This is a genomic window from Tateyamaria sp. ANG-S1 (assembly GCF_000814025.1).
Classification (GTDB): domain Bacteria; phylum Pseudomonadota; class Alphaproteobacteria; order Rhodobacterales; family Rhodobacteraceae; genus Tateyamaria.
Window position 1 is genome coordinate 620,078 of sequence record NZ_JWLL01000005.1, and the last position, 44,923, is coordinate 665,000.

43 protein-coding genes and 1 tRNA gene (1 of these 44 only partly in view) are annotated in these 44,923 nt (G+C 61.0%); 22 read left to right on the plus strand and 22 right to left on the minus strand.

Annotation, left to right across the window (positions count from 1 at the left end; translation table 11 throughout):
* The 5 genes from RA29_RS10360 to RA29_RS10380 form a co-directional block, all read right to left on the minus strand.
* Window positions 1–105, minus strand: the 5' portion of a protein-coding gene (locus tag RA29_RS10360) for a saccharopine dehydrogenase C-terminal domain-containing protein (RefSeq protein ID WP_039685510.1). Its footprint begins 1,029 nt before the window's first position; only the first 105 of its 1,134 coding nucleotides appear in the window; its start codon is at window positions 103–105; its stop codon lies off the left edge, out of view.
* A gap of 58 nt (window positions 106–163) precedes the next feature.
* Window positions 164–1,228, minus strand: coding sequence for a saccharopine dehydrogenase (locus RA29_RS10365; RefSeq protein WP_039685512.1), 1,065 nt, complete (start codon window positions 1,226–1,228; stop codon window positions 164–166).
* On the minus strand, window positions 1,225–1,836 hold the full coding sequence (locus RA29_RS10370) for a glutathione S-transferase family protein (protein WP_039685514.1): 612 nt from the start codon (window positions 1,834–1,836) through the stop codon (window positions 1,225–1,227). The genes RA29_RS10365 and RA29_RS10370 overlap by 4 nt, the downstream gene beginning before the upstream one ends.
* A 35-nt stretch (window positions 1,837–1,871) precedes the next feature.
* Window positions 1,872–2,525, minus strand: coding sequence for a histidine phosphatase family protein (locus tag RA29_RS10375; RefSeq protein ID WP_039685516.1), 654 nt, complete (start codon window positions 2,523–2,525; stop codon window positions 1,872–1,874).
* A gap of 101 nt (window positions 2,526–2,626) precedes the next feature.
* Window positions 2,627–3,670, minus strand: a complete 1,044-nt coding sequence (locus RA29_RS10380) for an AbrB family transcriptional regulator (RefSeq protein WP_052249584.1) — start codon at window positions 3,668–3,670, stop codon at window positions 2,627–2,629.
* 149 nt (window positions 3,671–3,819) lie between these two features.
* On the opposite strand from RA29_RS10380, the gene fdhF reads away from it, so the two are divergent.
* Both fdhF and RA29_RS10390 read left to right on the plus strand, forming a co-directional pair.
* On the plus strand, window positions 3,820–6,585 hold the full coding sequence (gene fdhF, locus RA29_RS10385) for a formate dehydrogenase subunit alpha (RefSeq protein ID WP_039685995.1): 2,766 nt from the start codon (window positions 3,820–3,822) through the stop codon (window positions 6,583–6,585).
* Window positions 6,586–6,687: 102 nt separating this feature from the next.
* Window positions 6,688–7,890, plus strand: coding sequence for a hydantoinase/carbamoylase family amidase (locus RA29_RS10390; RefSeq protein WP_039685518.1), 1,203 nt, complete (start codon window positions 6,688–6,690; stop codon window positions 7,888–7,890).
* Here RA29_RS10390 and RA29_RS10395 read toward each other — a convergent pair.
* From RA29_RS10395 to RA29_RS10405, 3 genes are read right to left on the minus strand one after another with little or no spacing between them, the layout of a single operon-like run.
* Window positions 7,875–8,093 (minus strand): WGR domain-containing protein, encoded by a 219-nt coding sequence (locus RA29_RS10395; RefSeq protein WP_039685520.1) that lies wholly within the window; start codon window positions 8,091–8,093, stop codon window positions 7,875–7,877. The two genes, RA29_RS10390 and RA29_RS10395, sit on opposite strands and share 16 nt — an antisense overlap.
* A gap of 27 nt (window positions 8,094–8,120) precedes the next feature.
* Window positions 8,121–8,822, minus strand: coding sequence for a response regulator transcription factor (locus tag RA29_RS10400; RefSeq protein ID WP_039685522.1), 702 nt, complete (start codon window positions 8,820–8,822; stop codon window positions 8,121–8,123).
* Window positions 8,819–10,711, minus strand: a complete 1,893-nt coding sequence (locus RA29_RS10405; protein WP_039685524.1) for a PAS-domain containing protein — start codon at window positions 10,709–10,711, stop codon at window positions 8,819–8,821. The genes RA29_RS10400 and RA29_RS10405 overlap by 4 nt, the downstream gene beginning before the upstream one ends.
* A 186-nt stretch (window positions 10,712–10,897) precedes the next feature.
* Between RA29_RS10405 and RA29_RS10410 the strand changes: the two genes are divergently transcribed.
* On the plus strand, window positions 10,898–12,868 hold the full coding sequence (locus RA29_RS10410; RefSeq protein ID WP_039685526.1) for an AMP-binding protein: 1,971 nt from the start codon (window positions 10,898–10,900) through the stop codon (window positions 12,866–12,868).
* A gap of 188 nt (window positions 12,869–13,056) precedes the next feature.
* On the opposite strand, the gene RA29_RS23210 is transcribed toward RA29_RS10410, so the two are convergent.
* Window positions 13,057–13,221: a hypothetical protein gene (locus RA29_RS23210; protein ID WP_193743511.1), complete on the minus strand. Its 165-nt coding sequence runs from the start codon at window positions 13,219–13,221 to the stop codon at window positions 13,057–13,059.
* 82 nt (window positions 13,222–13,303) lie between these two features.
* On the opposite strand from RA29_RS23210, the gene RA29_RS10420 reads away from it, so the two are divergent.
* From RA29_RS10420 to RA29_RS10430, 3 genes are read left to right on the plus strand one after another with little or no spacing between them, the layout of a single operon-like run.
* Window positions 13,304–14,122, plus strand: coding sequence for an ABC transporter ATP-binding protein (locus RA29_RS10420; protein ID WP_039685529.1), 819 nt, complete (start codon window positions 13,304–13,306; stop codon window positions 14,120–14,122).
* A complete protein-coding gene (locus tag RA29_RS10425) occupies window positions 14,115–14,663 on the plus strand; it encodes a hypothetical protein (RefSeq protein WP_039685531.1) in 549 nt (182 codons plus the stop codon). The genes RA29_RS10420 and RA29_RS10425 overlap by 8 nt, the downstream gene beginning before the upstream one ends.
* Window positions 14,664–14,666: 3 nt before the next feature.
* The gene (locus tag RA29_RS10430) at window positions 14,667–15,698 is read left to right on the plus strand and encodes a branched-chain amino acid ABC transporter permease (protein WP_039685533.1); all 1,032 of its coding nucleotides are present in this window, start codon (window positions 14,667–14,669) and stop codon (window positions 15,696–15,698) included.
* Window positions 15,699–15,758: 60 nt separating this feature from the next.
* On the opposite strand, the gene RA29_RS10435 is transcribed toward RA29_RS10430, so the two are convergent.
* Entirely contained in the window at window positions 15,759–16,088 is a 330-nt protein-coding gene (locus tag RA29_RS10435; RefSeq protein ID WP_039685535.1) for a hypothetical protein, read from the minus strand.
* Window positions 16,089–16,214: 126 nt separating this feature from the next.
* On the opposite strand from RA29_RS10435, the gene RA29_RS10440 reads away from it, so the two are divergent.
* The 9 genes from RA29_RS10440 to RA29_RS10480 all read left to right on the plus strand — a co-directional run bounded on the left by RA29_RS10440 (window position 16,215) and on the right by RA29_RS10480 (window position 24,450).
* Window positions 16,215–17,291, plus strand: coding sequence for a branched-chain amino acid ABC transporter permease (locus RA29_RS10440; protein WP_039685537.1), 1,077 nt, complete (start codon window positions 16,215–16,217; stop codon window positions 17,289–17,291).
* Window positions 17,292–17,383: 92 nt separating this feature from the next.
* Entirely contained in the window at window positions 17,384–18,658 is a 1,275-nt protein-coding gene (locus RA29_RS10445; protein WP_039685539.1) for an ABC transporter substrate-binding protein, read from the plus strand.
* Between the two features lie 72 nt (window positions 18,659–18,730).
* Window positions 18,731–19,555: an ABC transporter ATP-binding protein gene (locus RA29_RS10450; protein ID WP_039685541.1), complete on the plus strand. Its 825-nt coding sequence runs from the start codon at window positions 18,731–18,733 to the stop codon at window positions 19,553–19,555.
* A gap of 12 nt (window positions 19,556–19,567) precedes the next feature.
* Complete coding sequence (locus tag RA29_RS21880; RefSeq protein ID WP_052249586.1) at window positions 19,568–19,948, plus strand: cupin domain-containing protein; 381 nt, start codon at window positions 19,568–19,570, stop codon at window positions 19,946–19,948.
* 1 nt (window position 19,949) lies between these two features.
* Window positions 19,950–20,237, plus strand: a complete 288-nt coding sequence (locus tag RA29_RS10460; protein WP_039685543.1) for a hypothetical protein — start codon at window positions 19,950–19,952, stop codon at window positions 20,235–20,237.
* A 5-nt stretch (window positions 20,238–20,242) separates the two neighbouring features.
* Window positions 20,243–21,448, plus strand: a complete 1,206-nt coding sequence (locus RA29_RS10465) for an AMP-binding protein (RefSeq protein ID WP_039685998.1) — start codon at window positions 20,243–20,245, stop codon at window positions 21,446–21,448.
* 232 nt (window positions 21,449–21,680) lie between these two features.
* Complete coding sequence (locus RA29_RS10470; RefSeq protein WP_241462587.1) at window positions 21,681–23,285, plus strand: iron ABC transporter permease; 1,605 nt, start codon at window positions 21,681–21,683, stop codon at window positions 23,283–23,285.
* Between the two features lie 86 nt (window positions 23,286–23,371).
* Window positions 23,372–23,830, plus strand: coding sequence for a MarR family winged helix-turn-helix transcriptional regulator (locus tag RA29_RS10475; RefSeq protein WP_039685544.1), 459 nt, complete (start codon window positions 23,372–23,374; stop codon window positions 23,828–23,830).
* Window positions 23,827–24,450, plus strand: coding sequence for an isochorismatase family cysteine hydrolase (locus RA29_RS10480; protein ID WP_039685546.1), 624 nt, complete (start codon window positions 23,827–23,829; stop codon window positions 24,448–24,450). Before RA29_RS10475 ends, RA29_RS10480 begins: the two co-directional genes overlap by 4 nt.
* Window positions 24,451–24,460: 10 nt before the next feature.
* On the opposite strand, the gene RA29_RS10485 is transcribed toward RA29_RS10480, so the two are convergent.
* The 3 genes from RA29_RS10485 to RA29_RS10495 form a co-directional block, all read right to left on the minus strand.
* The gene (locus RA29_RS10485) at window positions 24,461–24,940 is read right to left on the minus strand and encodes a hypothetical protein (protein WP_039685548.1); all 480 of its coding nucleotides are present in this window, start codon (window positions 24,938–24,940) and stop codon (window positions 24,461–24,463) included.
* A gap of 220 nt (window positions 24,941–25,160) precedes the next feature.
* A complete protein-coding gene (gene yghU / locus RA29_RS10490; protein ID WP_039685550.1) occupies window positions 25,161–26,036 on the minus strand; it encodes a glutathione-dependent disulfide-bond oxidoreductase in 876 nt (291 codons plus the stop codon).
* A gap of 91 nt (window positions 26,037–26,127) precedes the next feature.
* Window positions 26,128–26,991, minus strand: a complete 864-nt coding sequence (locus tag RA29_RS10495) for a LysR family transcriptional regulator (RefSeq protein WP_039685552.1) — start codon at window positions 26,989–26,991, stop codon at window positions 26,128–26,130.
* Between the two features lie 96 nt (window positions 26,992–27,087).
* Between RA29_RS10495 and RA29_RS10500 the strand changes: the two genes are divergently transcribed.
* Window positions 27,088–28,146 carry a sodium-dependent bicarbonate transport family permease gene (locus tag RA29_RS10500; RefSeq protein ID WP_039685554.1) on the plus strand — a complete coding sequence of 353 codons (1,059 nt, stop codon included), beginning with the start codon at window positions 27,088–27,090 and terminating at the stop codon, window positions 28,144–28,146.
* Between the two features lie 684 nt (window positions 28,147–28,830).
* On the opposite strand, the gene ykgO is transcribed toward RA29_RS10500, so the two are convergent.
* Both ykgO and RA29_RS10510 read right to left on the minus strand, forming a co-directional pair.
* Window positions 28,831–28,956, minus strand: a complete 126-nt coding sequence (gene ykgO, locus RA29_RS10505) for a type B 50S ribosomal protein L36 (RefSeq protein ID WP_039685556.1) — start codon at window positions 28,954–28,956, stop codon at window positions 28,831–28,833.
* A 107-nt stretch (window positions 28,957–29,063) separates the two neighbouring features.
* Window positions 29,064–29,138 (minus strand) — tRNA-Val (locus tag RA29_RS10510).
* Window positions 29,139–29,287: 149 nt separating this feature from the next.
* Between RA29_RS10510 and RA29_RS10515 the strand changes: the two genes are divergently transcribed.
* On the plus strand, window positions 29,288–30,148 hold the full coding sequence (locus tag RA29_RS10515) for an N-formylglutamate amidohydrolase (protein ID WP_039685557.1): 861 nt from the start codon (window positions 29,288–29,290) through the stop codon (window positions 30,146–30,148).
* A 3-nt stretch (window positions 30,149–30,151) separates the two neighbouring features.
* Here the strand turns inward: RA29_RS10515 and RA29_RS10520 are convergent, their stop codons facing one another.
* On the minus strand, window positions 30,152–31,405 hold the full coding sequence (locus tag RA29_RS10520) for a DNA polymerase IV (protein ID WP_039685559.1): 1,254 nt from the start codon (window positions 31,403–31,405) through the stop codon (window positions 30,152–30,154).
* Window positions 31,406–31,459: 54 nt separating this feature from the next.
* Between RA29_RS10520 and RA29_RS10525 the strand changes: the two genes are divergently transcribed.
* A complete protein-coding gene (locus RA29_RS10525; protein ID WP_039686002.1) occupies window positions 31,460–31,885 on the plus strand; it encodes an NUDIX hydrolase in 426 nt (141 codons plus the stop codon).
* Window positions 31,886–32,112: 227 nt separating this feature from the next.
* Here the strand turns inward: RA29_RS10525 and pyrF are convergent, their stop codons facing one another.
* Both pyrF and RA29_RS21885 read right to left on the minus strand, forming a co-directional pair.
* On the minus strand, window positions 32,113–32,829 hold the full coding sequence (gene pyrF / locus RA29_RS10530; RefSeq protein ID WP_152612982.1) for an orotidine-5'-phosphate decarboxylase: 717 nt from the start codon (window positions 32,827–32,829) through the stop codon (window positions 32,113–32,115).
* 194 nt (window positions 32,830–33,023) lie between these two features.
* On the minus strand, window positions 33,024–33,335 hold the full coding sequence (locus tag RA29_RS21885; protein WP_152612983.1) for an orotidine 5-phosphate decarboxylase: 312 nt from the start codon (window positions 33,333–33,335) through the stop codon (window positions 33,024–33,026).
* Window positions 33,336–33,777: 442 nt separating this feature from the next.
* Here RA29_RS21885 and clpB point away from each other — a divergent pair, with 442 nt between their 5' ends.
* Window positions 33,778–36,393, plus strand: coding sequence for an ATP-dependent chaperone ClpB (gene clpB, locus RA29_RS10540; RefSeq protein ID WP_039685563.1), 2,616 nt, complete (start codon window positions 33,778–33,780; stop codon window positions 36,391–36,393).
* 324 nt (window positions 36,394–36,717) lie between these two features.
* On the opposite strand, the gene RA29_RS22845 is transcribed toward clpB, so the two are convergent.
* The 3 genes from RA29_RS22845 to RA29_RS10555 form a co-directional block, all read right to left on the minus strand.
* Window positions 36,718–38,385: a hypothetical protein gene (locus RA29_RS22845; protein ID WP_152612984.1), complete on the minus strand. Its 1,668-nt coding sequence runs from the start codon at window positions 38,383–38,385 to the stop codon at window positions 36,718–36,720.
* A gap of 571 nt (window positions 38,386–38,956) precedes the next feature.
* Entirely contained in the window at window positions 38,957–39,799 is an 843-nt protein-coding gene (locus RA29_RS21890) for a ParB/RepB/Spo0J family partition protein (RefSeq protein ID WP_052249589.1), read from the minus strand.
* 100 nt (window positions 39,800–39,899) lie between these two features.
* Window positions 39,900–40,388: a fasciclin domain-containing protein gene (locus RA29_RS10555; protein WP_039685567.1), complete on the minus strand. Its 489-nt coding sequence runs from the start codon at window positions 40,386–40,388 to the stop codon at window positions 39,900–39,902.
* 277 nt (window positions 40,389–40,665) lie between these two features.
* Here RA29_RS10555 and RA29_RS10560 point away from each other — a divergent pair, with 277 nt between their 5' ends.
* A complete protein-coding gene (locus RA29_RS10560; RefSeq protein ID WP_241462588.1) occupies window positions 40,666–42,129 on the plus strand; it encodes an FMN-binding glutamate synthase family protein in 1,464 nt (487 codons plus the stop codon).
* Window positions 42,130–42,201: 72 nt separating this feature from the next.
* Window positions 42,202–43,110 carry a protein-methionine-sulfoxide reductase catalytic subunit MsrP gene (gene msrP / locus RA29_RS10565; protein WP_039685580.1) on the plus strand — a complete coding sequence of 303 codons (909 nt, stop codon included), beginning with the start codon at window positions 42,202–42,204 and terminating at the stop codon, window positions 43,108–43,110.
* Here msrP and RA29_RS10570 read toward each other — a convergent pair.
* Entirely contained in the window at window positions 43,104–43,505 is a 402-nt protein-coding gene (locus tag RA29_RS10570) for a DUF2306 domain-containing protein (RefSeq protein ID WP_039685589.1), read from the minus strand. The genes msrP and RA29_RS10570 overlap by 7 nt on opposite strands.
* Before the next feature lie 29 nt (window positions 43,506–43,534).
* On the opposite strand from RA29_RS10570, the gene msrQ reads away from it, so the two are divergent.
* Complete coding sequence (msrQ, locus tag RA29_RS10575) at window positions 43,535–44,137, plus strand: protein-methionine-sulfoxide reductase heme-binding subunit MsrQ (protein WP_193743512.1); 603 nt, start codon at window positions 43,535–43,537, stop codon at window positions 44,135–44,137.
* Window positions 44,138–44,923: the final 786 nt, after the last annotated feature.

The following is a 44,923-nucleotide window of genomic DNA, read 5'->3' on the forward strand; positions in this document are numbered from 1 at the left end:
CTTGCTCACAGTGCGGTTCCAGACTGTGACCGGGTAGCCCAGTTCGATCAATCGTTTGAGCCCGGGGATGGCGGAGAGGCCGGTGCCGCACCAGTGGATTGTCATGGGGTGAGTCCTTTGTTGGGGGTTGGACTGGGGTTCCACCCCAGACCCCGTGGTATTTTCAGTCAGAAGAAACGGATTGTGTGGCTTGATCGAAGGTTGCCTTGGCCCGGCCCCAGACGTCTGTGGTGAGGTCGGTGAGGGTCAGGAGGCTGGGCAGGAGTTGATCGGCGTAGTCTTCGCTCGACTCCACCGGGAGCATGGAGGGGAGGTTGTCGATGGCGGTGACGTCAAGCGGTGGGCTGTCGTGCACCCGGAGGGCTGGGGCGTCCCATGTCGTGGTGCGGTCGTAGACTTTGATCGGGGAGAAGTCGCTGTCGGGGTCGCAGGCGATGTCGCCGATGACGGTCAGTTTGCGTGGCTTGTGGGGCGCGTCGGCAGGCACGAAGACCGGTGTGCCGGGGCGCGCCAGGATGCAGTTGAAAAAGAGGTCGTGCTGCGCGATTTCGGGGAAGGGGCCGCCGTGTTTGGTTTCTGCCATGTCCCATTTGGTCGTTGGGACGCCCATGACGGTGCAGAGGTCGGCCGCCCCCGTGCCGACGCGGCCCAATGCGCCGATGATGAGGGCCGTCGGGCGCTGGGTGCCTGTGGCGACGAGGTCGGATTGGAGTTCGGCCAGCAGGTGGTTGGAGCTGGGGTAGGCCTGGACCGGGCCTGCGATCTGGCCGCGTTGCTGGGCGATCCAGCATTTTAGGGCGACTGCCGCGCCTGCGTAGCCTGCCCAATAGCCGAAGGCTGCGACCCGTTTGCCCTGTTCGTCCACGAGGTATTCGAGGTCGTAGAGGGTGCCGCCACCTGCCTTGAACCGTTGCAGGAGGATTTGGCCCGCGGGCTGGCCCTTGTAGGCGTGGCCGAACATGATGTGTTTGTGGGGCAGCGGCGTGCCGTCTTCGGGCAGTTCCTTGAGGCCGAAGATGATGGCGTCATCTGGCGCGCTGGGCCATGTGTTTTCGGGGGCGATTGTGGCCCCTGCCTGCGCGTAGCGGTCGGTGGGGATGCAGCGGGTTTGGCTGTCTTCGACCGTGACCTTGATCCCGGCGGCGATGAGTTTGGCGGTGCCTTCGGGGGTGAGGCCGACGCGGTCTTCGTTGGTGCGTTGTTCGGCGCGGACCCAGAGATGTGTCATCCGAGCATTCCTTTGGCGCGGATGGTTTTGACGCTTGGTCTCGCTTCCATCGCGTCCATGAAGGTGCGGAGTTTGGGGAAGGGGGCGAGGTCGACACCGTCGCCCGGCAGCCATGTGCAGACCATGAAGAGGTAGGCGTCGGCCAGCGTGAACGTGTCACCGAGGATGTAGGGGCCGGTGAGGCAGTCTGCTTCGACGAATTGGGCCGAGGCGGTCATGGTTTCGGGGACCTTGGCTGTCATGTCCTGCCAGCTTGCTTCGTTGTCCGCCCAGCGGTGGCCGCGCATTTTGTGGGCGTGGTTCACGTGCATGGTGGAGGCGAGGTAGTACATGACGCTGCGCGCCTTGGCTGCTTCGATCGGGTCGGTGGGCATGAGGTTGGGGGCCAGCGACGAGATATAGTCGAGCAGCGCGCCGGTTTCGGTGAGGATCGTGCCGTTCACGTCGAGGGCGGGGACGCGGCCCTTGGGGTTTACCTTGGCGTAGTCGGGGGACTGCTGGTCGCCCGCGGCGAAGTGGAGTTGGTGGGTGTCGTAGTCCAGCCCTGCCTCTTCCAGTGCGATGGCGACGGCGATCGAGATGGTGCCGGTGGCGTAGTAGAGTTTCATCTTGGCCCTTTAGACATGGGTTTGCGCGTTCGACCTTATACATGCGTCTGCGCATGATGGCGGTCGGGGTGTTCGAGGTGGGGGACCGCGTTGAACATCACGGGCGACCATGTGCCGCCGATCGGGTGTAGGCGGTGCATAGAGGTGTTCATGATTGCGAGCGCGACGTTGGCCATGGCGCTGACTTCCAGGCCGAGATGGAGCCGCATGCTCATGGCGATGAGGCCGCCCGAGGTGACGACGAGGGCGGGGCCGTCGCCTTGGCCGATTTCCGTCAGGGCGTCCTTGATCCGTTTTTCGAAGTCGGAGAACCGTTCGGGCACGTTGTCGAGTTTGTCGTCCTGCCAATGGGCCAGCACTTTGGGGAAGTGGTGGACGAACTCCGAGGGGGCTGTTGGCACCGGGATGCCGTGTTCGGTTTCCAGCGCTTGCGCCATGGTGAAGTATTCAAGTTCGTTCAGGCGCGGGTCTTCGGTGGCCCTCATCCCCGTGTCCATGCCGCTCGCTGTTTCGCGGTGGCGGCGCAGGGTGCCGGTGTAGAGCCTTGTGTGGTGCTGGTGCGTGGACCGCATGTGGTCACCCAGCCATGCCGACTGCTGGTGGCCGAGGGCGGAGAGCTGGTCGTAGCTGGCTTCGTCCTTGGCATGGGTGTTGGCCTGGCCGTGACGGATAAGAGTGATGTGGGACATGGGTGCCTGTTGATTTGTTGTTCTTGTTCTAGGCTGGCGGTGTGCCTGTGGGAAGGGTGGGAGCCTCCGGCGGGAGTTTATTTTGCAAGATGAAGACTGGATCAGGTGCGTTGGAGGCGGCCGACGAAGGCCGGGAGGAGGATTGTGAGGAAGAGGAGGCGGGCGACGTGGGCCGCGGCGACGAAGCCGGGGTTTGCGCCGAGGACGACGCCCATGGCGATCATGGTCTCCAGGCCCCCTGGGGCGAATGCGATGAGGACGTGGGTGGGGTCGAAGCCGAGGGTGTAGGCCACCGGGAGTGCGGCGGCGAGCGCCATGAGGACGGTGAGCGTGGTGACGGTGAGCCCTGCGAGGAGCGATTGGGCGAGGGCGCGGCGGGTGATGCCGTTGAACCGTGCGCCGATGAGCGTGCCGACCGTCATCAGGCCTGCATAGCTGAGCCAGGGGTGCATGACGCCCGGTGTCACCTCGGTCGCGTGGCCGAGGGCGGAGGCGACCATGCCGCCGATCAGGAGCGGGGCGGGCAGGCCGATCTTGTCGAGTGCGTAGCCGAGGGCGAGGCCTGCGATGAGGAGAAGGCCGAGGTGGCTCCATGCCATGGGAGGCCCGGGGGGTAGCACCTGTCCGGTGAGTTCGAAGCCGAAGGCCAGGGCGATGGCCGGGACCGTGAGGGTGAGCGCGAGGAGCCGGACGGACTGGATGACGACGATGCGCGTGGTGTCGAGGTTGAGGCCGGTGGAGAGGCCCACCACGAAGCTGAGGTGACCCGGTGCGGCGGCGAGATAGGCGCTGCGTTTGTCGAGGCCGAAGCCGTGGTGCAGGAGCCGTCCGCACAGCCAGAGCGTGGCCCAGAGCATAAGCCCGAGGGCGGCGAAGGCGAGGGGCCAGCGCAGCATGGCCGCCGTTGCGTTGCTGTCCACACCACTGCCGATGGAGACGCCGACCAGCAGGAAGACGAGGTTGCGCACCGTGTCGTCGATGCCCGTGCGCAGGCCTGCGAGGGCCGCAAGGCTAACCAGCAGGGCGGGGCCTGTGAGCACGGCGATGGGGGCGCCGATGGCTTCGGCGATTCCTGCGCCGATGGCGCCGACGATGAGTGTTTGTGCGGTGATGCGGAGGCTGTCGGGGGAAGGACGTGCGAGCATGCCCTTTGGCTACCTCTGTTGCCGGGGGTGAGCAATGGTTGCGGATCGGAAACCTTGATGGCGCAAAACCGGGGTGCGGTGTCGGGATTGGGAGTCACGGGATTGCGCGCGCTCTCCTATATCTAAGGCAGAACAGGGAGATGCGGCAGATGTCGGATATGGTGACGTTCACGCTGGATGGACAGGAAGTGCAGGCCGAGGCTGGCATGACCATTTGGGAAGTGGCCCATGGTCGCGGTCTGGTGATCCCGCATCTGTGTCACAAGCCTGCGCCGGGGTATCGCCCGGATGGCAACTGCCGCGCCTGCATGGTTGAGATTGAAGGCGAGCGGGTTTTGGCCGCCTCGTGCATTCGCGAGCCGTCCGAGGGGATGGTTGTGACGACCAATTCGGCGCGGGCGGAGAGTGCGCGCAAGATGGTGGTCGAGATGCTGGTGGCCGATCAGCCCGAGCGGGATGTGGCGCATGACAAGTCCGCGCATCTTTGGGACATGGCGGAGATGAACGGTGTGTCAGAGAGCCGGTTTCCGAAGCTGGAAGAGGGGCGGATTCCGCTGCTGGACGATTCCCACGTGGCGATGTCTGTGAACCTCGATGCCTGTATTCAGTGTGGGCTGTGCGTGCGGGCGTGCCGTGAGGTGCAGGTCAACGATGTGATCGGCATGGCGGGGCGGGGGCATGATGCCTATCCGACTTTCGATTTTGCTGACCCGATGGGCGAGAGCACCTGTGTGGCCTGTGGCGAGTGTGTGCAAGCCTGTCCGACGGGTGCTTTGATGCCGTCCACGGTTGTGGATGACGCGCAGGTTGGGGACAGCAAGGACTACGACAGCGAGGTCGAGAGCATTTGTCCATTCTGCGGCGTGGGCTGTCAGGTGTCGCTGAAGGTGAAGGACGGCAAGGTCAAGTATGTCGAGGGGATCAATGGCCCTGCGAATGAAGGCCGGCTCTGTGTGAAAGGCCGCTTTGGTTTTGACTATATTCATCACGATCACCGTCTGACCAAGCCGCTGATCCGGCGGGAGGATGCGCCTGCCAAGGGGTTGAATGTGGACCCCGGCGATTGGTCGACCCATTTCCGGGAAGCGTCCTGGGACGAGGCGTTGGATTTTGCGGCGAACGGGTTGAAGGGCCGGGGCCGCGAGGTGGCTGGCTTTGGGTCGGCGAAGTGTACCAACGAGGAAGCCTACCTGTTTCAGAAGATGATCCGGCAGGGCTTTGGCCACAACAATGTCGATCACTGCACGCGGCTGTGCCATGCGTCATCTGTTGCGGCGCTGATGGAGAATGTGGGGTCGGGGGCTGTCACCGCGACCTTTAACGAGATCGAGAATGCGGATGTGGCGATTGCGATTGGGTGTAACCCGATCGAGAACCACCCCGTTGCCGCCACCTATTTTAAGCAGTTTACCAAGCGTGGTGGGAAGCTGATTGTCATGGATCCGCGCGGGCAGGCGCTGAAACGCTTTGCCAGCCATATGCTGCAGTTCCGGCCCGGCGCGGATGTGTCGATGTTGAATGCCATCATGCATGTGATTGTCGAGGAAGGTCTGTACGACCAGCAGTATATCGACGCCTATACCGAGAATTGGGAGGCGGAGAAGGACCACCTTGCGGGCTTTGCGCCTGAGAAGATGGCGGAGATTTGTGGCATCGAGGCAGATGTGCTGCGCGATGTGGCGCGGACTTTTGCTGGCGCGAAGTCGGCCATGATCTTCTGGGGCATGGGTGTGTCGCAGCACATTCATGGGACGGACAACTCGCGCTGTCTGATTTCGCTGGCTCTGATGACGGGGCAAGTGGGTCGGCCGGGTGCCGGGCTGCATCCGCTGCGCGGGCAAAACAATGTGCAGGGGGCCAGTGATGCCGGGCTGATCCCGATGTTCCTGCCCGACTATCAGACGGTGACGGATGATGGCGTGCGGTCTGCGTTCACGGATGTTTGGGGCTCCGGCGACTTCTCGAACGAGAAGGGGCTGACCGTGACCGAGATCATGGATGCGGTCCATGCCGATCAGATCAAGGCGATGTATATTCTGGGCGAGAACCCGGCGATGTCGGACCCGGATGTAGAGCATGCGCGCGATGCGCTGGCAAAGCTGGATCATCTGGTAGTGCAGGACATTTTCATCACCGAGACGGCGAACTATGCCGATGTCATTCTGCCCGCGAGTGCCTTTGCCGAGAAGACGGGGACCGTGACCAATACGAACCGTCAGGTGCAGATGGGGCGGCCTGCGGTCCCACCCCCGGGCGAGGCCAAGGAAGACTGGTGGATCGAGGTGGAGCTGGCCAAGCGGTTGGGTCTGGGCTGGGCCTATGAGAGCCCGGCGGATGTGTTTGCCGAGATGAAGCTGAACATGAAGTCGCTCGACAACATTACGTGGGAGCGGTTGGAGGGGCAGAATGCTGTCACCTATCCGTCCTTGAGCCCGGAAGATCCGGGGCAGGCGATTGTGTTTGGTGATGGGTTCCCGCGGCCTGAGGGGCGCGCGCGGTTTACCCCTGCGGCTGTGATTGCGCCGGATGATGTGCCGGATGCGGAGTATCCGATGATCCTGACGACGGGGCGGCAGTTGGAGCATTGGCATACCGGGTCCATGACCCGCCGTGCCACCGTGCTGGATGCGGTGGAGCCGGAGGCGAATTGTTCGTTGCACCCGTCGACGTTGCGGAAACTGGGGGCTGTGCCGGGGGATATGGTGCGTTTGACGACCAAGCGGGGGTCCATCGAGATCATGGCGCGTGAGGATCGCGCGGTGTCGCCGGATATGGTGTTCTTGCCCTTTGCTTATGTGGAGGCGGCGGCGAATATTCTGACGAACCCGGCCGTCGATCCTTATGGCAAGATCCCAGAGTTCAAGTTTTCGGCTGTGCGCGTTGAAGCGGTCGCCGGGGCTGTGGCGGCGGAGTGATCCAGATGTGCGCCTGACGGCGCGCGCGATCTATTTTTGCTGACGAGGGGCTCTGCCCCTCGCGCTCCCCGTGGTATTTCTGGTCAGAAGAAGGGGATTGCGGTGGCGTTGAATTCTGAGCGGTTTTTGGCGGATTTGCATGCGCTGCGGTCTTTTGGGGCGTCGGGTGTGGGCAAGGGTGTGGTGCGGCCTGCGTATTCGGAGGCTGACATGGCGGCGCGGGACTGGTTGGCGTCGCGGATGGCTGAGGCTGGGCTTGAGCCGAGTTTCGATGCGATGGGGAATCTGTTTGGGTTGGCGGAGGAGCCTTCGCTGCTGCTTGGGTCGCATTCGGACAGTCAGCCGCAGGGCGGGTGGCTGGATGGGGCGCTGGGTGTTGTGGCTGCTTTGGAGGTTGCGCGGGCCAGTGTTGAGGCTGGTGGGCCTGCGGTTTCGGTTGTGTCCTTTCAGGATGAAGAGGGGCGCTATGGGGTGACCACCGGGTCGAATGTGTGGTCTGGTGGGTTGTCCTTGGCTGAGGCGGATGCGCTGGTGGATCATGAGGGTGTGGCGCTGGGTGATGCGCGCCGGGTTGTCGGGGACCGGGTTGAGGCGCCTGTTGATCCGGGGCGGTTCACCGGGTTTGTCGAGTTGCATATCGAGCAGGGGGCGACGCTGGATACTGCGGGTGAGCAGATTGGCGTTGTGACGGATATTGTTGGTATTCGGGATCGGGTCATCACGCTGACCGGGCAGCAGAATCATGCGGGGACGACCGCGATGTCGCTGCGGCGGGATGCGTTTCAGGGGCTTGTGGCTTTTTCCAGTCGGTTGAATGAGCGGTTGCGGAATGTGGTCACGCCGTCATCGGTCTGGACCATCGGGCATGTGGCTGTGGCGCCCAATGCGTCATCCATCGTGCCGGGGCAGGTGCGGTTTTCGATGCAGTGGCGGGATGGGGATGCGGACCGTTTGGCGCGGATGGAGGCGGTGATCGAGGAGACCTTGGCCGAGGTGGCGGGTGAGATGGACCTGGGTGTCGAGATGGGGCCGCTGTTGGGGTTGGAGCCTGTGGCGATGGATGCCGATCTGCGCGCGCGGTTGGAGATGGGGGCGGAGGCTGTGGTGCCCGGCAAATGGCGGCGTATGCCGTCGGGGGCGCTGCACGATGCGACCAATGTGGCGCGGGTGCTGCCGGTGGCGATGCTGTTTGTGCCGTCCATTGGCGGGATCAGCCATGCGTTTGAGGAAGATACGGATGAAGCCGATCTTGTCGCAGGGCTGCGGGTGCTGGCCCATGCGGCGGGGCTTCAGGCTTTGGCGTAGCCCCGTCTGAGCGCGCGTTGCCGGTAGCGGTCGGCGGCGGTGGAGGCCGCGCGCAGGTCGCTGTGGCAGGTGATGCGGCGGCAGGGTTTGCCACCTTTGACGCCCCATTCGATGACCACGGAGGCTTCGGCGAAGAGGTTGAACGTGATTTCGACCCGGTAGAACCGGGCGTCGTCAGAACGGTAAAGGAGCGCTTCGACCATAGGGCGATTCTGCCACGGGTTGAAACCTCATGTCCACTGCACATCGCCCAGAAAGATGTAACCGGCGCCATAGATCGTTTTGATCAGGCGAGGGTTTTTCGGGTCTTCGCGCAGTTTTGTCCGCAGGCGGCTGATGCGCACGTCCATGGCCCGGTCAAAGCTGTCGCCTGCGCCGCCGCCCAGCATTTCCTGCATCTGGGCACGGCTGATCAGTCGCTTGGGCGCGTCGAGGAAGAGGCGGAGCACTTCGCCCTCAGCATGGGAGAAGGGGGTTTCGCTGCCTTGGTCGTCGGTCAGCGTGTAGCTGTCGAAGGAGGCGGTCCAGCCGTTGAAATTGGCGATCTGGCCGGTTTGTGTTGTGGCTTTGGGCGTGCGCAGGCGGACGCGGATGCGGGCGACCACCTCGGCCGGATCGAACGGTTTGATGATGTAGTCGTCTGCCCCGAGTTCGAGCCCGGTCACACGGTCCTGCACTTGGGCGCGGCCCGAGATGATGATGACCGCGGCCCCTTGTTCGAGGGCGAGTTTGTGGACGAGTGTCAGCCCGTCGGTGTCTGGCAGGCCGAGGTCGACCAGGCACACGTCGGGCTTGTGGGTTTTGAGTGCTGCTTCGAAGGACGAGGCGCGGGAGAAGGAGAGGGTGCGGAACCCTGCCTCTTCCAGTGCGTCGGCGAGGATGGTGCGGATCGCTGGTTCGTCGTCGAGGATGGTGACAAGGGGCTGGGTCATGCGGCGTCTGCTTGCAGAAGGGCGGCGAGGTCTGAGGCTTCGAACGGTTTGCGCAGGACCGGTGCCGTGCGCGTTGCTGTCTGGAAGGTCGGGTCGCTGGGCAGGAGGGAGGTCATCAGGATCACCGGCAGGCTGCCGTTCAGTTGGGTGGCAAGGTCGATGCCTGTGCGGGTGCCGGAGCCGAGGTTGATGTCGGACAGAACAAGCCCAATGTCGGGAAGGTCGGCGGTAAGAGCAATGGCTTCGTCCACGCCTGCGGCTTCGATGACTGCGTGGCCCATGCCCATCAGGAGGTCGCGGTAGTGTTGGCGGAGATCGGGGTCATCCTCGACCAGCAGCACGAGGGCACCGGCGAGTTGCGGGGCGGGGCGTAGCGGCAGGCGCAGGCGCACCTGCGCGCCGACGTCGCCATTGCCGAGTTTCAGATCGCCGCCCGCGCGTTTGGTCATGTCGTAGACCATGGGCAGGCCCATGCCGGAGCCTTCGGACCCCTTGGTTGTGAAGAACGGGTCGAAGCCGTGTTCGAGCGCGTCGTTGGAAAAGCCGGGGCCGGTGTCGGTGACGACGAATTCGAGCCATGTGTCGTGGACGGGGCGGGCCGTCAGGGTGATTTCCCCGTTCGTTCCGCAGGCGTCGCGGGCGTTGAGGATGAGGTTCAGGAGGCTGTCCTTGACCAATCCGGGGTCGAGCATGTGGGGGCCGGTGACGGTGGTGAAGGTGCTGAGCGTGAGGCCCGGTGGCAGGGTGGATTGCGCCATGGTGGTGACGTCTGCCAGCAGGGTTTCGATGTCTGTGGCGGCGGGGCGCATGGCGCGGCCTGCGGTCATGTCGGCGATGGCATTGAGAAGCTCGCCGCCGCGTCTTGTGGCTGAAAGCGTGCCTTCGATCAGGTCGCTGGCACCTTGGGGGAGGCCTTCCATACGTGATAGTTTGGACTGCAGGCCGAGGATGATGGTCAGCAGGTTTGAGAAGTCGTGCGCCATGCCCGATGTCATCTGGGCGGCCAGCGTGCGGCGGCGGTTTTGTTGTAGGGCGACGCGGGCTTGCGTTTCTTCGGTGATGTCCATGGAGAGGATGTAGACGCCGCCCGAGGTTTCGGGGGTAAAGGCCACACGGATGCGTCTGGCGCTGGCTTCATCGGTGAATTCGAAGACTGACGCCTCGCCCTGATAGGCGCGGGCGAGGTTGGATGCGATGCGTCCATAGGCGAAGGTGCCGAGCGCGTCGGAGATGTGTTCGCCCACGATTTCGGACGGGCGGTTGGGGATGACCGTACTGAGCCGTCTGTTGGAGTAGGTGTAGTGCCCGGTGGCGTCCACATGGGCGATGTGGGCGGGCATCATTTCGGTCGTCAGGCGGGTGCGGGCCTCGGTTTCTGTCAGTTGTCGTTTGGCTTCTTCGAGTGCGGAGACGGTTCCGGCGAGTTGGCGGTTGGTTGAGCTGAGCGCTTCGGTGTGTTGCAGGACCTGATCGCTGAGTTCGGTGGCGCGGGCGCGCAGCAGCGCTTCTTGCGACTTGGTGTGCGAGATGTCGGTGTAGACGGTGACCCAGCCGCCTTGGGGGAGCGGCGAGCCTTCAACACTGATCGTGCGGCCATTGGCGCGGGTGCGTTCCATGTAGTGCGGCTCGAACGCGAGGGCCTGGTCGATGCGTTCCTGCACGAAGCTGTCTAGATCGTCGATGGGGCCGTATTCGCCGCGCTTGGCGAGGTGAGTGATCGTCTCGCGAAAGGTCGAACCGGGGGTGACCAGCGCGTCGGGCAGGTCGAACATCTGTTGGAAGGGTGCGTTGCATACGGCAAGGCGCAGGTCCTGATCATAGATCGTGAGCGCTTGCGCGATCAGGTTGAGGCCGGAGGCCGTCAGGGATGCGGTGTGATCTTGTGCCATGATCTATGGCTAGCACTGGATTTGCGGCGCGCACAACGGCTGCTGGTGGGCTGTTACAATTCGTAAGGATTGGGAAAACATCAGGAAAAAGTTGACGCGCAGCGTGAACCGGACATCCTTAGACGTGTAAGAATCGTCAAAGCGATCATGTGCGCCCCGGGGAGGGGGCGCTCGGGAGGAACATTCGTGGTCAAGTCGCCTGAAGGCGCGAACGGACTGGTGTCCGTTCCTGCGCTGTTACATCGAAATGCCAAGGAATTCGGATCGGCCCCGGCCTATCGCGAGAAGGAATTCGGCATCTGGCAAAGCTGGACGTGGGCCGAGACGCTGGAAGAGGTCGAGGCGCTGGCGCTTGGGCTGATCGACCTTGGGGTGCAGCCCAGTGACCATATCGCTGTGATCGGGCGCAACCGGCCCTACCTTTACTGGTCGATGATGGCGGCGCAGATGGCGGGGGCGATCCCCGTGCCGCTGTATCAGGACGCGGCGGCGGAGGAGATGGCCTATACCCTTGATCATTCGGGCGCGCGCTTTGTCATTGCGGGTGATCAGGAGCAGGTCGACAAGGTCATCGAAGTGCAGGGGCAACTGCCCGGTTTTGAGCAGATGATCTACCTCGATCCGCGGGGGTTGCGGAAATACGATCATTCGAAGCTGCATCAGTATAGCCATGTGCAGGATGCGGGACGGGCCAAGCGGGACGAGTTGGCGCCGGAGATGGCGAAGCGGATTGCGGCGCTGGATTACGACAGCACATGTGTGATGCTGTATACTTCGGGGACCACGGGCAAGCCGAAGGGCGTGGTGCTGAGCAACCGCAATGTGATCGAGACGTCGAAGTCGTCGTCGGAGTTCGATGGATTGCGCCAGAGCGATGACATTCTGGCCTATCTGCCGATGGCTTGGGTAGGGGATTTCATCTTTTCCGTGGGGCAGGCGCTGTGGTCGGGGTTCTGCACGAATTGCCCGGAAAGTGCGGACACGATGCATGTGGACCTGCGTGAAATCGGACCGACCTATTACTTTGCACCACCGCGCGTGTTTGAGGGGCAACTGACCAACGTGATGATCCGCATGGAGGATGCGGGCGCGTTCAAGCAGAAGATGTTCCATTACTTCATGGATCACGCGCGGAAGGTTGGCCCCGCCATTCTGGATGGCAAATCTGTAGGGCTTGTGGATCGGCTGAAGTACTCGCTGGGCGAGTTGATGGTTTATGGGCCGCTGAAAAACACGCTTGGGTTTTCGAGGGTGCGCGTCGGCTATACCGCGGGTGAGGCGATTGGGCCGGAGATTTTTGATTTCTATCGGTCTTTGGGCATCAATCTGAAGCAGCTTTACGGTCAGACCGAGGCGACCGTGTTCATCACAGCGCAGCCCGATGGTGAGGTGCGCAGCGATACTGTTGGGGTGAAATGTCCCGGTGTGGAGTTGAAGATCGAGCCCAATGGCGAGGTGTTCTACCGCTCGCCGGGTGTGTTCGTGGAGTATTACAAGAACGCGGAAAGCACGGCCGACACCAAGGATGCCGAGGGCTGGGTCGCGACGGGCGATGCCGGGTTCATCGAGGAAGATACCGGGCATCTGCGGATCATCGACCGGGCCAAGGATGTGGGGCAGATGGCGTCAGGTGCGCTCTTTGCGCCGAAATATGTCGAGAACAAGCTGAAGTTTTTCCCGAACATTCTGGAGGCTGTGGTCTTTGGCAATGGGCGGGATGAATGCACGGCGTTCATCAACATTGATCTGACCGCCGTGGGCAATTGGGCGGAGCGGAACAACATTGCCTATGCGTCCTATCAGGAACTGGCGGGGCATCCGCAGGTTTTAGCGACCATCACGGACCACGTGGAAGAGGTGAACCGGTCGGTGGCTGAGGACGAGATGCTGTCGGGCTGCCAGGTGCATCGCTTTGTCGTGCTGCACAAGGAACTGGATGCCGACGATGGCGAGTTGACCCGTACCCGCAAGGTGCGCCGCCGGATCATCGAGGAGAAGTACGCAGACATCATCACTGCGCTCTATGATGGATCGTCCGAGGTATCGACGGTGACCGAGGTGACCTACGAGGACGGGCGCAAGGGGTCGATTTCGGCGACGTTGGAGATCCGGTCGGCTGTGACGTCCGCCGTGGCGCAGAAGATGGCGGCGGAATGAGGATGTCGGTGCGACGCTCGGCTGCGCCATCGCCCCGCCCGCCATCCCGTATGGCGCGTCATGTTTGGCGCGGGGGACTTGTGGCGGACCGGCCCTCCGGGGGGGATTTTTTTGAAACAGGGAATGGGGACCGTCGTGGAAAGCCTCCGGCGGAGGGTTTCAGGTTCGAATGGGCGGAGCCGCCGACCCTAGTCCTTGAACACATGTCGCACCGCGCAGGTCAGGCGGTTGTCGCCGGTGAAATAGCCGATGTTGCGCCGCATGATCTTGCGGGTGTCCGTGGCGTTCAGCCCCTTTCGGCGGCAATCAAATGCGAGTTTCAGCAGGTAGCGGCGTTCAAGTGCATCAAACATTGTGAGCCCTCCGAGGCGATGTCTGAGCTTGCGCATAAAATGGTTAACATCCCGCTGACCGCGCGGGCGATGGAGGCAGTTCATGCTTGATCAGGCCGAAGGATACGTCACTGCCGATGGCCGCAAGATTGGTGGCGTGGTGATGGAGATGAAGAACATCACCCTGCGCTTTGGCGGGGTCGAGGCGATCAAGGACATCTCGTTCGACATTCGCGAGGGGGAGATTCGCGCGATCATCGGGCCGAACGGCGCTGGTAAGTCATCCATGCTGAACGTCATTTCGGGCTTCTACATCCCGCAGGAGGGGCAGGTGTATTACAAAGGCGCGCCGCGGCCGCCGATGAAGCCCTTTGAGGTGGCGCGGCAGGGGATTGCGCGGACGTTCCAAAACATTGCGCTCTTCGAGGGGATGACCGTGCTCGATAACGTCATGACGGGGCGGCTGACCCATATGAAGACTGGTTTGTGGGCGCAGTCGATCTGGCGAGGCAAGGCTGAGGCGGAGGAGACAGCCAACAGGGAAGTGGCTGAAAAGATTATCGATTTCTTGGAGATTCAGGCCATCCGCAAGACACCCGTTGCCCGGCTGCCTTATGGGTTGAAAAAGCGGGTGGAGTTGGCGCGGGCGTTGGCTGCTGAGCCTTCGCTGTTGCTTTTGGATGAGCCGATGGCCGGGATGAACGTGGAGGAGAAAGAGGACATGAGCCGCTTTATCCTCGACGTGAATGATGAGTTTGGGACCACGATTGCGCTGATTGAACACGATATGGGCGTGGTGATGGACCTGTCTGACCGCGTGGTCGTGATGGATTACGGCAAGAAGATCGGGGATGGCTCACCTGACGAGGTGCGCAACAATCAGGATGTGATCGACGCCTATCTTGGGGTGTCGCATGACTAGGCGCTTGGTGTCATTCGCGCTTGTTACGCTGTCCTGGGCCGGGTTGGCGCAGGCGCAGGATCAGGCGCTGTTTGAGGCGGGCCTAGGCGAATGCGCGCGGTACATCGCGGCGCTGCCGACCACTGTTTGGACCTCGCAGGTGGCGCCGCTTGACGTGGATGAGGATGAGGGCGGGATCAAGATGACCGTCGTTTATCCGCAGGGGGCTGGCGGTGGGTTCGACTTTGCCGTCAGCTTTGATCACTCGCGAGGCAACTCGACGACGCCCGGCACATGGACGTGCAGCGGGTCGGGGCCGAAGTCGCCGAAATGGCCGCAGTTCAACACGACAGGGTGGATCGGGGCGGATGCGCGGCTGCGTTCTAACGGGTTGGTGGAGTTGAAGTTTCCGCCGCTGCAGCGGGCCTATGCCAATTGCACCGCGGACGCGCCCGACATTTACCTGCTGTTCAATGCAGGTGACGGGGATCGCGTCGTGTTTGCGGCCACGACGGGACCAGCCGCAGCTGCGTTCTGCAGCTCCATGGGATGGAAGGGGTAAGAGATGTCGGATCAACTGATCTATGCCAGTGAGGTGTTCCTGAACGGTCTGATGGCCGGGGTGCTCTATGCCCTTGTGGCGCTGGGCTTTGTCCTGATCTTCAAGGCGTCGGGCATCTTTAACTTTGCCCAGGGCGTGATGGCGCTGTTTGCGGCGATGACGCTGGTGGGCATCCAGTCGGGGCAGGTGCCCTTTGCCCATCTGATCAACGCGATTTTCGGGACCAAGATCCACCATTTTGGGTGGGAGGTGCATTCGATCATTGCGATCATCCTGACCGTGCTGGTCATGATCCTGCTGGCATGGATGGTACAGCGGTTCATCTTCAAGCATCTCGTGGGGCAAGAGCCGATCATTCTGTTCATGGCGACCATCGGGCTCGCGTACCTGCTGGAAGGTGTGGCTGACCTGATGTGGGGGTCCGAGATCAAGAAGTTGGATGTGTGTCTGGCCGAGGGGGCCTGTCTGCCGCAGGGGATCAACGTGGCCATTGATGAGGCGACGTACAACCTGTTTGGTTACGGGTTCTTTATCGACAATCTGGATATTACGGCGACGATCATCGCGATCCTGCTGGTGACGGCGTTGGTGATCTTTTCGCAATACACCAAGCAGGGGCGTGCGATGCGGGCCGTGGCCGATGACCACCAGGCGGCTTTGTCGGTCGGTGTGTCGCTGAACTACATCTGGATTTTGGTGTGGTCGGTTGCGGGCTTTGTCGCGCTGGTGGCGGGCATCATGTGGGGGGCGAAATCGGGCGTGCAGTTTTCGCTGTCGCTGATCGCCTTGAAGGCGTTGCCGGTGCTGATGCTTGGTGGTTTCACGTCCATCCCTGGTGCCATTGTGGGTGGCCTGATCATTGGTGTGGGCGAGAAGCTGTTCGAGTTCTTCATGTCCTCAGGCGACCTCGCCGGGGCGCTCTTTGGCTTTACCATGAACGCGACCGAGAACTGGTTTGCCTATGTGCTGGCGCTGATCTTCCTCGTGTTCCGCCCGCAGGGCCTGTTTGGGGAGAAGATCATTGAGCGTGTGTGATCTGCGGCCGGGTGACTGCGTGAGGCTTGGCCTCACGACACCCACCCGCCCTTCGCCTTCTTATCCGTCGTCCAGTTGGCGGAACAGCGCGACTGTCAGCGCGGCCAGCACTGTCACCGACAGCGTCATCGCCAGCATGAGGTCGCCTGTCAGCAGCATCGTGGCGCCTGCGCAGAACGTCAGAACGAAGATGCACAGCAGCAGCGTTTGCCCCAGCCGGGACTGTGTCCGGCGCGGCGGTTCGCGTGCTGGTGCTGCGACATATACGTCGTCGGCGTCCGGTATCGCCTCGAACAGCTTGGCCTTTTCCGCTGCCAGATCGACAGCACTCAACTCACCCCGCGCGTGCGCGGCATCGAGACGACGGATGTCGTCCAGAATCGCGGTCATAGATCCCACTCCATTTACCCGTGGCCAGTCTGCCATGGGCGCGGGCGGGAAATGTGGCGAAACGCGGAAAACCGGGATGATGGTAAAAGGCGCGTTCACCATGCGCCGGGCAGGAGGAATGGCATAATGTTCTATCGTGAGGCGGGCGATTTTTCGACCACATATCCGCAGGATAGCCAGACCTTCCCGATCAAGTTCGACCGGTATCGCTACTACGTCGTGCTGGCTGTGGCCGTGTTGGTCATGCCCTTTGTCATGACCGATTATCTGGTCAATTCGATCTTTTTGCCGTTTTTGATCTACGCCATCGCGGCGATCGGGCTGAACATCCTGACGGGCTATTGCGGGCAGGTGAGCCTTGGCACCGGGGGGTTCATGGCTGTGGGGGCCTATGCCTGTTACAAGCTGATGACGGCCTTTCCGGATGTGAACATCTTCTTCCATGTGATCCTCGCCGGTGGGATCACGGCCATGGTGGGCACGCTGTTTGGTTTGCCCAGCTTGCGGATCAAGGGGTTTTATCTGGCTGTGGCGACGCTGGCGGCGCAGTTCTTTCTTGTCTGGCTCTTCAACAAGGTGTCGTGGTTCTACAACTACTCGGCCTCTGGCCAGATCAATGCGCCAGAGCGCACCGTGTTCGGCATCGAAGTGACCGGCCCGAATACCGAGGCCTGGGCGACCTACTTGTTCTGTCTGGTCTTTACTGTCGGGGCAGCCATTTTGGCGCGGAACCTGACGCGCGGGTCCGTGGGCCGGGAGTGGATGGCGATCCGTGACATGGACATCGCGGCCGAGATCATCGGGGTGAACCCGCTGAAGGCCAAGCTGACCGCCTTTGCCGTGTCGTCCTTCTTTGTGGGCATATCGGGTGCGTTGTTCTTTGCCGTCTATTTGGGCGCGGTCGAGGTGGGTGAGGTCTTTGGCATCACCAAGTCATTCCTTGTCCTGTTCATGATCATCATCGGCGGACTCGGGTCGATCTTCGGCTCCTTTGCCGGGGCGGCGTTCCTTGTGGTCCTGCCTGTCGTGTTGAAGATCGTAGGCGTGGACTTGCTGGGTTGGCCGACGGACATTGTTGCGCATTTCCAGCTTGTGATCGTGGGCGGCCTGATCATCATGTTCCTGATCCTTGAACCGCACGGACTGGCGCAGCTGTGGCGCGTGGCCAAGGAGAAACTGAGATTGTGGCCGTTCCCGCATTGACGGGGGCGGTTGCCAAGAATGGTGGGGTGAAACCCCACCCTACGGATGGGCCGGATGGCTCGCATCGGATAACCATTAGGGAGGAATTACCGATGAAATACAAACTAGGCACCTATGCCGTCGCAGCCGTGATGGCGGCCAGCCCGGTGATGGCGGACCTCGTGTTCCCAAGCTTGAGCTACCGGACCGGGCCATATGCTGCGGGGGGTATTCCCTTTGCGGACGGTTATGCCGACTACTTCACCTTGCTGAACGAGCGCGACGGCGGCATCGGTGGCGTGGAAACCCGTGTGCTGGAGTGCGAGACCGGCTACAACACCGAGAAGGGTGTGGAATGCTACGAGGCGACCAAGGGCGAAGGGTCGCTGGTCTATCAACCGCTGTCGACCGGCATCACCTACCAGCTGATCCCCAAGACGACCGCTGACGGCATTCCGATGCACACCATGGGCTATGGCCGGACCTCTGCCGCGAACGGCCAAGTGTTCAGCCACACGTTCAACTACCCTGCCAACTACTGGAACGGGGCGTCGGGTGCCATCAACTACCTGATGAGCCAGGGTGACATCGCGGGCAAGAAGATCGCGTTGGTCTACCACAACTCCGCCTATGGCAAGGAGCCGATCCGCACGCTCGAAGAGCTGTCGGAAAAGCACGGCTTTGAGCTGATGCTGGTGGCCGTGGATCACCCCGGTCAGGAGCAGAAGTCGCAATGGCTGCAAATCCGTCGCGAACGTCCCGACAATGTCATCATGTATGGCTGGGGCGTCATGAACCAGGTGGCGATCCAGGAAGCGGCCAACATCCGCTATCCGATGGAGAACTTCATCGGCATCTGGTGGTCCGGATCTGAGAATGACGTGCTTCCTGCGGGTGACGCAGCGAACGGCTACAAGGCGCTGACATTCCACGGTGTGGGCAGCGACTTCCCCGTCTTTGATGACATCCAGAAATATGTTGTCGATGCGGGCAAGGCCGCGGGTGCTGGCGACCAGATCGGCACGGTGCTTTACAACCGTGGCCTTTATGCTGCGATGCTGGCGGCCGAGGCTGCCAAGACCGCGCAGGAAATCCACAGCACGGCCGAGATCACGCCAGCCATGATGCGCGATGGCATGGAGGCGCTGGAGATCACCGAGGCCAAGATGGCTGAACTTGGTCTGCCGGGCTTTGGTCCGTCCTTCAGCGTGTCGTGCGAAAACCACGGTGGCCCGGGCCTGATTGGCATGACCCAGTGGGATGCGTCGGCGGGCACATGGTCGCTCATCTCTGACTTCGCCGAGACGGATATGGAGGTCATCCAGCCGCTGATCGACGCGGACAGCGCATCTTACGCGAGCGAGAACAACATCGAAGCGGGCTGCTAAGCCCTCACATCCCGGCGGCAGCACCTGTTGCCGCCGGGGAATTACATATTTTTGGAACAATGAAGGTGACCCATGCTGGATGCCGAGGTTCAGACCGAGACCGTTCTTGAGGTCAACAATATCGAGGTGATCTACAACCATGTGATCCTCGTGTTGAAGGGCGTGAGCCTGAAGGTGCCGAAACGTGGCATCACGGCGCTGCTGGGTGGCAATGGCGCGGGCAAGACGACCACTCTCAAGGCGATCTCAGGATTGCTGGCGAGCGAACGCGGTGAAGTGACCAAGGGTTCGATCACCTATCATGGGACCAATACGGCTGAGATGGATCCGGCTGACCTTGTGAAACGCGGCGTCGTGCAGGTGATGGAGGGGCGTCATTGCTTCGAACATCTGACGGTTGAAGAGAATTTGATGACCGGGGCCTATACACGCAGCGATGGCAAGGGTGCGATCGCCGCCGATCTTGAGATGGTCTATGACTATTTCCCACGGCTCAAGGAGCGGCGGAAGTCACAGGCAGGCTATACCTCGGGCGGTGAGCAGCAGATGACGGCGATTGGCCGGGCGTTGATGTCGAAGCCTGAAACCATCCTGCTGGACGAGCCGTCGATGGGACTGGCGCCGCAACTGGTGGAACAGATTTTTGGCATCGTGAAATCGGTGAACGAGAATGAGGGTGTGACTTTCCTTCTGGCCGAGCAGAACACGAACGTCGCCCTGCGCTTTGCCCATTACGGTTATATCCTGGAAAGCGGTCGCGTCGTGATGGACGGCCCTGCCGCCGAGTTGCGCGAGAACCCGGATGTAAAGGAATTCTACCTCGGCATGTCGGACGAAGGGCGCAAGTCCTTCCGCGATGTGCGGTCCTATCGCCGTCGCAAGCGGTGGCTGAGCTAAGGGAGTTTTGGCATGAAACGAATTGTTCTGACCGCAATCGCTCTTTTGATGGCGGGCACCGCTTGGGCGCAGCAGATCGCGCGCGAAGAAATCCGCCGCGCTGCCGTGCCGGGATCGGATACGATGGAGGTGGTTGTGTACCGTTTGACAGTGCCGGTCGGGGCGACAATTCCGCTGCACACCCATCCGGGTGACGAACACACGGTGGTTGTGACGGATGCGCGCGCCGAAGCGCCCAATGGCAACATCGTCGAGTTCGCCGTGGGCACACCGCTCTACTTCCCCGAGGGGCAGGTACATGGCGGTCTGACCAATGTGGGCGACGCGCCGATGGTGGCGATCACCACATTTGTTGTGCGCAAGAATGAACCGCTGACGGTTCTGGCCAACTGATATGGACAAGGTCGCCTGCCGCACCCCCGCCGAAGGGCGCGATGGGGTCACGAACATCCCGGCGTGGAAGTTCGACGCGGTGCGCGGTGCGATCCTCGATACGCTGGCGGACGGGCCGATCAAGGCGATGACGCTGAAGGATGCGGTGGGCGAGCGGCTTGACCCGGAGACGTTGGAAAAGCTGGGCAAGCTCGGCTGGCATGTGGTGACGGTGAAGCTTGAAATGGAAGTGCGGGGCGAGATTGAGCGCCTCGATGTCAAAGGTCCGCAACAGATCAGGGCGGTATGAAAGAGATGTTGGACAAAGTGTATTATGATGATCTGGAAACGCGCTCGTCCGACGCGCGTCATGCGGCGCAGCTTGAGGCGGTGAATGCCAATCTGGCGCGCATAGCTGCCGCAGAAGGCAGCTGTCTGCCCGAGATCGGTAAGCTGAAATACCTCGATGACCTTGCCCACCTGCCGGTCCTGCGCAAATCCGAATTGGCGAAGTGGCAGGCGGAAAAGCCGCCCTTCGGTGGTATTCCGGTGTCAAACATCGCCCATGTCTTCCAGTCCCCCGGTCCGATCTATGAGCCGGGCGGCATCAGCCACGATTGGTGGCGCATGGGGCGCTTCCTGCATGCTGCGGGTTTCGGGCCGGGCGACATCGTGCAGAACTGCTTTGGCTACCATCTGACGCCTGCGGGCATGATCTTTGAAAACGGCGCGTGGGCGGTTGGTGCGACGGTTCTGCCCGCCGGAACGGGGCAAACCGAGTTGCAGGTGCAGGCGGCGCGCGATGTCGGCACCACGGCCTATGCCGGTACGCCTGACTATCTAAAGATCATCCTCGACAAAGCCGCAGAGATGGGTGTGTCCCTCAAGATCACCAAGGCCGCTGTCGGTGGCGGTGCCCTCTTCCCCTCGCTCCGTCGGGAGTACAAGGACCGCGGCATCACCTGTATGCAGTCCTATGCAACGGCGGACCTCGGCAACATCGCCTACGAATCCGCCGCGCTCGAAGGGATGATCGTGGACGAAGGGGTGATCGTCGAAATCGTCACCCCCGGCACCGGCGATCCGGTCGCACCGGGCGAGGTGGGCGAGGTCGTTGTCACATCTCTCAACCCCGACTATCCGTTGATCCGCTTCGCCACGGGCGACATGAGTGCGGTCCTGCCGGGCCACAGCCCCTGCGGCCGTACGAATATGCGGATCAAGGGCTGGATGGGCCGCGCGGACCAGACGACCAAGATCAAGGGCATGTTCGTGCGTCCTGAACAGGTCGCGGCCCTTGTCGCGAAGCATGATGAGATCACCCGTGCCCGCGTCATCGCCACCCGAGAAGGCGAGCAAGACGCGATGACGGTGCAGATCGAAAGCCCCAACGACACTGCAGACGCTTACGCAAAGTCAATTGCGGACACGCTCAAGCTCAAAGGCACGATCGAGCTTCACGCCCCTGGCTCCCTGCCCAAAGACGGCCTCGTGATCGAAGACCAGCGCAGCTACGACTGATCCTTCATCTTGCCGGATAAACTCCGGGGGGAGGCGCAGCCGGGGGGCTGGCCCCCCCCTCCAACGACGGCCGTCTCTCACAGGCCAAGTAAGGCGGAGGTGTCCTCCGCCCATCGAAACACTGGAAACCCGAGCGAAAACGTAAGATAACGCCGAAGGTCCATAAACAGGAACACACGTGGCGCTTACTTCCTTCTTCCAGTCCGACGCCCCGCGCAGTGCGGCACCGCGGGTGCTGCCGGTCCTCGGTTGGCTGGTGGCGCTCATCTGCCTGCTGCCGATGGTGGCGGTGGCGCTCGCCGCCGCGACGGGCGGGACGGACACCGTACAGCACCTGATCAGCACTGTGCTTGGGCGGTACACGGGCAACACGCTGCTGCTGGTATTGTTGGTGTCGGTCGGCACTTTCGCCATCGGCACCGGAGCGGCATGGCTCGTGACGATGACACGGTTTCCCGGCGTACGCCTGTTCGAGATTGCGCTGGTCCTGCCGCTCGCTTTCCCGGCCTACGTGCTGGCCTATGCCTATACCCATATCCTCGACCACCCGGGCATCTTGCAAACGACGCTGCGCAGTGTCATGGGCTGGGGACCACGCGACTATTGGTTCCCGGAGATTCGCAGTCTGGGCGGAGCGGCAGCGATGCTGGTGCTCGTCCTCTACCCCTATGTCTACCTGCTCAGCCGGGCGGCGTTCATCCAGCAAAGCGGCTCGACCTTCATGGCGGCGCGGGCGCTGGGCTCGCGCCCGCTGGCCGCGTTCTTTCGGGTCAGCCTGCCACTTGCGCGTCCAGCTATCGCGGCGGGTGTGCTTCTGGCGGTGATGGAAACCATCGCTGACTTTGGCACAGTGGCCTATTTCGGGGTCCAGACCTTTGCCACCGGCATCTATACCAGCTGGTTCTCAATGGGTGACCGGGCGGGTGCGGCGCAACTGGCGCTCTGCCTGCTCAGCTTTGCGCTTCTGCTCGCCGTGCTGGAGCGGACGCAAAGGGGGCAGGCCAAGTACCATGACCCCAGCCGGGGCCAGCGCCACCATCCACCCCTGACGTTGACAGGGTGGTACGCGACCGGCGCCATCGCGCTTTGCACCGTGCCGGTTTTCTTTGGGGCCATCTTCCCGATCATCGCGCTTTTCAACATGGGGATAGGATCGGAACAGGATCTGCTGAGTACTCGCTACCTCGGTTTCATCCGCAACTCATTGGTGCTCGCCTCGACAGCGGCGGGGCTTACTCTCGTGGCGGCGATCACCGTGGGTTACTACTTGCGCAGCCGCCCCGGACGGTCCTCGACCATCGCGGCCTATATCGCGCGGCTGGGATACGCGGTGCCGGGTGGTGTCATTGCGGTGGGCCTGCTTGTGCCCTTCGCGGCCTTTGACAACGCGCTGGATGCTTGGATGCGCAGCACCTTTGACATCTCGACCGGGCTGCTGATCACGGGCTCCATCTGGCTCCTTGTCTTTGCCTACATGGTCCGCTTTCTTGCTGCGGCGCTCGGTGCCTACGAAGGCGGGCAGGCGCTGGTCCACGCCAACATGGACGCCGCCAGCCGGTCGCTGGGCAAGGGGCCCTTTGCCACCCTGCGCCGTGTCCACTTGCCGATCCTGACGCCGAGCTTGCTGACGGCCCTGCTGATCGTCTTCGTCGACGTGATGAAGGAACTGCCGGCCACGCTGATCATGCGCCCCTTCAACTACGATACGCTTGCTGTGCAGGCGTACCGTCTTGCCTCGGACGAGCGGTTGAACGGTGCGGCGGTGCCCAGCCTTGTGATCGTGGCCGTGGGCCTGCTGCCGGTGATCCTGATCTGTCGCCAAGTCGGAAAGCGCTAAACACCCAATCGGATTTGATGGAGGGCTATCGGCTCCACAGTCTCACTGCATCAAAGCCATATTGACAAGTATAATGTCAACATGACATGTATATTGTCACTATGCAGAACAGTGAACTCTATCAGATCGTCTGGATGTCCCGCCCCTTGATGCAGGCGGCCGAGGCTGCCGTTGAACAGGGGCTGGCGGACACCGACCTGACCGTGCGGATGCGGGCCGTGCTGGAGGTGCTGCACGCCGAGGGCGACATGACCGTGCCCGACATCGCGGCGCGGTTGGACATCAAGCGCCAGTACGTGCAGGTCATGGTGAACGAGACATTGACCTCCGGGCTGACACGGCAGTGCCCCAATCCAAGGCACAAACGGTCGCCGCTTCTGGCCCTGACCGATACAGGGCGCGCCCTGATTGCGCAGGTGATTGAGCGGGAGATGGCGCTGTTGCAGACTATCGGTGCCGATCTGCCCTCGGATGACATATCGACTGCGTTGCGCGTTGTGCGGATGCTGACAGAACGGCTCAGGGAAGAAAGTGCCGGGACATGACACTCGTGGGCTACATCGCGGCAGCGTTCGCGCTGGCCGCAGTTCTTTGGCTGGGCGTTGGCATTCGGCGTATCGGTGCAGTCAGCCAGGGCGATCCCATCGGGAACCGGTCCCGAACGGCAGTGTTGATGATCGACCTGCAAACCGTGTTCTGGGACCATGGCCCCTATGCTGACGACGCCAAGGCACAAGCCGAATCCGCTATCCTGAACGAGGTGGCCAACGCCAAGGCGCAAGGTATGCCGGTCATCGCGATGCGTCAGGAATGGTCGATCCCGTCGACCAAGGCCATCGCCCGTTTGCTGATGAAGGGGCAGGCGGTCGCTGGCACGCCGGGGACTGAACTGGCCGCGCCCTTCGCAAACCTTGCCGAGCATATCCTGGTCAAGCGGGTGCAGGATTCATTCGAAACGGGTGCGCTGGAGCCCCTGCTGGCGGATCTCAATGTCGGACGGCTCCGGCTTGTCGGGCTCGACTTCAACTACTGCGTCCTAAAAACGGCGCTCGCGGCGCGGCAGCGGGGCTATGATGTCGAGGTCATCACACAAGGCACGCTTGCGGCGGCATCAACAGCCAAGTCAGAGGATCGTCTCCGCCATGCAGGTGTCGCGCTGGGGTAAAACGCCCGCGTTACGACAGGCAGTTTGCCAACTGCACCGTCGCCACGCCCGACGCATCGAATGAAGCGGCTTGCCCCTCAGCTCTCAGAACCGCGCCTGCCATTTCCGAGCCATCCACGGTGATCTGCCGCACGCTTGTCGTGTCGTCGATGTCCACGGTAAAGGCCCATGTCGCGCCGGGTTGCACGTCGTCCAGTGACAGCGACAGAAAGGTATCGCCATCCCTGATCTCAGAGGTGCTTGCCGTGCCCGACACCCATTCCAGGGGCTGGAACACTTCGACCCCGGCACCCGCCGCCGTGGTGTCAAAGATCAACCCAGCCGGTGCCGCGCCAAGGTCGATCTGTACATCCAGCCGGTCGAGCGCACAGGCTCCATCATAGCTGAGGGTGAAGCGGTCCTTTGGTGCGCCATCGCGAAAGCTGACCATCAGGTCTGCCACGGCGGCGGAGGGAACAACAACCGAAAGGGCGAGAAGGACAGCGCGCATGGGACAAGTCTCCGATCAACTAAGATGCCTTTGACCTAGCTTGCCTTTCGCCCCCGGCAACCGACCGGGCCCCGTCAGGCACGAGGGTGCCGCGCCACTGGTTAAAATGCGCTACCGCACCGTGCGATGCGGCAGCGCCTTGGTTTCGTTGCTGTTTCACACAGCGATAAAGATCAGATGACCGGACCGAACAGCCTGTCCCCGCGGGGACAAATGCCTCTCACTCCTCCTTGGCCCCGATCTTGTCCTGCGTTTGCGTGTCGAAATCAGACGCATCATGGCGATTGTGAAGCTGCAATTCCGGCTCCCCAAACGCCCGGTTCACCATCCGCCCCCGCAGTGTCGCGGGACGTTCGTCGATCTTCTTAGCCCAGGCCAGCAGGTTGGTATAGCTCTCGACGTCGAGGAACTCCGCCGCGCTGTAAAGCCGACCCAGGCAAAGCTGCCCGTACCAAGGCCAGATCGCCATATCCGCAATGGAGTAGTCATCGCCTGCGATGAAAGGTTTCTCCGCCAGTTCGCGGTCCAGCACATCCAGCTGCCGCTTGCTCTCCATCGCGTAGCGGTTGATGGGGTATTCGTATTTCTCGGGCGCATAGGCATAGAAGTGACCGAACCCGCCGCCCAGGAACGGGGCCGAGCCCATCTGCCACATCAGCCAGTTGAGCGTTTCTGTCCGGGCCGGGCCGGAGGCGGGGAGGAATTTCCCGAACTTCTCGGCCAGGTGGATCAGGATCGACCCACTTTCAAAGACGCGCAGTTCTTTGTTACCGGACCGGTCGATAAGGGCCGGGATCTTGGAGTTGGGGTTGGCACCGACGAAGCCCGAGCCGAACTGGTCGCCTTCTCCAATGTCTACGAGCCAGGCGTCATACTCGGCATCGGTGACGCCCGCGGCCAGCAACTCTTCGAACATCATGGTGACTTTCACGCCATTGGGCGTCGCGAGCGAGTAAAGCTGGAAGGGATGCTTGCCGACGGGCAACGCCTTGTCGTGGGTCGGACCCGCAATAGGGCGGTTGATCGAGGCGAACTTGCCCCCGGATTCTGCGTCCCATGTCCATTTGGCGGGGGGCGTGTAGGTGGGATCGCTCATGTCGGAAGCCTTTCAATTTCAGTCGTTCGCCCAAGGGTATGACACGTACCGGCAGGGGCAAGGGGCGACGTTGTGCCGTGATGCACAGGGGTCAGTCAGGTAACAGTGTTGCGAGCATCGGATGCGGAAAGCTGCGCCGCGTCGTGACCGCATAGAACGTGTCTGTGACCCCGGTGTTGAATGGGGCCGTGACCAGTTGGCCGGACGCGATCTCGTCCGCCAGCACGATGTCCGGCGCAAGGGCGAGGCCCACGCCATCACGGGCAAGCAGGCGCACCATCGCCATGTCGTCCACGTCAGCGATGATGCGCGGTTGCAGGCCAAGCCGCGCGGTAAGCCGGTTGAACCCGGTTCGGATCGCGCTTTCGGTGGGCACGATCACGGGCTCCCTGCTCAATAGGTCGGCAAGCGACGGGTGGTCCATCCGTTCGGGCCGACCGTGTAGACTGACGGCATGCCCGGCAAGCCGGTGCGCGATAAAGTCCGAGCCCGCGGCGCTGGTGGGCGCATCCGTGGTCAGGACGACATCAAGTGCCAGTTCTTCGAGGGACCGCAGCAGGGGTGTGTTCTGGCCGGACTTCAACACGATGTCGACTTCAGGGTGGTCGAGGATGGGCCGCAGGAACTGCATCTGGAAGTTGCGCGAGAGCGTGGATAGCGCGCCAACGCGCAGGGGCGGGGCGTGGGCGGCGCTGCGGTTCAGCGTCTCGATCAACTCCTGCCCGGTGCCAAAGATGCGGTCGGCATGGTCAAGGGCGATGCGCCCCACCTCGGTCAGCTTCAACTGACGCCCGATGCGGTCAAAGAGGGCGTGGCCCAACCGCGCCTCCAAGGCTTTGATTTGGGTGGATAAAGCGGATTGCGACAGGTTCAGCTTTTCGGCAGCACGGGTCAGGTTGCCCTCGTGCGCGACGGCCCGGAAATAGCGGAGGTGGTGGTAATTCAGCGTATCCATACATTCAGAATATAGAACGATTTTTCGCAATAGTTATATTTTTTATCTCCCAAGCCCGCCGCTACATCACGCCTCGGACCACAGGAGAGGCGTGTCATGGATATCATTACCGAGATTGTTTCGACCATTCTGGCGCAGTTGCAAAAGCCGACGCTCGCCTTTCTGATCGGGGGGATGGTGCTGGCTGCTTTGGGCAGCAAGTTCGAGATCCCTGAACCGATTTACAAGTTTATCGTCGTTCTGCTGCTGCTCAAGGTGGGCATCGGTGCCGGGATTTCGGTGCGTGAGGCGAATTTCGTGGAGTTGGCGGTGCCCGCGCTGCTTGCGGCGGCGTTGGGGATCGCGATTGTTGTGCTCGGGCGCTTCACGCTGTCCAAGTGGCGGGGGGTGTCGCAGTTGGACGCCACAGCCACGGTGGGTTTGTTTGGTGCGGTGTCCGCCTCGACCCTCGCGGCTGGTATGGCGGTGCTGGATGACGAAGGCATCGCATACGAAGGGTTCATCGGTGCGCTTTATCCGTTCATGGACGTGGCTGCCTTGGTGACGGCCATTGTGCTGGCGCGGCTCGCTGCTGCGCGCAAGGCGGAGACAGCCAATGTGCAGGGCGGGACCATCACCATGGGCGGTGGCGGCACGGGCGGCCCGGCGGTGGAGCGGGGTCTGATCAAGGGTATCTTGGTTGATACGATGCGGTCCCCTGCGATTTCGGCGCTGCTGCTGGGCTTGGCGCTTGGGCTCTTTGCGCGGCCTGAATCGGTCTATGCCAGCTTCTACGAGCCGCTGTTCCGGGGGTTGTTGTCCGTGCTGATGCTGATCATGGGGATCGAGGCATGGTCGCGGCTGTCGGAACTGAAGGGTGTGGCGCATGCCTACCTGTTCTACGGTCTGACAGCACCGCTGGTGCACGGTGGGCTGGGATTTGGTGCTGGCCTGATCGCGCACCATCTGACGGGCTTTTCGGCGGGCGGAGTGGTGCTGTTGTCGATTATGGCGGCGTCGAGTTCTGACATCTCTGGCCCGCCTACGATGCGCGCAGCACTGCCCGAGGCGAACCCGTCGGCTTACGTCGGCACGTCCACGGGGCTGGGCACGCCGGTGGCCATCCTGAGCATCCCGCTGTTCATGGCGCTGGCGGATTACTTCATCGGGTTTTGAGGTTGCGTAACTTCGTCCTGAAAACGCATTGAGTTTGCCGAGGTGACAATCTCGGCGACTCGCTCTTTTAGCTTTCGCGCGACTTGGATGCCGCTCAATGGACGTGTCGTTGGTTTTTCCTTACTCAACGCGACAGCCCATACGTCGGAGTCCGAAGATCTGTTTGGATCATAGGCGGCTACAGGGTCGAGCAACAAGCTCAGGAATAACTCTTGGCCTTGCGGCGACCATTCCGAGCGTAGATGCCATATTTCCTTTGCCCACCAACAGTCGCTTTCGAGTTGAAGTGCAGTGACGGTCCAGCCGTTTTCTTTCAATGCGTGTGCAATGGCTAAGAACTTTGACATGCAACTCGGATAGCGGGTGGATTTCCGGTTTGTAAACTCGGATGTTTGTCTGAGCGTTTGCGCAGGTTGGCTTTGATTGCGATGTGTTTGCTGTTCCTTGCCAGCACGGAATCAAGCCGAAGGCGCCGTGCATCGCCAGACCGCTCCCCGGGCTGGCGGTTTGGTTGATGGAGGCGCATTCTTCGGATCGAAGATGTACTTAGCTGCCATAAAGTGAATCGAACTGGCTTTGGATCGCCATCCCGCGGTCTGGCGATGCACGACTTTCGTGGTGCCGATTGCTGACGAAAAAAGCCGCCCCGGATGGAGCGGCTTTTTTAAGTCTATCGATATGACCTCAGCCCTGGCGGGCTTTGAACCGGCGCTGCGTCTTGTTGATGACGTACACACGGCCCTTGCGGCGCACGATACGGCAATCACGGTGCCGGTTCTTGAGCGAACGGAGCGAGTTGCGAACCTTCATGGCGCTTCTTCCTCATGTTTCATGGCGCGAAGCAGCGCCGGGTTGCAGTTTAGCGCATCTGCGCTGGTGTATGGTGCCGTGCGGGTTGCCCCGGTTGGCGGAATGAGTGGTGGGCGATACAAGGATCGAACTTGTGACCCCTTCGATGTCAACGAAGTGCTCTACCGCTGAGCTAATCGCCCACTCTGACCGTCCCGAATGCCTTGTCCACAGGTGCGTGGACGCTGGAATCCACGCCGGGTGAGGGGGCGTATAAAAGGAGTCGAACAGAGGATCAAGGGCTTTTGGCTTTCCCGTTTCTCGGGCTATGTTGGACGCCAGAGGAGGGGCCATGCCAAAGGTCGCATACGAAGTTCTGCACCCCGAGCGCCGCACATCGTGCGTCGTGTTTGCATCGCCCCATTCGGGTCGCGATTACCCGTGGAGTTTCCTGCGCCGGACTGTGCTGGATGAAAAGACCATCCGCTCGTCAGAAGATGCGTTTGTGGACAAGCTGTTTGACACGGCGCCGCACTATGGGGCCCCGCTGCTGACCGCGGGCGCGCCGCGCGCCTTTGTCGACCTGAACCGCAGCGCGGACGAGTTGGACCCGGCCCTGATCGAAGGCGTGCGCCGTCAGGGCCATAACCCCCGCATCGCCAGCGGTCTGGGTGTGATCCCGCGCGTGGTCGCAAATGGCCGCGTGATCTATCGCGGGAAGCTGCCCATGCGCGAGGCAGAGCGGCGCATTGATCTATATTGGCGGCCCTATCACGCGATCCTGCAAGAGCTGCTGGACGGGGCGCACCAACACCATGGGATGACTGTTCTGATCGATTGCCATTCGATGCCGCATGAGGCCATGGACGGCATCGCACAAGGCACCCGCAAGCGGCCCGACGTGGTTCTGGGTGACCGGTTCGGGGCCGCTGCCGGGGCCGAGGTCGTGGATATGGTCGAGGCGGCCTTTGCCGCCGCAGGCTTTACTGTGGCGCGGAATGCGCCTTTTGCCGGGGCGTACATTACGCAAGCCTATGGCCGTCCATCGCGCAACCAGCACGCGGTGCAGGTTGAGATTGACCGTTCCCTTTATATGAACGAGCGCGCTGTCACACCCAATGCGGACTTCGATGAGGTGCGCGAGCGGCTGCGTTCTGTGGTGGCGGAGCTGTCGACCTTTGGCCAAACCCGTATGCCGCTGGCTGCTGAATAAGCGTCAGCGCAGCGCGCGCCCTTTGACAATCGCATCCTGCCCAAACCGGTCGCGGATGGCATCGGCGGCGCGTTCCGCCTCGCCCCTTTGACGTGCGCCGGGGTCGAGCAGGTCGCCCGACGCCTGCACGCTGTCCGCATCCACAAGGTCCGAGATGCCGCAGCCCAGGAGCCTGTAGGGTCCTTCGTCCCCTACCTGATCAAACAGCCCGCGCGCGGTGCGGTAGATCGTGTCCGCCAGTTGCGCAGGATCGCGCAGGGAGACGCGGCGGGTGAGCGATGAGTGGTCGTGGCGCTTGAGTTTCAGTGTCACCACGCGGCCCGCGATGCCCTTGGCCTTGGCGCGGCTCGCCACCTTGTCCGCCATCCGCCAGAGGTGACCGTCGAGGATATCGGGGTCGTTCGTGTCCTCGCCAAAGGTGGTTTCGTTGCTGATGGACTTCATCGGCGCGTTGCGGGTCACGCGCCGGGCGTCTTGCCCCCGTGCAAGGTTCCAAAGCCGGTCGCCCATGGAGCCGAAGCGCGCGACGAGGTCCGTCTGCTCCCATCGCAGAAGGTCTGCAAAGGTGCGGATACCTGCCTTTTCCAGCGATTGTTGGGCCGCAGGGCCGATGCCCCAGATCAGGCGCACGGGTTTGTCGCGCAGGAAGTCGGTGGTTTCCGCGGCACCAATGATTGAAAAACCGTGCGGTTTTTCGAGGTCGGAGGCGAACTTGGCCAGGAATTTGTTGTGTGACAGACCAATGGAGCCGGTGAGGCCCAACTCGTCGCGCATCCGTTTGACCAGCCGCGCGAGCATCACAGCGGGGGGCGCGCCGTGCAGGCGGGTGGTGCCGGTGAGGTCCAGAAACGCCTCGTCCAGCGACAGGGGCTCAATAGCGGGGGTCAGCTCCTCCATCATGGCGCGGATCGCGCGGGAGGCTTCGACATAGGCGTCCATGCGCGGCTTGATCACTACGGCTTCGGGGCAGAGCTTGAGCGCCTGGAACATAGGCATAGCCGAGCGCACGCCGCGGATGCGGGCCACATAGCAGGCGGTGGACACCACCCCGCGTCGCCCGCCGCCGATGATCACCGGCTTGCCCTCAAGGCTCGGGTCGTCACGCTTTTCGACCGAGGCGTAGAACGCATCGCAGTCCATATGCGCGATGGACAGATCGAACAGCTCGGGGTGGCTGACCACGCGTGGTGCACCGCAGGACGGGCAGCGGTTTCCCGCTGCAAACGTCGTCAGGCAATCACGGCATAGGCTGGGCATGGGGTGGCTTTGTAGCTAGTGCTGTCGATGTATCAAATCGACGAGGGATTGAACATGGGCAGACCAATCAGCGGTGCGAAACTGGCCCTCTTTGTCGGCGATCGCCTGGCCACAATGCTGCGCGATGACGGCCCCAACATGAAGTGGCCCAACTACTGGGACTTGCCGGGCGGTGGCTGGGAAGAGGGGGAAACCCCGCTGCAATGTGCGCTGCGCGAAACGCAGGAAGAACTGAACCTTGCGATTGATCCCGGTATCGTCCGCTGGGGCCGCGACTACGGTGCGACCAGCGGCAACATCACGTGGTTCTTTGCGGCTCATGTGCCCGCAGAAACCGCGCAGGACATTGCGCTCGGGGACGAAGGACAGGCATGGGATCTGATGGATGTGCAGACCTTCCTTGATCACGACATGGTGGTCCCGCTGTTCAAGCCGCGCCTGCGCGATTACCTGGCGGGCGTGCGGTCTGCGGAATTTTAGGGGCCTGACATAAAGCCCCCCGCGCTAAGCGGGGGGAGGTGACGAACCTCAGGAAGAGCCGGTCCGTCGGGGAGTATCACCTTGGGTAAGGTACCACTTTTGAGGGAATCTGCCGAGTACGGAATTCCAAACTATCCAATATACGGTGTTTCGTTGCCTAAATGGCACAATTTATTGATCCACAATCGCATCAATTCATGTGGACAAGCCCGAAAAGCCGCGCGTTGTCAGTGGTTTGGAGAGTGTGCCTGCGGACTAAGCATTTCTGCCAAAATCGCCTCGGCGGCCGCTTTTGGGCTGGCAGATTTCCAGATGGGACGCCCGACAACGATGTGATCGACGCCGTTGGCGATGGCACTTGCAGGCGTTGCGACTCGCTTTTGATCGCCCAGATCGGCCCCGGCAGGCCGCACACCCGGCGTCACGATCAGCCGGTGTTCCGCCTGTGGCAGGGCGCGGATCATGGCCGCTTCGTGCGGAGAGGCGATGACACCATCTGCCCCCGCCTCGAACGCGCGCCCGGCCCGTTCGCTGACCAGATCACCGATGTCGCCCGGTTGGATCAGACTGTCATCCAGGTCCTGACGGTCCAGGGACGTCAGGATGGTGACGGCTAGGATTTTCAGGTTGCTGCCTGCCGCCCCTTCCTTGGCCGCGCGGACCACGTGCGGATCGCCATGGACGGTCAGAAAGTCGAGGTCAAATTGCGCAAGACCCCGCACCGCAGCCTCGACCGTGGCACCGATGTCGAACAATTTCATGTCCAGAAAGATGCGCTTGCCGCGTTCCTGTTTCAGTTCGTTGGCAAGCGCCAGACCGCCCCCGGTGAGCATCCCCAGCCCGATCTTGTAGAAGCTCACGCTGTCGCCCAAGCCGTCGGCCAGTTGCAGACCTGCCACCGCATGCGGCACGTCCATTGCCACGATCAACCTGTCATCTGCCATTGTCCGTCCCCCGCGCATGATCTGGGCAGGGTGTAGGGCAGGTGCGAGCGGAAAAAAAGCCCGGATGCGCGTGGCATCCGGGCCAGTGTCAGAGACTTAGCAGGCAGGCACCCGTCTCTGTCTTGGTTTCGTCGTGATGCATGGCGCAGGGGACAGAAAAGCGCGATGCGGGTCCAGCGACGAAACGAGGGAACTCAGGCTGCGCGCGGGCGCAGCGTTGCGAATTTGTCGATGGTCATGCGGCGCAGACCGGCCAACCGATTGGCGCGACGCGGCGCATGGGCGGCGGGCAAAGGTGTGGCCCTGCGCTGTCCGTAGGTGTGGCGCCGCATGGCCTGTTTCGCCAACCCTGCGGCGGCGTCTTCGAATGCCATGGTGATGGGCGCGTCGATGGCGCAGGCGTAGCTGTGTGCCCCGTCCGTGTCGTGTACGGTCACGAGAGCTTCGAAAGACTGCGTGGCGGCGTTGTAGATTACATCGCTCAGTTGCAACGGAACAGTCTGCATTTTGATCACCTACATGTTGTGGTTCTGCTCGTACAACTTACGACATGGGTAGGCGGTTCCGGGTTTTCAGGGGGAAAATCCGTCACGACGAGTCACGGGGCCGTGCGTTTGCGTTTCTGCCTTCGGCTTTGAAATCCCTCAAGATTCTGAAATTGTTAACTTTTTCTTTACGGCGGCGTATGGATATTCGTGCTTTCGCTAAGCCTTTGAATCGGCGCGTTTTTGCTAAAAATTGTGAGGTGTCCGTATGGTTGTGAAGCAAATGCGTGAGTTTGTTCGGGACTTTTGCCGTCTGCGTATGCCGCTAAAACCACCCCGATTTTGGGCCTGTGGCACTTGTGCAACGGCACCCTCTTACCCATCTGTCATTCATAGGCCCGATGGCCCGTGTGCCTCCGAGAGGGCGCGGGCCCCACTGGGCGCTGAAAAGGAGAAATGACCCATGGACTTGTCCAAGTTCACGGAGCGGTCGCGCGGCTTTGTCCAAGCGGCCCAAACGATTGCAACCCGCGAAAGTCACCAGCGGCTTGCCCCCGAACATTTGCTGAAAGCGTTGATGGATGACGAGCAGGGCCTCGCCTCCAACCTGATCACCCGCGCAGGCGGTGATCCGTCGCGCGTGCTGACCCATGTAGATCAGACGCTGGCCAAGATGCCCAAGGTGACAGGCGATGCCGCGCAGGTCTATTTGGACAACGCGACCGCCAAGGTGCTGGCCGAGGCTGAAGCGCTGGCCAAGAAAGCGGGTGACAGTTTTGTGCCGGTCGAACGGGTGCTGATGGCGCTTGGTATGGTGAAATCCGGTGCCAAGGACGCGCTGGGAGCCGGAAAGGTGAACCCCCAGGCCCTGAATTCCGCCATCAACGACATCCGGAAGGGTCGCACTGCCGACAGTGCCAGTGCCGAGGAAGGCTATGACGCGCTGAAGAAATACGCGATGGACCTGACCGAGCGCGCCGAGGCGGGCAAGATCGACCCGATCATCGGCCGCGACGAGGAAATCCGCCGCGCCATGCAGGTGCTGAGCCGTCGGACCAAGAACAACCCTGTACTGATCGGTGAGCCGGGTGTGGGTAAGACCGCCATTGCCGAGGGGCTGGCCCTGCGCATCGTGAATGGCGACGTGCCGGAGAGTTTGCGCAATAAGCGGCTCTTGGCCCTCGACATGGGCGCGCTGATCGCCGGTGCGAAGTATCGCGGTGAGTTTGAAGAGCGGCTGAAGGCCGTGCTGACCGAAGTGACCGAAGCCGCGGGTGAGATCATCCTGTTCATCGATGAGATGCACACCCTTGTCGGCGCGGGCAAAACCGATGGCGCAATGGATGCGGCCAACCTGATTAAACCGGCGCTGGCGCGCGGTGAGTTGCACTGTGTGGGGGCGACCACCCTCGATGAGTACCGCAAGTATGTTGAGAAGGACGCTGCTCTCGCCCGTCGCTTCCAGCCGGTGATGATTGCTGAGCCGACGGTCGAGGACACGATCAGCATTTTGCGCGGGATTAAAGAGAAGTACGAATTGCACCACGGGGTGCGGGTATCGGACAGCGCCTTGGTGACAGCGGCGACGCTTTCGCATCGCTACATTACCGACCGTTTCTTGCCGGATAAAGCCATCGACTTGGTGGACGAGGCGGCGTCGCGTTTGCGGATGGAGGTCGACTCCAAGCCCGAGGAATTGGATGCACTCGACCGGCAGATTTTGCAGATGCAGATCGAGGTTGAGGCGCTGCGGCTGGAGGACGATCAGGCGTCGAAGGACCGTCTCGAGACGCTGGAAAAGGACCTCGCCGACCTGCAGGAACGCAGTGCCGAGATGACGGCGCAGTGGCAGGGTGAGCGGGACAAGCTGGCCTCGGCGCGCGACATCAAGGAACAGCTGGACCATGCGCGGGCGGCTCTGGACATCGCCAAGCGCGAGGGCAATCTCGCCAAGGCGGGTGAGCTGTCTTACGGCGTGATCCCTGATCTGGAACGCAAGCTGGGCGAGGCCGAGGGGGCTGAGACGGATGCCATGGTGGCCGAGGCTGTGCGCCCCGAGCAGATCGCGAGCGTGGTTGAGCGGTGGACGGGTATTCCCACGTCCAAGATGCTGGAAGGCGAGCGTGAGAAGCTGTTGCGCATGGAGGATCAGCTCCACAACCGCGTGATCGGGCAGGACAGTGCTGTGCGCGCCGTTGCCAATGCCGTGCGCCGCGCGCGGGCGGGGTTGAATGATGAGAACCGGCCTTTGGGCTCGTTCCTGTTTCTTGGGCCAACCGGTGTGGGCAAGACAGAGCTGACCAAGGCGGTTGCCGAGTTTCTGTTTGACGATGACAGCGCGATGGTCCGCATCGACATGTCGGAATTTATGGAAAAGCACGCGGTGGCGCGGCTGATCGGGGCGCCTCCGGGATATGTGGGTTATGATGAGGGGGGTGTGCTGACCGAAGCGGTGCGGCGCCGGCCTTATCAGGTGGTGCTGTTCGATGAGGTCGAGAAGGCGCATCCGGACGTGTTTAATGTGCTGCTTCAGGTTCTGGACGATGGGGTGCTGACGGATGGGCAGGGTCGGACTGTGGATTTCAAGCAAACGCTGATTATCCTGACCTCAAACCTGGGTGCCCAGGCGCTCAGCCAGTTGCCGGATGGGGCGGATGCGTCACAGGCGCGGCGGGATGTGATGGACGCGGTGCGGGCGCATTTCCGGCCTGAATTCCTGAACCGTCTGGATGAGACGATCATCTTTGATCGGCTGGGGCGCGGGGATATGGACGGGATCGTGGATATCCAGATGGCGCGGCTTCTCAAGCGGTTGGCGGCCCGGAAAATCGAGCTGTCGCTTGATGAGGCGGCCAAGACCTGGCTGGCGGATGAGGGGTATGACCCGGTGTTTGGGGCGCGGCCCTTGAAACGGGTGATCCAATCGGCGCTTCAGAACCCGCTGGCGGAGATGCTTTTGGCTGGCGATATCAAGGATGGAGAGACCGTAGAGGTGACGGCTGGGCCTGATGGGTTGCTCATTGGGGACCGGGTTTCGGGGACCAATCGGCCCCGGCCAGAGGATGCGGTCGTGCACTGATTTTCACGGGCCCCGGATGGGGCCGTGGACCTGGGTGTCCCACGCTGGGACACCCGACGCCCCCATAGACTTCAATGGGTTACAGAGGGGGATTTAGGATTTGTTAGGGTTTTGGTTGGTGTTTTAGTATTCCCAAACCACGGTTTTTGACAGCTGTTCATGTCCGGTTACAGCCCAAAGCGGACATGATCCACTACGCCGCAGCGCCCAGACTACCCAGCAAACAGGACGGCAATCAGACCTTCGCCACGGGTGTGAACAATCTTAACAAAGTTACGGGTAGCGGCTTTCGCGAACCCGTAAGTCTGACAAAAGCCGCGGTCACTAAATCGCTCTTTTTTTGAACAGGTATTCGATGAAGCTATGGCGTTTCTGTTCCTCCGATATTTCTCTGTCTGAGACAATTCTGCTAGCTTGTTGCTTAAGTTCGCTTTGAATGCCGGCTATGATCTGAAGCGCGCCGTGTGGCTCAGTAACTTCAAACTGAGCATAAATCGATTCAAGCTTGGCGGTCAAAACTCTGAAGTAAAAGAATGCATTCTCTGTTACAGGTAGAAGAAATGGGCTCGATGTTCCAGAGTGTACAATGTCGTTGCGTTCACGATAGATTCTATGCAATTGCCACATCAACCTGTCTTCATTTGCGTTGAGCTTTCGAAGCGCTTCAGTAGGGCTCTGACTCAAGTTATATAGATTGCTGACACGATTTATAAGAAGCGGACTTTGGTCTAGCGCAGAAGCAACAAGACGAGCGTTATCTGCGCTAGCCGACAATGTAAATGCCAACCTCTCGCCATCCGAGTCGCCATGCCCATGTGCTTCAATGATTTTACGAACCGATCTCGCTCTAGCTCTATCCAAGCTTTTTACAAAAAACTCGAACTTGTTTGGTATGTAACTGCTTGCGAGCGCTGGTACGATTAAAGAACAAAAATGAACTATTCGGGCCGTACCCTTCTCATCTCTGGTGGGTTGAGGCAGCAAAGCTTCGAATGCTGACCACAAAGTAATCAGTTGAGTTTCCGGATCTTGTGAACTCCCAGATAGTGCTGCAGCGTTGAGCGCTCTAAATAACCCATCATCTCCACGCCCGCCATTTCGATTTTCAAATGCAAAGCGACTAAAAGCTTTTGCGGCGGAAGAAACAGATTGCGGTCGAGTCGCACGTGAAGTTGAAACAGAGAGTGTCAATCTTCGACCAACTCTTTTGCCCATCAGAGATTTTCCATGAAACACATAAGCATCGTTGTCTATTGACTCTTTTAGACTAGATGGGAAAACGAACAAGAAAGACCTAGATATCCCCAACAACTTCTCAGCCCAGACGACAGCGGAAAAGCGATCAGGCGCTCTGATTCCAGGTAAGAGAAGTATCTTCTTTCGGTCTCCTTGAGCGAAATCTGAAGGTATGTTCAGCTTTGTTTGGCCTTTTAATTCGACCTCATCGTCGTAGGTCTCCAACTGAAAAACGCCGTTAAGGAAGTTGACGTATGTAGCAGAGCCACACAGTGCGACGGTAAAATATCTGTTCTTGTCGAGTGTGAAGTAGTTGAAGAATTTGGTCAGTAGTCCGCTTGTACAGCGACTGATCGTTTTCCTAGTAAAGTGCTCTATAGCCGTTTCATGGATGAACATGCGATGGAACCGCTGCCCGCATAGATGCGCTATATACAGCTTGGTAAAGAGCAACAGTTTCCGCTTAGAACCTTGTGTGCCACAGTTCTCCAAGATAACTTTCTCACACGTCTCGCTATATGATGGCGTGATCAACGAGATGGCCAAACGCGTCCTACTAAGAATCTCCTCTGTAGTTTCATCAGATTTCGGGGTCACTGAGGAAAGCGGTACACCTTTATTACTGAGGATCTTGTGCACTACTTTGTCTGATTTCAGTGCCTCGACAACTTCGTTTACAATCGGCTCTAGTGCAACTTTAGGAACCTGTTTACTCAATACTTTACCGCAGTTCACCGACAATTCACGAAGCTTCATTACAGTGGAAAGCGCGTGAATTCTGTATGTGTCGATAGTCTTTGGTGAGGTTAACTCTATCACTCGCTCCGCGAACAATCGGTAGAAATCTGCGTTAGGCGTCTTTGGCCAAGAATTTGAAAACTGGAAGGTCAAGATACTCTAACTATTTGATGGACACTTATCCGTAAGCTTGAGTGTTGCGCGGGTTAAGGTCAAGCGGAGTCATCTGGTTGCCATCTGGCTTTCCAAAATGGAATTCAATCTGTTCGCATCAATTTTGCGCTAAGCAAGCGAGATTCCTTGGACCTTCAACAACAGGAGCAGTTTTGTCTCGATACTCATGGACGTAGCGCTCACTAGCGCTGGGACGGTACGGATACCGGCCTGCATTCGCAGCATCCTCGGACCAAGGACCAAAGCGGCTTAGCTCCGCCAGCAGCAGAACTTTGCAAAAATCTGCAAAGTCCGCTACGCGGCGCCCAGCTGCCGTAACACTGACACCAACCCGGCGGGGTGAACCCCGCCCTACCGGCCTGAGGTTTGATCGGGTTTGAGGGGTGTTGGCGCGCATGAATGCCCACCCTACAGGCTACCCCTCTGTCCCAAAAAGCCGCTCTATCGTTTCCATCACGTCGTCCATCAGGCCCGGGACGCGGGCCTCGGGGCCGGAGAACCTCAGGATCCAGCCGGACCGTGTCACCTCGCGCCGGATTTGCAGGCCGCGGGCGAATTTGATGGAGCGGCGGGGGGCTGTTGGCGTGCCGGGGGCGGTGTCTTCGTTCTGGGGGTTGAGCGCTTCGTGGATGACCGGTTCGAGGGCGGACCATTGACCCGCGAGCGTGTCGCTTCCCGAAGTCCGGAGGGTGTCGGAGAGGAGGTCTTCCCACCCCGCGCGCAGGGCCGAGGCCAGCCGTTCGATGCGGGAGATGGAGAGCCGTTCGGGGGTGGCGAGGGCGCCGTCGAAGATTTCGACCACCAGCGTGATACTCCGCAGCCGCGCCTTTTTCTGGCGCGAGAGGGGGCCGAAGAGGGTGGCGATTGCTGCGTCCTCGCTGTCGAAGAGGCCGGTGCGGAGGCAGTCGAGGATGAGTTTGCCCTTTTCCCATGGGCTGATTTGGGCGCGGATTTCGTTCTCCGTCACCATGGCGGCGAGTGCGTCGGGGATGTCGCGGGGGCTGCGGAGGAAGGCGGGGATTGTTTCGTGCCCGAGCCTGCGGCACGCGGCGAGGCGGCGGTGGCCGGAGATCAGGCCGTAGCGGTGCCCGTCCTGCGGTTGGCTGAGTTGCCAGACCTCGATCGGTTGGCGCAGGCCGTGGGTGAGGATGGAGTGTTCGAGTTCTGCCTGTGCCTCCGGGTCTTGCGTGGCGCGGTCGCGGGGGAGGGCGTCGGCGAAGATCTCGGACAGGGGGATGTTGTGGAGGGGGTCGGTCATGTTGGCCTCATCTGCTGGTTGGTGTGCAGTATGGGGCCGGGGGCGCGGTGTTGCGCAGAGCGAAGGGCCCCCGTGCGGTGGGGGGCCCTTGCTGATCAGCTTAGCTGCTGGTGTCGGGCAGGATCACCTGGTCGATCACGTGGATCACGCCGTTGGTGGTTTCGATGTCTGCGGAGACCACGTTGGCTTGCTCGACCATGACGCCGTTGTCGAGGTCGATGGTGATTGCGTCACCCTGGACCGTTGTTGCCTCCATGTCGTCGGAGAGGTCGGTCGACATCACTTTGCCGGGCACGACGTGGTAGGTCAGGATGGCGACCAGCTGGTCCTTGTTTTCGGGCAGCAGCAGCTCTTCGACCGTGCCTTCGGGCAGGGCTGCGAAGGCTTCATCCGTGGGGGCGAAGACGGTGAACGGGCCGTCGCCTTTCAGCGTGTCGACGAGGTCGGCGGCTGTCACGGCGGCGACCAGTGTTTCGAACGTGCCGGCGCTGACGGCGGTGTCGACGATGTCTTTCTTGGCGGAGCCTGCGACGGCGGCTGTGGCGAAGGCGGCTGTGGCGATGGTGGCCAGAAGTGTCTTGCGGATCATAGTGTTTCTCCCATTAAAGGTTTCGATGACCGCTGGGCGGCATCGTGGGAAGAACGCGCGTCGGGCGCATTTGGATCACGTGGAAATTTTTCCCACGTTATCTTGAAAATCGGCGGACGTTGCCTAAGCTGGGGCGGTTTTCGATTTCCACTCACGGTTTTGTTAAGCGGGGCGGGAAACTGCCGGTGCTTGCGCGTGTTCCGGTCGCTTTGCAGAGTGGGCGGGATGTGAACAGGAGGTGCTTGGGGTGAGTTTTGCGATGTCCGTGCTTGAGGTGATGGTCCTTGGGTTTTTCTTTGTCATTGGTCTGGGCGTGGCTGTGGCGCTGGTGATGTTTGTGATCGACCGAGCGCAGACCCATGATGCGATCCGGCGGAACTATCCTGTCATTGGCCGGTTCCGGCATTTGTTTTCGACCTTGGGCGAGTTCTTTCGTCAGTACTTCTTTGCCATGGACCGGGAGGAGTTGCCGTTCAACCGGGCGCAGCGGGAGTGGATCAAGCGGTCGGGTGAAGGGGTGAGCAATACTGTCGCCTTTGGATCGACCCGGAACCTGAGTGTCGTGGGCACGCCGATCTTTGTGAATGCAGCCTTTCCCCCGCTTGCTGATCAATATGCGCGGACGGCGCCGATGGTGATTGGGGAGGGCGCGCGGATACCGTTTACGGCGCGGTCGTTCTTTAACATCTCGGGGATGAGCTACGGGGCCATATCCAAGCCCGCCGTTCGGGCGTTGAGCCGTGGGGCGAAGGAGGCGGGCGTCTGGATGAATACGGGCGAGGGGGGCCTGAGCCCCTATCATCTGGAGGGCGGCTGCGATGTAGTTTTTCAGATCGGGACTGCGAAGTTTGGCGTCAGGGATGAGGAGGGCAACCTGAGCGACGACAAGCTGCGCGAGGTGGCGGCGCATAAACAGGTGCGGATGTTCGAGATCAAGCTGGCGCAGGGGGCAAAGCCCGGGAAGGGCGGTATTCTTCCCGGTGAGAAGGTGACGGAGGAGATTGCCAAGATCCGGGGGCTGCGCGTGGGGCAGGATGGGATTTCACCCAATCGGCACGCCGAGGTCGATGATTGGGACGATCTGCTGGATCTGGTTTGTCACATCCGTGAGGTCAGCGGCAAACCTGTGGGCATCAAGACGGTTGTGGGGGCGGAGGCGCCGATTGCAGATCTGTTTGCCACTATCAATGCACGCGGAGCGGAATGTGCGCCGGACTTTATTACCGTCGATGGGGGCGAGGGTGGCACCGGGGCCGCGCCCATGCCGCTGATTGATCTGGTGGGCATGTCCATTCGCGAGGCGTTGGTGACTGTCGTGGACCTGCGCGATCAGGCGGGGCTGAAGGAGCGCATTCGTATTGTTGCCTCTGGCAAGCTGGTCAATCCGGGCGATGTGGCCTGGGCCCTGGCCGCCGGGGCGGACTTTGTCACCACCGCGCGTGGCTTTATGTTCAGTCTGGGCTGCATTCAGGCGCTGAAGTGCAACAAGAATACATGTCCCACCGGGATCACCACCCATGACAAGCGATTCCAGAAGGGGCTGGTCGTAGAGGATAAGGAAAAACGTGTGACTCGCTACGCCAGCGAGATCATCCACGAGGTCGAGACGATTGCGCATTCGGTTGGCGTGGCCGAGCCGCGGATGATGCGCCGCCGTCATGTGCGCATCGTGCAGGATGATGGACGGTCGCGGGCGCTGAACGAAATCACCCCGAGTTACAACCCGGTGACAAGGCCGTGAGCGAATATCATTTTGGAAGGCTTTCTGCACCATCTATGTGGCATGATGTGTGAAACCGCAGGAGACACGTGAATGGCCCACCGCTGGAAAAACACCCTGACCCGCGCTGACGCGACGCCGCTGGCGGCATATATGAACCGTCGGCAGATCATGGCGGGGGCGATGGGCCTGGGGCTGATCGGTGCGGCGGGCATGGCGCGCAGCGAGGGTGCCGAGGAACTGGTGCCCAATTCCTGGGAAGACATCACACAGTATAACAACTTCTATGAGTTCGGGACCGGCAAGGGCGATCCGGCGCGCAATGCGCATATGCTGACGACCGAGCCGTGGACTGTTGCCATCGACGGGCTGGTCGACAATCCGGGCGACTATTCCATGGAACAGATCATGGACGCGATGACGATCGAGGAGCGCATCTATCGCTTCCGCTGTGTCGAGGCGTGGTCGATGGTGATTCCGTGGAACGGGTTTGAACTGGCGGACCTGCTGACGCTGGCCGGTGTGCAGGAAGAGGGCAAGTACGTCGCCTTTGAAACTGCGTTGCGCCCGGACGAGATGCCGGGGGTCCGCTTCCCCACGCTGGACTGGCCCTATGTCGAGGGGCTGCGCATGGATGAGGCGATGCACCCGCTGACGATCATGGCGACGGGCATTTATGACAAGACCATCCCGAACCAGAACGGCGCGCCTATGCGTCTGGTGGTGCCGTGGAAGTACGGGTTCAAATCCATCAAGTCGATTGTGCGGATTACCGTGACCGAGGATGAGCCGCCCACCAGCTGGAACAAGGCGAACGGGCGGGAATACGGCTTCTATAGTAATGTGAACCCGGAAGTGGATCACCCGCGCTGGAGCCAGGCAAGTGAACGTGTTGTCGGTGGGGGCCTGTTTGCCAAGCGCCAGCCGACGCTGATGTTCAACGGCTACGAAGAAGAAGTGGCCGGCCTGTATGACGGCATGGACCTGACCAAGTTCTATTGAACGCCGAACACCACATCATGCATTATGCGGCCCGGCAGCAACGTGAATGCGCCCGTGATGATGAGCGCAAAGACGAAGAGCGATTGCATGCTCTTGCGGTGGCTTTCGATCTTGCCTGCACGGGCGGCGTGAACAGCGATGGGCACGCTGAGCAGCACGGCGGCCGACAATATATGTATCAGGCTGAACGGGCCGAACATTTGGATGTGGTTGATCCAGAAGCTGCCCGCGGCCACGCCCATCATCAGGGCACACCATATATAGCCGACGGTGCGATGGCGGTGTGTGCCCTTGGCCCCCGCTATTTGCCATATGCCCAGTCCCAGTGCTGCCAGCGCCATCAGCGCGTGGCTTGCGATGATCCAGCCTTCGGACAGGAGGGGCGAGAGGGACATGTATCCTCCGGCATGGTGCGGGCGGCGTGATGATTGCTGATGTCATCAATAGCACGGCGCGGCGTGTTCCCACATGGGCTTTATATATAGTGGCGCTGATCCCGGTCCCTGTACTTCTTTATATGGCACAGACTGGCGGTCTGGGCCGTGAGCCCATTCGGGCGCTTGAACATGAGCTGGGCGAGATTGCCCTTCAGCTTGTTATTGCGGGTCTGTGTATCTCGCCCCTGCGCCGGTTTGCCGGTGTGAACCTGCTGAAGTTCCGCCGCGCGGTTGGATTGCTCGCCTTTATATATGTGGTGCTGCATCTGCTGGTCTGGGCGGTGCTCGATGTGCAGACGCTGGACCGGGTGATCGCGGACATCATCAAGCGGCCCTACATTACAATAGGAATGGCCGCCTTTGTCCTGATGGTGCCGTTGGCGGTGACATCGAACAATGCGTCGGTGCGCCGGCTGGGTGCTGCGTGGCGGCGGCTGCATCTGCTGACCTACCCCATCGCGACTCTGTCGGCTGTGCACTTCATCTGGCTGAGCAAAGGCTTTCAGTTGGAGCCATTGGCCTATCTGAGCGTGATTTTGGGGCTTTTGGCGCTGCGTGTTCCTGCGCTGGTCAAGAAAGTGGCAGCCTGAAGGGTGATTTGCCCGGTTGAGGGCGATCCTTGCATCGCGAGTCGGGGGTGAATCGCGGCTGAATCGGGGTCTCGACCCGGAAATTTCGAAAAATTTGCGATTCACTTGGATGACTCGGGCGAGTCACCGGGGTGAATCGCGGGCGATTCAGGCGATTTGGTCGGGTGAGTCCTGTGAGTCTTGGGGATAGGTCTGTGGATAACCCCATATATTGATGACAGGCGTATGACGGAGGTCGCGGAGCAGGGTAATTTTCTGCCGATTTGACCCTGGGTTCGCGAAATTTGATTGCGTAAACCCATGTTTTTTCACGGAAAATAAGGTTTTTTGGAAAAAAATGCGTTTTCTTCAAAAAAGCACTTGCGGGCACCCCGCACTAACCGTAGAACCCCCCTCACCGGCGGCGCAGAGATGCACCAACGGGGCGCCAGACGGGCCACACGGAAGCGGAAACGCAGACAGACGGCAACGAGACGCAAGACTAAATCAGGGGTGATTGGGCGGGGCGCGCCAAAGAAGATACGGCGCATCTCAGTTCTTTTGTCTCTACGTTCTTTGAAATTGATGATAACTGAAGAGATATGTGGGCGGTTTGGTTCATTTCGATGGATCAACGTCTGTATATCACGCTCTTAGGCTTCGGCCGATGATAGAGTGTCAGCTTCACTGTTTGGACGGTTTCCGGTTTCTTATGAAACCTGAAGCACAACAAACAGAGACTATCCCGGTCATGCCGGCCGGGATGATGTGCAGAGGTTCGAACGTCAAGGATACGTTGGCAACAAC

Excerpts from the sequence above, each read along its gene's own strand:
- RA29_RS10365 (WP_039685512.1), bottom strand. The coding sequence starts at position 1,228 with ATGACACATCTCTGGGTCCGCGCCGAACAACGCACCAACGAAGACCGC.
- RA29_RS10370 (WP_039685514.1), bottom strand. The coding sequence starts at position 1,836 with ATGAAACTCTACTACGCCACCGGCACCATCTCGATCGCCGTCGCCATC.
- RA29_RS10375 (WP_039685516.1), bottom strand. The coding sequence starts at position 2,525 with ATGTCCCACATCACTCTTATCCGTCACGGCCAGGCCAACACCCATGCC.
- RA29_RS10380 (WP_052249584.1), bottom strand. The coding sequence starts at position 3,670 with ATGCTCGCACGTCCTTCCCCCGACAGCCTCCGCATCACCGCACAAACA.
- fdhF (WP_039685995.1), top strand. The coding sequence starts at position 3,820 with ATGTCGGATATGGTGACGTTCACGCTGGATGGACAGGAAGTGCAGGCC.
- RA29_RS10395 (WP_039685520.1), bottom strand. The coding sequence starts at position 8,093 with ATGGTCGAAGCGCTCCTTTACCGTTCTGACGACGCCCGGTTCTACCGG.
- RA29_RS10400 (WP_039685522.1), bottom strand. The coding sequence starts at position 8,822 with ATGACCCAGCCCCTTGTCACCATCCTCGACGACGAACCAGCGATCCGC.
- RA29_RS10405 (WP_039685524.1), bottom strand. The coding sequence starts at position 10,711 with ATGGCACAAGATCACACCGCATCCCTGACGGCCTCCGGCCTCAACCTG.
- RA29_RS23210 (WP_193743511.1), bottom strand. The coding sequence starts at position 13,221 with ATGTTTGATGCACTTGAACGCCGCTACCTGCTGAAACTCGCATTTGAT.
- RA29_RS10420 (WP_039685529.1), top strand. The coding sequence starts at position 13,304 with ATGCTTGATCAGGCCGAAGGATACGTCACTGCCGATGGCCGCAAGATT.
- RA29_RS10425 (WP_039685531.1), top strand. The coding sequence starts at position 14,115 with ATGACTAGGCGCTTGGTGTCATTCGCGCTTGTTACGCTGTCCTGGGCC.
- RA29_RS10430 (WP_039685533.1), top strand. The coding sequence starts at position 14,667 with ATGTCGGATCAACTGATCTATGCCAGTGAGGTGTTCCTGAACGGTCTG.
- RA29_RS10435 (WP_039685535.1), bottom strand. The coding sequence starts at position 16,088 with ATGACCGCGATTCTGGACGACATCCGTCGTCTCGATGCCGCGCACGCG.
- RA29_RS10440 (WP_039685537.1), top strand. The coding sequence starts at position 16,215 with ATGTTCTATCGTGAGGCGGGCGATTTTTCGACCACATATCCGCAGGAT.
- RA29_RS10445 (WP_039685539.1), top strand. The coding sequence starts at position 17,384 with ATGAAATACAAACTAGGCACCTATGCCGTCGCAGCCGTGATGGCGGCC.
- RA29_RS10450 (WP_039685541.1), top strand. The coding sequence starts at position 18,731 with ATGCTGGATGCCGAGGTTCAGACCGAGACCGTTCTTGAGGTCAACAAT.
- RA29_RS21880 (WP_052249586.1), top strand. The coding sequence starts at position 19,568 with ATGAAACGAATTGTTCTGACCGCAATCGCTCTTTTGATGGCGGGCACC.
- RA29_RS10460 (WP_039685543.1), top strand. The coding sequence starts at position 19,950 with ATGGACAAGGTCGCCTGCCGCACCCCCGCCGAAGGGCGCGATGGGGTC.
- RA29_RS10465 (WP_039685998.1), top strand. The coding sequence starts at position 20,243 with ATGTTGGACAAAGTGTATTATGATGATCTGGAAACGCGCTCGTCCGAC.
- RA29_RS10475 (WP_039685544.1), top strand. The coding sequence starts at position 23,372 with ATGTATATTGTCACTATGCAGAACAGTGAACTCTATCAGATCGTCTGG.
- RA29_RS10480 (WP_039685546.1), top strand. The coding sequence starts at position 23,827 with ATGACACTCGTGGGCTACATCGCGGCAGCGTTCGCGCTGGCCGCAGTT.
- RA29_RS10485 (WP_039685548.1), bottom strand. The coding sequence starts at position 24,940 with ATGCGCGCTGTCCTTCTCGCCCTTTCGGTTGTTGTTCCCTCCGCCGCC.
- yghU (WP_039685550.1), bottom strand. The coding sequence starts at position 26,036 with ATGAGCGATCCCACCTACACGCCCCCCGCCAAATGGACATGGGACGCA.
- RA29_RS10495 (WP_039685552.1), bottom strand. The coding sequence starts at position 26,991 with ATGGATACGCTGAATTACCACCACCTCCGCTATTTCCGGGCCGTCGCG.
- RA29_RS10500 (WP_039685554.1), top strand. The coding sequence starts at position 27,088 with ATGGATATCATTACCGAGATTGTTTCGACCATTCTGGCGCAGTTGCAA.
- ykgO (WP_039685556.1), bottom strand. The coding sequence starts at position 28,956 with ATGAAGGTTCGCAACTCGCTCCGTTCGCTCAAGAACCGGCACCGTGAT.
- RA29_RS10515 (WP_039685557.1), top strand. The coding sequence starts at position 29,288 with ATGCCAAAGGTCGCATACGAAGTTCTGCACCCCGAGCGCCGCACATCG.
- RA29_RS10520 (WP_039685559.1), bottom strand. The coding sequence starts at position 31,405 with ATGCCCAGCCTATGCCGTGATTGCCTGACGACGTTTGCAGCGGGAAAC.
- RA29_RS10525 (WP_039686002.1), top strand. The coding sequence starts at position 31,460 with ATGGGCAGACCAATCAGCGGTGCGAAACTGGCCCTCTTTGTCGGCGAT.
- pyrF (WP_152612982.1), bottom strand. The coding sequence starts at position 32,829 with ATGGCAGATGACAGGTTGATCGTGGCAATGGACGTGCCGCATGCGGTG.
- RA29_RS21885 (WP_152612983.1), bottom strand. The coding sequence starts at position 33,335 with ATGCAGACTGTTCCGTTGCAACTGAGCGATGTAATCTACAACGCCGCC.
- clpB (WP_039685563.1), top strand. The coding sequence starts at position 33,778 with ATGGACTTGTCCAAGTTCACGGAGCGGTCGCGCGGCTTTGTCCAAGCG.
- RA29_RS22845 (WP_152612984.1), bottom strand. The coding sequence starts at position 38,385 with ATGAAGCTTCGTGAATTGTCGGTGAACTGCGGTAAAGTATTGAGTAAA.
- RA29_RS21890 (WP_052249589.1), bottom strand. The coding sequence starts at position 39,799 with ATGACCGACCCCCTCCACAACATCCCCCTGTCCGAGATCTTCGCCGAC.
- RA29_RS10555 (WP_039685567.1), bottom strand. The coding sequence starts at position 40,388 with ATGATCCGCAAGACACTTCTGGCCACCATCGCCACAGCCGCCTTCGCC.
- RA29_RS10560 (WP_241462588.1), top strand. The coding sequence starts at position 40,666 with ATGGTCCTTGGGTTTTTCTTTGTCATTGGTCTGGGCGTGGCTGTGGCG.
- msrP (WP_039685580.1), top strand. The coding sequence starts at position 42,202 with ATGGCCCACCGCTGGAAAAACACCCTGACCCGCGCTGACGCGACGCCG.
- RA29_RS10570 (WP_039685589.1), bottom strand. The coding sequence starts at position 43,505 with ATGTCCCTCTCGCCCCTCCTGTCCGAAGGCTGGATCATCGCAAGCCAC.
- msrQ (WP_193743512.1), top strand. The coding sequence starts at position 43,535 with ATGATTGCTGATGTCATCAATAGCACGGCGCGGCGTGTTCCCACATGG.